At 59.8% G+C, this 40,894-nt stretch carries 42 protein-coding genes (1 of these 42 only partly in view); 24 read left to right on the top strand and 18 right to left on the bottom strand.

Annotated features, from left to right (window positions below; genetic code table 11):
- Positions 1–97: 97 nt before the first annotated feature.
- The 4 genes from JUI81_RS28170 to JUI81_RS28155 all read left to right on the top strand — a co-directional run bounded on the left by JUI81_RS28170 (position 98) and on the right by JUI81_RS28155 (position 4,734).
- Entirely contained in the window at positions 98–757 is a 660-nt protein-coding gene (locus JUI81_RS28170; protein ID WP_019581179.1) for a paraquat-inducible protein A, read from the top strand.
- A complete protein-coding gene (locus JUI81_RS28165) occupies positions 744–1,367 on the top strand; it encodes a paraquat-inducible protein A (protein ID WP_007941211.1) in 624 nt (207 codons plus the stop codon). The genes JUI81_RS28170 and JUI81_RS28165 overlap by 14 nt, the downstream gene beginning before the upstream one ends.
- On the top strand, positions 1,360–3,663 hold the full coding sequence (locus JUI81_RS28160) for an intermembrane transport protein PqiB (protein ID WP_204125461.1): 2,304 nt from the start codon (positions 1,360–1,362) through the stop codon (positions 3,661–3,663). The genes JUI81_RS28165 and JUI81_RS28160 overlap by 8 nt, the downstream gene beginning before the upstream one ends.
- A gap of 129 nt (positions 3,664–3,792) precedes the next feature.
- On the top strand, positions 3,793–4,734 hold the full coding sequence (locus tag JUI81_RS28155) for an AEC family transporter (RefSeq protein WP_018927222.1): 942 nt from the start codon (positions 3,793–3,795) through the stop codon (positions 4,732–4,734).
- Positions 4,735–4,764: 30 nt separating this feature from the next.
- Here the strand turns inward: JUI81_RS28155 and JUI81_RS28150 are convergent, their stop codons facing one another.
- The 6 genes from JUI81_RS28150 to gatC all read right to left on the bottom strand — a co-directional run bounded on the left by JUI81_RS28150 (position 4,765) and on the right by gatC (position 10,031).
- A complete protein-coding gene (locus tag JUI81_RS28150; RefSeq protein ID WP_019647644.1) occupies positions 4,765–5,145 on the bottom strand; it encodes a carboxymuconolactone decarboxylase family protein in 381 nt (126 codons plus the stop codon).
- On the bottom strand, positions 5,142–6,203 hold the full coding sequence (locus JUI81_RS28145) for a calcium/sodium antiporter (RefSeq protein WP_019581177.1): 1,062 nt from the start codon (positions 6,201–6,203) through the stop codon (positions 5,142–5,144). The genes JUI81_RS28150 and JUI81_RS28145 overlap by 4 nt, the downstream gene beginning before the upstream one ends.
- A gap of 50 nt (positions 6,204–6,253) precedes the next feature.
- Positions 6,254–6,628: a septal ring lytic transglycosylase RlpA family protein gene (locus JUI81_RS28140; RefSeq protein WP_007941217.1), complete on the bottom strand. Its 375-nt coding sequence runs from the start codon at positions 6,626–6,628 to the stop codon at positions 6,254–6,256.
- A 191-nt stretch (positions 6,629–6,819) separates the two neighbouring features.
- On the bottom strand, positions 6,820–8,265 hold the full coding sequence (gene gatB / locus JUI81_RS28135) for an Asp-tRNA(Asn)/Glu-tRNA(Gln) amidotransferase subunit GatB (protein WP_019581176.1): 1,446 nt from the start codon (positions 8,263–8,265) through the stop codon (positions 6,820–6,822).
- Between the two features lie 10 nt (positions 8,266–8,275).
- Positions 8,276–9,727, bottom strand: a complete 1,452-nt coding sequence (gene gatA / locus JUI81_RS28130) for an Asp-tRNA(Asn)/Glu-tRNA(Gln) amidotransferase subunit GatA (RefSeq protein WP_028940288.1) — start codon at positions 9,725–9,727, stop codon at positions 8,276–8,278.
- A gap of 16 nt (positions 9,728–9,743) precedes the next feature.
- A complete protein-coding gene (gene gatC, locus JUI81_RS28125) occupies positions 9,744–10,031 on the bottom strand; it encodes an Asp-tRNA(Asn)/Glu-tRNA(Gln) amidotransferase subunit GatC (protein ID WP_007901429.1) in 288 nt (95 codons plus the stop codon).
- A gap of 210 nt (positions 10,032–10,241) precedes the next feature.
- Here gatC and mreB point away from each other — a divergent pair, with 210 nt between their 5' ends.
- From mreB to tldD, 8 genes are all read left to right on the top strand, one after another.
- Positions 10,242–11,279 carry a rod shape-determining protein MreB gene (gene mreB / locus JUI81_RS28120; RefSeq protein WP_002555108.1) on the top strand — a complete coding sequence of 346 codons (1,038 nt, stop codon included), beginning with the start codon at positions 10,242–10,244 and terminating at the stop codon, positions 11,277–11,279.
- Between the two features lie 143 nt (positions 11,280–11,422).
- Positions 11,423–12,550 carry a rod shape-determining protein MreC gene (gene mreC, locus JUI81_RS28115; protein WP_081626525.1) on the top strand — a complete coding sequence of 376 codons (1,128 nt, stop codon included), beginning with the start codon at positions 11,423–11,425 and terminating at the stop codon, positions 12,548–12,550.
- Positions 12,550–13,041 (top strand): rod shape-determining protein MreD, encoded by a 492-nt coding sequence (mreD, locus tag JUI81_RS28110; RefSeq protein WP_018927216.1) that lies wholly within the window; start codon positions 12,550–12,552, stop codon positions 13,039–13,041. Before mreC ends, mreD begins: the two co-directional genes overlap by 1 nt.
- Positions 13,042–13,132: 91 nt before the next feature.
- A complete protein-coding gene (locus tag JUI81_RS28105; protein WP_019581173.1) occupies positions 13,133–13,729 on the top strand; it encodes a nucleoside triphosphate pyrophosphatase in 597 nt (198 codons plus the stop codon).
- A 57-nt stretch (positions 13,730–13,786) separates the two neighbouring features.
- Positions 13,787–15,244, top strand: a complete 1,458-nt coding sequence (gene rng, locus JUI81_RS28100) for a ribonuclease G (protein ID WP_007941226.1) — start codon at positions 13,787–13,789, stop codon at positions 15,242–15,244.
- 75 nt (positions 15,245–15,319) lie between these two features.
- On the top strand, positions 15,320–19,123 hold the full coding sequence (locus JUI81_RS28095; protein ID WP_204125460.1) for a YhdP family protein: 3,804 nt from the start codon (positions 15,320–15,322) through the stop codon (positions 19,121–19,123).
- A 106-nt stretch (positions 19,124–19,229) separates the two neighbouring features.
- On the top strand, positions 19,230–20,084 hold the full coding sequence (locus JUI81_RS28090) for a carbon-nitrogen hydrolase family protein (protein WP_026345655.1): 855 nt from the start codon (positions 19,230–19,232) through the stop codon (positions 20,082–20,084).
- 12 nt (positions 20,085–20,096) lie between these two features.
- Positions 20,097–21,539, top strand: coding sequence for a metalloprotease TldD (gene tldD, locus JUI81_RS28085; protein ID WP_018927212.1), 1,443 nt, complete (start codon positions 20,097–20,099; stop codon positions 21,537–21,539).
- Between the two features lie 60 nt (positions 21,540–21,599).
- On the opposite strand, the gene yjgA is transcribed toward tldD, so the two are convergent.
- Positions 21,600–22,124, bottom strand: coding sequence for a ribosome biogenesis factor YjgA (gene yjgA, locus JUI81_RS28080; protein WP_007941230.1), 525 nt, complete (start codon positions 22,122–22,124; stop codon positions 21,600–21,602).
- A gap of 108 nt (positions 22,125–22,232) precedes the next feature.
- Here yjgA and pmbA point away from each other — a divergent pair, with 108 nt between their 5' ends.
- Positions 22,233–23,579 (top strand): metalloprotease PmbA, encoded by a 1,347-nt coding sequence (gene pmbA / locus JUI81_RS28075; RefSeq protein ID WP_019581170.1) that lies wholly within the window; start codon positions 22,233–22,235, stop codon positions 23,577–23,579.
- Positions 23,580–23,706: 127 nt separating this feature from the next.
- Here pmbA and JUI81_RS28070 read toward each other — a convergent pair whose 3' ends face one another.
- The 10 genes from JUI81_RS28070 to JUI81_RS28025 all read right to left on the bottom strand — a co-directional run bounded on the left by JUI81_RS28070 (position 23,707) and on the right by JUI81_RS28025 (position 30,728).
- A complete protein-coding gene (locus tag JUI81_RS28070) occupies positions 23,707–23,979 on the bottom strand; it encodes an HPr family phosphocarrier protein (protein ID WP_018927210.1) in 273 nt (90 codons plus the stop codon).
- Positions 23,980–23,994: 15 nt separating this feature from the next.
- Positions 23,995–24,852, bottom strand: coding sequence for an RNase adapter RapZ (rapZ, locus tag JUI81_RS28065; protein ID WP_018927209.1), 858 nt, complete (start codon positions 24,850–24,852; stop codon positions 23,995–23,997).
- A 2-nt stretch (positions 24,853–24,854) separates the two neighbouring features.
- Positions 24,855–25,319: a PTS IIA-like nitrogen regulatory protein PtsN gene (gene ptsN, locus JUI81_RS28060; protein WP_018927208.1), complete on the bottom strand. Its 465-nt coding sequence runs from the start codon at positions 25,317–25,319 to the stop codon at positions 24,855–24,857.
- Between the two features lie 12 nt (positions 25,320–25,331).
- Entirely contained in the window at positions 25,332–25,640 is a 309-nt protein-coding gene (gene hpf, locus JUI81_RS28055) for a ribosome hibernation-promoting factor, HPF/YfiA family (RefSeq protein ID WP_007941242.1), read from the bottom strand.
- A gap of 74 nt (positions 25,641–25,714) precedes the next feature.
- Positions 25,715–27,208 (bottom strand): RNA polymerase factor sigma-54, encoded by a 1,494-nt coding sequence (locus JUI81_RS28050; RefSeq protein WP_026331852.1) that lies wholly within the window; start codon positions 27,206–27,208, stop codon positions 25,715–25,717.
- Positions 27,209–27,392: 184 nt separating this feature from the next.
- Entirely contained in the window at positions 27,393–28,118 is a 726-nt protein-coding gene (gene lptB / locus JUI81_RS28045) for an LPS export ABC transporter ATP-binding protein (RefSeq protein WP_018927206.1), read from the bottom strand.
- Entirely contained in the window at positions 28,118–28,663 is a 546-nt protein-coding gene (gene lptA / locus JUI81_RS28040) for a lipopolysaccharide transport periplasmic protein LptA (protein WP_019581168.1), read from the bottom strand. Before lptA ends, lptB begins: the two co-directional genes overlap by 1 nt.
- On the bottom strand, positions 28,650–29,222 hold the full coding sequence (lptC, locus tag JUI81_RS28035) for an LPS export ABC transporter periplasmic protein LptC (RefSeq protein ID WP_019581167.1): 573 nt from the start codon (positions 29,220–29,222) through the stop codon (positions 28,650–28,652). Before lptC ends, lptA begins: the two co-directional genes overlap by 14 nt.
- Positions 29,223–29,229: 7 nt before the next feature.
- Positions 29,230–29,754: an HAD family hydrolase gene (locus JUI81_RS28030; RefSeq protein WP_008037377.1), complete on the bottom strand. Its 525-nt coding sequence runs from the start codon at positions 29,752–29,754 to the stop codon at positions 29,230–29,232.
- Positions 29,754–30,728 carry a KpsF/GutQ family sugar-phosphate isomerase gene (locus tag JUI81_RS28025; RefSeq protein WP_019581166.1) on the bottom strand — a complete coding sequence of 325 codons (975 nt, stop codon included), beginning with the start codon at positions 30,726–30,728 and terminating at the stop codon, positions 29,754–29,756. The genes JUI81_RS28030 and JUI81_RS28025 overlap by 1 nt, the downstream gene beginning before the upstream one ends.
- 275 nt (positions 30,729–31,003) lie before the next feature.
- On the opposite strand from JUI81_RS28025, the gene JUI81_RS28020 reads away from it, so the two are divergent.
- The 10 genes from JUI81_RS28020 to hisC all read left to right on the top strand — a co-directional run bounded on the left by JUI81_RS28020 (position 31,004) and on the right by hisC (position 38,954).
- Positions 31,004–31,813, top strand: a complete 810-nt coding sequence (locus JUI81_RS28020) for an ATP-binding cassette domain-containing protein (RefSeq protein ID WP_019581165.1) — start codon at positions 31,004–31,006, stop codon at positions 31,811–31,813.
- Positions 31,813–32,610 carry a lipid asymmetry maintenance ABC transporter permease subunit MlaE gene (mlaE, locus tag JUI81_RS28015; protein ID WP_019581164.1) on the top strand — a complete coding sequence of 266 codons (798 nt, stop codon included), beginning with the start codon at positions 31,813–31,815 and terminating at the stop codon, positions 32,608–32,610. Before JUI81_RS28020 ends, mlaE begins: the two co-directional genes overlap by 1 nt.
- Entirely contained in the window at positions 32,610–33,077 is a 468-nt protein-coding gene (mlaD, locus tag JUI81_RS28010) for an outer membrane lipid asymmetry maintenance protein MlaD (RefSeq protein ID WP_018927199.1), read from the top strand. The genes mlaE and mlaD overlap by 1 nt, the downstream gene beginning before the upstream one ends.
- 11 nt (positions 33,078–33,088) lie before the next feature.
- Positions 33,089–33,742, top strand: coding sequence for a phospholipid-binding protein MlaC (locus tag JUI81_RS28005; RefSeq protein ID WP_028940293.1), 654 nt, complete (start codon positions 33,089–33,091; stop codon positions 33,740–33,742).
- Positions 33,739–34,044, top strand: a complete 306-nt coding sequence (locus tag JUI81_RS28000; RefSeq protein WP_019581163.1) for a lipid asymmetry maintenance protein MlaB — start codon at positions 33,739–33,741, stop codon at positions 34,042–34,044. The genes JUI81_RS28005 and JUI81_RS28000 overlap by 4 nt, the downstream gene beginning before the upstream one ends.
- 114 nt (positions 34,045–34,158) lie before the next feature.
- Positions 34,159–34,398: a BolA family protein gene (locus JUI81_RS27995; protein ID WP_018927196.1), complete on the top strand. Its 240-nt coding sequence runs from the start codon at positions 34,159–34,161 to the stop codon at positions 34,396–34,398.
- Between the two features lie 22 nt (positions 34,399–34,420).
- Positions 34,421–35,686 carry a UDP-N-acetylglucosamine 1-carboxyvinyltransferase gene (murA, locus tag JUI81_RS27990; protein WP_018927195.1) on the top strand — a complete coding sequence of 422 codons (1,266 nt, stop codon included), beginning with the start codon at positions 34,421–34,423 and terminating at the stop codon, positions 35,684–35,686.
- Between the two features lie 126 nt (positions 35,687–35,812).
- A complete protein-coding gene (hisG, locus tag JUI81_RS27985; protein ID WP_007941260.1) occupies positions 35,813–36,448 on the top strand; it encodes an ATP phosphoribosyltransferase in 636 nt (211 codons plus the stop codon).
- 125 nt (positions 36,449–36,573) lie between these two features.
- Positions 36,574–37,899, top strand: a complete 1,326-nt coding sequence (hisD, locus tag JUI81_RS27980; RefSeq protein ID WP_018927194.1) for a histidinol dehydrogenase — start codon at positions 36,574–36,576, stop codon at positions 37,897–37,899.
- Positions 37,900–37,901: 2 nt separating this feature from the next.
- Positions 37,902–38,954, top strand: coding sequence for a histidinol-phosphate transaminase (gene hisC / locus JUI81_RS27975; RefSeq protein ID WP_204125459.1), 1,053 nt, complete (start codon positions 37,902–37,904; stop codon positions 38,952–38,954).
- A gap of 55 nt (positions 38,955–39,009) precedes the next feature.
- Here hisC and algW read toward each other — a convergent pair whose 3' ends face one another.
- Positions 39,010–40,170: a Do family serine endopeptidase AlgW gene (gene algW, locus JUI81_RS27970; protein ID WP_018927192.1), complete on the bottom strand. Its 1,161-nt coding sequence runs from the start codon at positions 40,168–40,170 to the stop codon at positions 39,010–39,012.
- 102 nt (positions 40,171–40,272) lie between these two features.
- Between algW and JUI81_RS27965 the strand changes: the two genes are divergently transcribed.
- Positions 40,273–40,894: the 5' portion of a Nif3-like dinuclear metal center hexameric protein gene (locus JUI81_RS27965; protein ID WP_018927191.1), read on the top strand. Its footprint extends 137 nt past the window's final position; 622 of the gene's 759 nt are visible here — the first part of the coding sequence; it begins with the start codon at positions 40,273–40,275; its stop codon lies off the right edge, out of view.

Here is a 40,894-nt window from a genome sequence, read left to right as displayed (position 1 = left end):
GCAGAAAAAGTCTACTTCGCTAGCAACACAAAATTGCACAGTTATTTTCGAGTCAGGACACTAGAATAGGTCCAACTTTTTTGGAGCCAGAGCCTTTATGCCAGATCCGGTTGACGCCCCTGGGCTGTCAGATTTACCACTGGACGGTTTGGTGGCGTGTCATGAGTGCGACTTGCTGATGCGCAAGCCTGAACTCGCCCATGGTGAGAAGGCCATTTGTCCACGCTGCGGTTATGAGCTGTATGCCCATCGGCACAATGTCGTGCAGCGCAGTCTCGCCTTGGTCATTGCCGCACTGTTGTTGTATATCCCCGCGAACTTTTTACCCATCATGCAGCTCCATCTACTCGGGCAGTCATCGAATGACACTGTCTGGAGCGGTGTTCTCGGTTTGTTCGATACCGGTATGCAGGGCGTAGCAGCAGTCGTATTTCTCTGCAGCATGGGGATTCCGCTGCTCAAGCTGCTCTGCCAATTGGTGGTGCTGCTGAGTATCCGATTCAATATCGGACGCAGCTACGGTTTGCTGCTCTACCGCATTTATCACCATCTTCGGGATTGGGGGATGCTTGAGGTTTACCTCATGGGCGTGCTGGTCGCGATCGTCAAATTGGCCGATATGGCGGCGATTACCGTAGGTCTTGGTCTGGCGTGCTTTATCAGTTTGTTGTTGGTCCAGGTCTGGCTGGAAGTGGTGATGTCGCCGCACCAGATCTGGCAGGCATTATCAGGAGAAGATGCCCATGCGGGCGATTGATGCGGGCATTCTGATTTGTGCCGAATGCCACGAGTTGAACAAGCAGGAAGCCGGCACTGACGAGCAGGTCTGCACCCGCTGTGGTGCGTTGGTTCATGCGCGCCGACCGAACAGCCTGATGCGTACCTGGGCGCTGCTGGTCACTGCTGCGATTATTTATATCCCGGCCAATGTGCTGCCGATCATGACCGTCAGTTCCCTGGGGCAGGGCGATCCGAGCACCATCATGTCCGGCGTGATCCAACTGGTTCAGCACGGCATGATTCCAATCGCGGCTGTGGTTTTTATCGCCAGTATTCTGGTTCCTACGTTCAAACTGGTGGGCATCGGGTTGCTGCTGTTTTCGGTGCAGCGGCGCCAGCCACTCTCCGCACGCCAACGTATATGGATGTACCGCTTTATCGAGTTCATCGGCCGCTGGTCGATGCTCGATATTTTTGTGATCGCCATCCTGGTGGCGGTTGTGAATTTCGGACGGCTTGCCAGCGTCGAAGCCAATCTTGGCGCCATCGCCTTCGCCAGTGTGGTGATTCTGACGATGCTTGCCGCAGTAACTTTCGATCCCCGACTGATTTGGGATAACACGGAGTCGGACGACGACCATGACTGATTTGCCTACAGCGAAAACCCGACCGGCCTCTAACTGGTCTGCCATTTGGGTATTGCCCCTGATCGCCTTGCTCATTGGCGGTTGGCTCGCCTGGCGTGCCTATAGCGAGACAGGCATTGAGATCCATGTGCGCTTCGAAAGCGGCGAAGGTATTCAGGCCAACAAGACCGAAGTCGTTTACAAAGGTATGTCGGTCGGTAAGGTGAAAGCCCTCACACTTGATGACGAAGGCAACGCCAAAGGCGTGATCGCCACCATCGAGATGAATAAGGACGTGGAGCAATACCTCAGAACCAGCACGCGTTTCTGGCTGGTCAAGCCGAGCGTAACCCTGGCCGGTATTACGGGCCTGGAGACGCTGGTCTCGGGTAACTATGTGGCTGTCAGCCCGGGAGAGGGCGAACCGACCCGCAAGTTCAAGGCCCTGGCCGAAGAGCCGCCGCTGTCGGACGCCAAGCCTGGTCTGCACCTGACCATCAAGGCTGATCGTCTTGGTTCGCTGAATCGCGGCAGCCCGGTGTTCTACAAGCAGATCCAGGTCGGTCAGATCAAAAGCTATTTGCTGTCCGCGGACCAGAACACCGTTGAACTCAAAGTCTTCATCGAGCCGACCTATGCCAGCCTGGTACGCAAACACACGCGTTTCTGGAATGCCAGCGGCATCAGCATCGATGCCAACCTGTCCGGTGTGAAAGTGCGTAGCGAGTCCCTCGCCAGCATAGTCGCTGGTGGTATTGCATTTGCTACACCGGAAAACCGTAAGGACAGCCCGCCCACCGACCCAAGCCTGCCGTTCCGTCTCTATGAAGACTTCGATGCAGCCGCCGCCGGTATTCGGGTCAAGGTCAAACTTAGCGATTTCGAAGGCCTGCAGGCCGGTCGTACACCGGTGATGTACAAAGGCATTCAGGTCGGCAATCTGAAGGCGCTCAAGATTGACCCGGACCTCTCCAGTGCAACCGCCGAGCTGACGCTCGACCCATTGGCTGAGGATTACCTGGTCACCGGCACGCAGTTCTGGGTGGTCAAACCATCGATTTCGCTGGCTGGTATCACCGGTCTGGAAGCATTGGTCAAAGGTAACTACATTGCCGTGCGCCCTGGCGACAAGGGGGGCGCACCGCAGCGCGAGTTCGAAGCACGGGCCAAGGCGCCGCCGCTGGATCTGCGTTCGCCGGGCCTGCATCTGGTGCTGTTCACCGAAAACCTAGGCTCACTGGAAGTCGGCAGTCCGATTCTCTACAAGCAGGTCAAGGTGGGTTCGGTGCAGAGCTACCAGTTCTCTCGCACTAAAAAACAGCTGGTGATCGGTGTGCACATCGAGAAGGAGTACGAGGGGCTGGTCAACGCCTCGACGCGCTTCTGGAATGCCAGCGGTATTACGCTGACAGGTGGGCTGACCGGTGGCATCCAGGTCAAAAGTGAGTCGTTGCAAAGCCTGATGGCTGGCGGCATTGCTTTCGAAACCCCAGAAGCCAAAGCGCCGTTGCGGAAGCGCATTCCACGTTTCCGTCTGTTCGCCAGTCATGAAGAGGCAAACCAGAAAGGCGCCGTGGTGACCATCAAGGTCGATCGCGCCGATGGTCTGCGCACGGGCACGCCGATCCGGTTCAAAGGCCTCGACGTCGGCAAGGTCGAAGACGTTGACCTCAGCGACGACCTGCAATCGGTGCTGCTGACTGCGCGAATCACGGAAGTGCCGGAGCGTATCGCTCGGGTGGGCAGTCAGTTCTGGGTGGTCAAACCTGAATTGGGTCTGATCAAGACGTCCAACCTTGAGACACTGGTGACCGGGCAGTACATCGAAGTGCAACCGGCGCCGAAGAATCTCGGTCCGCAAAAGGACTTCGTAGCGCTGACCAATCCTCCGGAAACCGCCAAGGAAGAGGCCGGTTTGAGCCTGGTATTGAGTGCTGCTCGTCGAGGTTCGCTGAAGACCGGTGTACCCGTCACCTATCGCGAAATCACGGTAGGCAAGGTGACTGGCTATGAATTGGGGCAGACGGCGGATCGAGTGTTGGTACACATCCTGATCGAGCCGAAGTACGCGCCATTGGTACGCAGTGGCACGCGGTTCTGGAACACCAGTGGTTTTGGTTTTGACTACGGCTTGTTCAAAGGCGCAACCATACGCACCGAATCGCTGGAGACGCTGATCCAGGGCGGTATCGCCTTTGCCACACCGGATGGCGACCGCATGGGTGTCCCGGCGCGGCCTGAACAAACGTTCCCGCTGTTCGACAAGTTTGAAGATGAATGGCTGACTTGGGCGCCGAAGATTTCTATCGGTAAGTAACCCGAGGTTAATTTGGCGTTTATCAGGACGTCTTCGCGGGCAAGCCCGCGAAGACGGTCTACCAGACGCCGACGTCTCCGGTGGCTTATCATTAGCCCCCTAACGACGCCCACCCAAGGTTCCCCCGGCATGCTGGCTATTTTCCTCGAAACCCTGAACATCACTGCGCCGGTGTTTGCCATGCTGTTTCTGGGTGTGCTGCTCAAGCGCATCGACTGGATCAACGACAACTTCATCCATACTGCGTCGGCCCTGGTGTTCAATGTCACCATGCCGGCGTTGCTGTTTCTGGGCATCTTGCATGCCGACCTGCACGCTGCGTTGCAACCGGCGCTGCTGATCTATTTCTCGGTCGCGACCCTGATGTGCTTTGCAATTGCCTGGGGTTGGGCGATCTGGAAATGCCCGCGGGAAGATCGGGGTATTTACACCCAAGGCGCGTTTCGCGGCAATAACGGGGTAATCGGCCTGGCCCTGGCGGCGAGCATGTACGGCGACTATGGCATTTCCCTTGGGGCGATTCTCGCGGCGCTGGTGATCCTGTTTTACAACACGCTCTCAACCATTGTGCTGGCGGTCTACAGCCCGGTGATCAAGTCTGATCCGTGGAGCATCTGCAAAAGTGTGATGGCCAATCCGCTGGTCATCAGTGTGATTGCAGCCGCACCATTTGCCTGGTTCCAGATCGGCTTGCCGGGATGGCTGGAGAGGTCCGGTCAATATTTGGCGCAAACCACCTTGCCATTGGCATTGATCTGCATCGGTGGCACGTTGTCGCTGGCGGCAATGCGCAAAAGCGGCACGATGGCGCTGAGTTCAAGTCTGGTGAAGATGATCGGCCTGCCGGTGCTGGCGACACTCGGCGCCTGGCTCTGGGGCTTTCGTGGGGCGGAGTTGGGGATTCTGTTTCTGTACTTCGGCAGCCCGACCGCCGCGGCCAGTTTCGTCATGGCCCGGCAGGCCAATGGCAATCATGAACTGGCGGCGGCGATCATCGTGATTACTACACTGATGGCGGCGGTCACCACCAACATCGGGATCTTTTTGTTGCAGTGGGGTGGGTGGATTTAGCCTCGGGATTTGCGGCGTTCTTCAGGTCGCCTACTCCGGCTTCTGATAGGTGTCGATCACTTCCTGCGCCGCCCGAAATGCATCGATCGCCGCCGGCACACCGGCATACACCGCGCAATGCAGCAGCGCTTCGCGAATCTCTTCCACCGTGCAGCCGTTGTTCAATGCACCGCGCACATGGCCTTTCAATTCTTGCGGGCACTTCAACGCGGTCAGCGCAGCGAGAGTGATCAGGCTGCGGGTTTTCAGCGACAAACCTTCACGGTTCCACACGCCGCCCCAGGCATGCTCATTGACGAAGTCCTGCAACGGCTGGGTGAATTCGGTGGCGTTGCCCAGGGCGCGGTCGACGAACGCGTCGCCCATCACTTGGCGGCGGATTTCAACCCCAGGCTTCTTATCAGTGCTCATGGCAATTCCCTCTTGTGGTGTTGGCGACGCCAGGCGCGAAGCGAGGTGAACAGCAAAAACGCCACCAGCGCCGGCAGGACGAAAAACAGCATCAGGTGTTCAAGCTTGCCGGCCAGCGGCATGCCCGTGGTGAACGACACCACGTGCAGCCCATAGGCCAGGTACAGGCCCAAAAACAGCAGGCCTTCGGCGCGGGTCACCCGGTAGCCGGAATAGAACACCGGCAGGCACAGCACCGCGACTCCGAGCATCACCGGCAAATCGAAATCCAGCGCGTTGGGCGAGACCGACAGTGGTGATGGCGCGATCAATGCGGTCAGCCCGAGCACGCCCAAGAGGTTGAACAGGTTGCTGCCGATCACGTTGCCCACCGCGATGTCCCGCTGACCGCGCAGCGCGGCGATCAACGAAGTGGCCAGTTCCGGCAGGGAGGTGCTGACGGCGACGATGGTCAGGCCGATGATCCGCTCCGACAACCCCAGGTCGGTCGCGACTGCCACCGCGGCGCCGAGCAGCAAGTGCCCGGCGAACACCAGCATTGCCAACCCGGCGACAATCATCAGCAGACTGCTGAACCACGGTGCCTGCGGCGCTTCATGAGCCCCCGATGGCGGACGGGACGAGTGCCGTGACTGACGCAGTAGCAAGCCCAGATACAGCGCCAGCGCTGTCAGCAGGATCACGCCGTCGACCCGAGTCAGTTCTTCATTCCACGCCAGTACGGACACCAGCAGGCTGGCGCCGATCATCAGTGGAATATCCAGGCGCACCAATTGCCGTGAAACCCGTAGCGGAATAATCAGTGCGGAGAGCCCGAGGGTGACGAGGATGTTGAAGATGCTGCTGCCGATCACGCTGCCGACGGCGATGTCGGCGTTTTGCGCCAAGGTGGCTTGCAGGCTGACCGCCATCTGCGGCGCGCTGCTACCGAGGGCCACGATGGTCAGGCCGATGATCAGTGGCCGCACATGCAGGCGCGCGGCCAGGCGTACCGCGGCGCGCACCATCAGTTCGGCGCCGGCGATCAGTAAAAACAGACCGCAGAGCAATTCAATCACGCTGATCAGGGGTAAATCGGCCAGTCCGAAAATAGTCAGCGCTCCATCTATCAGTCGTCGAGGGCTTGCACGCGAACCTTCGCGGTGCCACTGCGCAGCATGCCCAACTGTTCGGCCGCTTCACGGGACACGTCGATCAGGCGCCCGCGAGAATACGGCCCGCGGTCGTTGATGCGTACCACGCAGGATCTGTCGTTATTCAGGTTGGTAATCTTCACCCGGGTGCCGAATGGCAACTGGCGATGGGCGGCGGTCAGGCCATGCTGGTTGAAGCGCTCACCGCTGGCGGTGCGTTTGCCATGGTGCTTGGCGCCGTAATACGAAGCCGTGCCGGTCTTGTCGTAGCCGTGTGGATCGATGGTGTCGGTACTGGCACAACCGGCCAGTAGAGAGAGCAGGGCGCAAGCGCTGAGCAGACGTTTCATTTGGACGGCTCCCAAAATAAGTGTGGCGAGGGAGCTTGCTCTCGCTCGACCAAGAAACGGTCGCAAAATCGGCTGATGCATTCTCGCTGAAAGAGTGCGGTTGCCGATTTGGGCCTGCTTCGCAGACCAGCGGGAGCAAGCTTCCTCGCCACAAGGAATGGAGCCAATATTGAGAGCTGGCTCCATTCTCATCAGCCTTCGAGCTTGCTTTTAAGCAGTTCGTTGACCTGTTGCGGGTTGGCCTTGCCTTTGGAGGCTTTCATGGCCTGGCCGACGAAGAAGCCGAACATCTTGCCGCGTTTGGCTTCGTCTGCCGCGCGGTACTGTTCGACCTGTTCAGCGTTGGCCGCGAGCATTTCGTCCAGTACTGCCGAGATCGCGCCGGTGTCGGTCACTTGCTTGAGGCCGCGCTTGTCGATGATTTCGTCCGCGCTGCCTTCGCCGTTGGCCATGGCTTCAAACACCACTTTGGCGATCTTGCCGGAGATAGTGTTGTCCTTGATGCGCAACAGCATGCCGCCCAGTTGCTCGGCCGAAACCGGCGACTGCTCGATATCCAGGCCTTGCTTGTTCAACAGACTGCCCAGTTCAACCATGACCCAGTTGGCCGCCAGTTTGGCGTCGCCACTGATGCTCACGACTTTCTCGAAGTAATCGGCTTGTTCGCGGCTGGTGGCCAGGACGCTGGCGTCATACACCGACAAACCGAACTGCTGCTGGAAACGCTCGCGTTTCTGCGGCGGCAGTTCCGGCAGGGTGGCGCGCACCTCGTTGAGGAACGAGTCCTCGATGACCACCGGCAGCAGGTCCGGATCGGGGAAGTAACGGTAGTCGTTAGCTTCCTCTTTGCTGCGCATCGGACGGGTTTCGTCTTTGTTCGGATCGTACAGGCGAGTCTGCTGGATCACCTTGCCGCCGTCCTCGATCAGCTCGATCTGGCGTTGTACTTCGCTGTTGATCGCCTTCTCGATGAAGCGGAACGAGTTGACGTTCTTGATCTCGCAGCGTGTACCGAACTCGGCCTGGCCTTTCGGACGGATCGACACGTTGCAGTCGCAACGCAGCGAGCCTTCGGCCATGTTGCCGTCGCAGATGCCCAGGTAGCGTACCAGCGCGTGGATCGCCTTGACGTAAGCCACGGCTTCCTTGGCGCTGCGCATGTCTGGCTCGGAAACGATTTCCAGCAGCGGCGTGCCGGCACGGTTCAGGTCGATGCCGGTGGCGCCGCTGAATTCTTCGTGCAGGCTTTTACCGGCGTCTTCTTCCAGGTGTGCGCGAGTGATGCCGACGCGTTTGACCGTGCCGTCTTCGAGGGCGATGTCCAGGTGGCCCTTGCCGACGATCGGCAATTCCATCTGGCTGATCTGGTAGCCCTTGGGCAGGTCCGGGTAGAAGTAGTTTTTGCGGGCGAACACGTTGTGCTGACCGATCTCGGCATCGATGGCCAGGCCGAACATCACCGCCATGCGCACCGCTTCCTGGTTCAGCACCGGCAATACGCCGGGCATGCCGAGGTCAACCAGACTGGCCTGGGTGTTCGGCTCGGAACCGAACGTGGTGGAACTACCGGAAAAGATTTTCGACCGGGTGGTGAGCTGGGTATGAATCTCCAGCCCGATCACGACTTCCCATTGCATGTGTTTCTCCTCAGAAGCCGGTTGGGGTGCGGGTGTGCCAGTCAGTGTTTTGCTGATACTGATGGGCAACGTTCAACAGGCGACCTTCCTGGAAATACGGGGCGAGCAGTTGCACGCCGACCGGCAGGCCATCGACAAAACCTGCAGGCATGGACAGGCCCGGCAGACCGGCGAGGTTGGCGGTGATGGTGTAGACATCTTCCAGGTACTCAGAGACCGGGTCGTTGTTCTTGGCGCCGAGCTTCCAGGCCGGGTTCGGCGTGGTGGGGCCGAGGATGATATCGACCTCATTGAAGGCGGCCATGAAGTCGTTCTTGATCAAGCGACGGATCTTCTGGGCCTTCAGGTAGTAGGCGTCGTAGTAACCGGCCGACAGCGCATAGGCGCCGACCATGATCCGGCGCTGCACTTCCGGGCCGAAACCTTCGCCACGGGAACGCTTGTACAGGTCTTCCAGATTTTTCGGGTCTTCGCAGCGATAGCCGAAACGCACACCGTCGAAACGCGACAGGTTGGAGGATGCTTCTGCCGGAGCGATCACGTAGTACGCAGGAATCGCGTGCTGCATGTTCGGCAGGCTGATTTCCTTGACCACGGCGCCGAGCTTTTTCAGCTCTTCAACGCTGGCCATGACCAGGTCGGCGATGCGTGGGTCCAGGCCGGCGCTGAAGTATTCCTTCGGCACGCCGATGCGCAGGCCTTGCAGCGAACCGTTGAGGCCGGCGCTGTAATCAGGCACGGGCTCGTCGATGCTGGTGGAGTCCTGCGGGTCGAAACCGGCCATGCCTTGCAGCAGGATCGCGCAGTCTTCGGCGGTACGGGCCAGCGGGCCGCCCTGATCGAGGCTGGACGCGTAGGCGATCATGCCCCAGCGCGAAACACGACCGTACGTCGGTTTCAGGCCGGTGAGGTTGGTAAAGGCTGCCGGTTGTCGGATCGAACCGCCAGTGTCGGTGGCTGTCGCTGCTGGCAACAGACGAGCGGCTACCGCAGCCGCCGAACCACCGGACGAACCACCTGGAACACATTCCAGGTTCCACGGGTTTTTCACCGGGCCGTAGTAGCTCGACTCGTTGGCCGACCCCATGGCGAATTCGTCCATGTTGGTCTTGCCCAGGGTCACGGTCCCGGCAGCGGCCAGTTTGGCGACCACGGTGGCGTCATACGGTGCCTTGAAGTTGTCGAGCATCTTCGAGCCGCAGCTGGTGCGGATGCCCTGGGTGCAGAACAGGTCTTTGTGGGCGATCGGCGCGCCGAGCAGGGCGCCGCTCTCACCGTTGGCGCGACGAGCGTCAGCGGCTTTCGCCTGCTGCAGCGCCAGGTCTTCGGTGAGGCTGATGAAACTGTTGAGCTGCGGGTCGAGCTGGGCGATGCGCGCCAGCAGGACTTTGGTCAGCTCTTCGGAGGAAAACTTTTTGTCGGCGAGTCCGCGGGCGATCTCGGCCAGAGTCAATTGATGCATTGCAGGCTCTTTCCCTTTAGTCGATGACTTTCGGAACCAGGTACAGGCCGTTTTCGACCGCTGGTGCGATGGACTGATAGGCCTCGCGATGATTGGTCTCGGTCACTACGTCTGCACGCAGGCGCTGGCTGGCTTCCAGTGGATGGGCCAGCGGCTCGATACCGTCGGTATTGACCGCTTGCATTTCGTCGACCAGCCCGAGAATGCTGTTCAGGGCCGAAGTGATGTGTGGAAGATCGGCATCATTGAGGCCAAGGCAGGCCAGATGAGCGATTTTTTCCACGTCGGAGCGTTCAAGCGCCATGGGATTCTCCAGTGGAAAACAAAACGGACCGCGTCCGTGTGTTAGATTGTCGGAACACTACCGCATATCTACGGTCTCAAGGCCGCGATTGTGGTGCTTGGTGCACAGAAAAGCAGCCAATTTAACATATTGGCGCCTTGCCCAAAATCCCTGTCGTTGTTAGAGTTTGCCGCACTTTTTTACCCACGCGTTGCCTAGGGTCCCTTTCCCATGTTCAAGAAACTGCGTGGCATGTTTTCCAGCGATCTTTCCATTGACCTGGGCACTGCCAACACCCTTATTTACGTGCGCGAGCGCGGTATCGTCCTGAATGAGCCATCGGTTGTGGCTATTCGGACACACGGTAACCAGAAAAGTGTCGTTGCTGTCGGCACCGAGGCCAAGCGCATGCTCGGTCGTACGCCGGGCAATATTGCAGCCATTCGTCCGATGAAGGACGGCGTGATCGCCGACTTCAGCGTTTGCGAAAAAATGCTGCAGTACTTTATCAACAAGGTTCACGAAAACAGCTTTTTGCAGCCTAGCCCTCGTGTGCTGATCTGCGTTCCATGCAAATCCACCCAGGTTGAGCGTCGTGCCATCCGTGAGTCGGCCCTCGGTGCCGGCGCCCGTGAAGTGTTCCTGATCGAAGAGCCAATGGCTGCTGCGATCGGTGCCGGCCTGCCGGTTGAAGAAGCTCGCGGTTCGATGGTTGTCGATATCGGTGGCGGTACCACTGAAATCGCGCTGATCTCCCTTAACGGTGTGGTCTATGCCGAATCCGTACGGGTTGGCGGCGACCGCTTCGACGAAGCGATCATCACCTACGTGCGTCGCAACTACGGCAGCCTGATCGGCGAATCCACTGCCGAGCGCATCAAACAGGAAATCGGTACGGCCTACCCGGGCGGCGAAGTTCGTGAAGTCGACGTTCGTGGCCGTAACCTGGCCGAAGGCGTTCCACGCGCATTCACCCTGAACTCCAACGAAGTGCTGGAAGCTCTGCAAGAGTCGCTGGCCACCATCGTTCAGGCAGTGAAAAGTGCGCTGGAGCAATCGCCTCCGGAGCTGGCTTCCGATATCGCCGAGCGTGGTCTGGTACTGACCGGTGGTGGCGCTTTGCTGCGCGACCTCGACAAGTTGCTGGCCCAGGAAACCGGTCTGCCGGTGATCGTCGCCGAAGACCCGCTGACCTGCGTTGCTCGCGGCGGTGGCCGTGCATTGGAAATGATGGATAAACACACCATGGACCTGCTGTCGAGCGAGTGATCTCGCCCGATGCATCTATGCTGGTGAGCCCGCAGGCAGCACTTTGCAGTGCTGCCTGTTGGCGTTTATCTTCTGTCAGTCTGCATCCAGGCCGGTTTGATGCCGTATGAATAAAGAGAACATTTGCCTGGGAGGAGCGGCTTATTAAACCGCTTTTCACCAAAGGCCCCTCACTGGGCGTGCGCTTGTTGGTGCTGGTCGTGCTATCGGTCGCGCTGATGGTGGTCGATGCCCGCTTCACACTGCTCAAGCCAGTGCGTAGCCAAATGTCGCTGGTGCTGATGCAGTCTTACTGGATCACCGACCTGCCACAGCGGCTATGGCAAGGTGTGGCCAGCCAATTCGGCAGCCGGACCGAGCTGGTCGCCGAAAACGAAAAACTCAAAACCGAAAACCTGCTGTTGCAGGGTCGCATGCAAAAGCTTGCCGCCCTCACCGAGCAGAACGTTCGGCTGCGCGAGTTGCTCAACTCTTCCGCGCTGGTCAACGAGAAGGTCGAAGTAGCCGAGTTGATCGGCATGGACCCCAACCCCTTTACCCATCGCATCATCATCAATAAAGGTGAGCGCGACGGTGTGATCCTCGGTCAGCCGGTGCTCGATGCCCGTGGCCTGATGGGGCAGGTGGTCGAGTTGATGCCGTACACCTCTCGCGTACTGTTGCTGACCGACACCACCCACAGCATTCCGGTGCAGGTGAACCGTAACGGTCTGCGGGCGATTGCCAGCGGCACCGGCAACCCGGAACGCCTTGAGCTGCGTCATGTGGCCGATACCGCCGACATTAAAGAAGGCGATCTGCTGGTCAGCTCCGGCCTCGGTCAGCGTTTCCCGGCGGGTTACCCGGTGGCGACAGTCAAGGAAGTAATCCACGATTCCGGTCAACCGTTCGCCATCGTGCGTGCGGTGCCGACTGCCGCGCTGAACCGCAGTCGTTATTTGCTGTTGGTGTTCAGTGATGGTCGCACAGCCGAGGAGCGCGCCAACGAAGCCGCCCAGGCTCAAGAGGCTCTGGACCGGCAGGGTGGCGGCCCGATCATTCCTGCAACTGTGCCGAAACCGGCCGCGTCGGTGGTACCGGCTGCCGCTGCAACTCCGGCTGCCGCACCTGCCGCACCTGCCGCCGCGACCCCAGTCAAACCTGCCGCGTCCCATCCTGCTGCCGCCAAGCCACCCGCGACGGCGACAGCCGCTAAACCCAAACCCGCAGCCGTGAAGCCTGCTGCCAAACCGCCTGTCGCTGCGCCGGCCACCACTGGGGGAACAGAATAATGGGCGGTGCAACTTCCTCCCGAAACGGCTGGATGGTCTGGCTGACGTTCGCCATCGGCATGTTGCTCAGCGTTTCACCGCTGCCGCAATTCATGGAAATCCTGCGTCCTTTGTGGCTGGCCTTGCTGTTGGCCTTCTGGGCGTTGGCCCTGCCGCATAAAGTCGGCATGGTCACCGCCTGGTGCCTGGGGTTGGCCGAAGACGTGCTGTATGGCACGTTGCTGGGCCAGAACGCGTTGATCCTCACGCTCATTACGTTCCTGGTGCTGTCGCTGCAACAGCGCCTGCGCATGTTCCCGATGTGGCAACAGAGCCTGGTGATCCTGGTGATCTTCGGCCTCGCCCAACTGGTTCAGTTGTGGCTGAGCGCCCTGACCGGTAATCGTCAGCCGACCCTGGCGCTGGTGTTGCCGGCACTGGTCAGTGCGTTGCTCTGGCCTTGGATCAGCTTCGGTTTGCGCGGTTTGCGTCGACGCTACAAAATCAATTAATTCGGTCAGGCATGTGCTCGCACCCGGTGCCCTGTCTCGCCAAAAAGGAACAGTATTCGTGAGACAGGGCACTAGACAGGGAGATGTCTTGATGAAACAGCTGTACCTCGCCTCAGGCTCGCCGCGTCGGCGTGAACTGCTCACGCAGATCGGCGTGCCGTTCACCGCCATCAGCGCGGACATCGACGAAACCCCTTTCCCTGAAGAGTCCCCATCGGCCTATGTCGAGCGTCTGGCGCGCGGCAAGGCTGAGGTCGGGCGCGGGGCGATCGTGTCCGACGCGGATTTCTGCGTGCTGGGCGCCGACACTGCCGTGGTGCTGGACGGGAAAATTCTCGGCAAACCGGTGGATGAAGCCGAAGCGTGCGCCATGCTTATGCTGTTGTCCGGGTGTGAGCATGAAGTGCTGACGGCGATTGCGGTGCACGATGGTGAACGTTGCGAGTCTCTGGTGGTGCGCAGTCTGGTGCGTTTTCGCACCATCGGCCGCGATGAAGCAGCGGCCTATTGGGCCAGCGGCGAACCCCGGGACAAGGCGGGCGGCTACGGGATTCAAGGGCTGGGGGCGGTGTTCGTCGCCGGGCTCAATGGCAGCTACTCGGCGGTGGTCGGTTTGCCGCTGTGCGAAACCGCAGAACTACTCGGCCATTTCGGCATACCCTGTTGGCAAACCCTTAACGCGCACTGAGCGTCGTACTGACAAGATGCGGCCATTATCGTGAACATGCCTGAACGAGACCCTGCCATGAGTGAAGAGATCCTGATCAACATCACGCCGATGGAATCACGCGTGGCGGTGGTCGAAAACGGTGTTCTGCAAGAGGTCCATGTCGAACGCACGCAAAAGCGCGGGATCGTCGGCAACATCTACAAAGGCAAGGTCGTGCGGGTATTGCCGGGCATGCAGGCCGCCTTCGTCGATATCGGGCTGGACCGCGCCGCATTCATTCACGCCTCGGAAATTTCCCTGCGCGAAGGCCCTGCGGTGGAGAGCATCAGCTCGCTGGTTCACGAAGGCCAAAGCCTGGTGGTGCAAGTCACCAAGGACCCGATCGGCTCCAAAGGCGCACGCCTGACCACGCAACTGTCGATCCCGTCGCGCTATCTGGTGTACATGCCGCGCACTGCCCACGTCGGTATTTCCCTGAAGATCGAAGACGAAGCCGAGCGCGAACGCCTCAAGCAAGTGGTCACCGACTGCGTGGAGAAAGAGGGTATCAAGGAAGCCGGGGGGTTCATTCTGCGTACCGCTGCCGAAGGGGCCGGAGCCGATGAAATCCTCATGGATATCCGCTACCTGCGCAGGCTTTGGGACCAGATCAACGCCCAGATCAAAACCATCAGCGCGCCGAGTGTGATCTACGAAGACCTCGGCCTGGCGTTGCGCACCTTGCGCGACCTGGTGAGCCCGAAGATCGAAAAGATCCGCATCGACTCCCGGGAAACCTTCCAGAAAACCACACAGTTCGTCGCCGAACTGATGCCGGAAATCGCTGACCGTCTGGAGCATTATCCGGGCGAACGGCCGATTTTCGACCTGTATGGCGTAGAAGACGAAATCCAGAAAGCCCTGGAGCGCAAAGTGCCGCTCAAGTCCGGCGGCTATCTGGTGGTCGACCCGGCGGAAGCCATGAGCACCATCGACGTCAACACCGGAGCCTTCGTCGGTCATCGCAATCTCGAAGAAACCATCTTCAAGACCAACCTCGAAGCCGCCACCGCCATTGCCCGTCAACTGCGTCTGCGCAACCTGGGCGGGATCATCATCATCGACTTCATCGACATGGAAGATGAAGAGCATCAGCGTCAGGTACTGCGCACCCTCGAGAAGCAACTGGAGCGCGATCACGCCAAGACCAACATCATCGGTATCACCGAGTTGGGCCTGGTGCAGATGACCCGCAAGCGCACTCGCGAAAGTCTCGAACAAGTGCTGTGCGAGCCGTGCAGCAGCTGCCAGGGTCGCGGCAAGCTCAAGACCCCGGAAACCGTCTGCTACGAGATCTTCCGCGAAATTCTGCGTGAGGCCCGTGCCTATCAGGCCGAAGGCTATCGCGTGCTGGCGAACCAGAAAGTGGTCGACCGCTTGCTCGATGAAGAGTCAGGCAACGTCGCCGAGCTCGAAGGGTTTATCGGGCGCACCATTCGGTTTCAGGTAGAAACCATGTATTCCCAGGAACAATACGACGTGGTGCTGCTCTGAAGCGTTGTATTTCAAATCCACTAGAACGGCTGGCCTCAGCTTTTTGCAGTATTTTTGCCATGGGAGCCAACTGACATGGACCGTCTGACACGCATATTGGCAGCACTGACCCGCTGGGGTCTGGGCCTGTGCGCGTTGGTTTTGGTGTTGATGGCGCTCTTTGTCAGTCTCGGCCGGGAGCTGACACCGCTGGTGGCCGAATACCGTGCCGATGTCGAAACCAAAGCCAGCGCCGCCTTGGGCATGCCGCTGCACATCGGCGAACTGGAGGGCAACTGGAGCGGCTTCGCCCCGGTTCTGCTGGCTCATGACGTGATGGTTGGCGAAGGCTCCAATGCCTTGCGCCTGGACCAGGTGCGCGCGGTGCCGGATATCTGGGCCAGCCTGCTGGCGCGCGAAATACGCGTCGCGCATCTGGAGCTCAACGGCCTGAAGATCAGCCTCAAGGAAGGCGAGGACGGTCATTGGGCGCTGGAAGGATTGCCGGTGCGGCAGGATCAGCCGCTGGACCCGGAGCAGTTGTTCAATCGTATGCAGATGGTCCAGCAATTGTCGGTGCTCGACAGCCAGGTGACCTTGCAGCCACTGGATCAGCCGCCACTGACTCTGACCTACGTTGGCCTCAATCTGAGAACCGGTGTCTCGCGTCAGCGCATCGACGCCCGTTTGACCCTGCCCGACGGCCAGCCGGTTGCGATGAGCCTTCGCACCCGTATCCGCGCCAGCCAGTGGCAGGACGGCGAGGTTGAGGCTTACTTGAGCCTGCCGCAAAGCGATTGGTCGAAATGGTTGCCCGAGCGCCTGACCCAACAATGGAATTTCTCCGAGATAAAGGCCGGTGGCGAGCTTTGGGTGAACTGGAGCGAGGGCGCCCTGCAAAGCGCCGCGATCCGTTTGAACGCACCGCAACTCAAGGGCGCCTACGCCGAGCGCAAGCCGATCCAGATCAACAATCTGGCGCTTAACGGCTATTTCCAGCGCAGCTCCACAGGCGTCCAGGTCACCCTGGATTCTCTGGCGATGAGCCTGGGTGAAACCCGCTGGGAATCGAAACTGCAATTTCAACAAACGGCGGCGACCGACACAACGCCGGAGCTCTTGCATCTGCAAGCCGACCGCATCGACCTCACGCCGCTCACCCCGTTGCTGAACGCGTTGGGGCCGCTTCCGGAAGGTGTCGCTACGGCCGTCGAGCGGCTCAAGGTCACCGGGGTATTGCGCAACGTGCTGATCAACTTGCGCCCCGCGGCTACCGATGACAGCAAATTCAGCTTTGCCGCCAATCTGGAGCGGGTCGGCTTCGACGCCTATCACGGCGCACCGGCGGCGCGAAACGTCAGTGGCAGCATCAGCGGCGATCTCGGGCAGGGCGAGTTGCGCATGGACAGCAAGGATTTCTCCCTGCACCTCGACCCGATTTTCGCCAAGCCATGGCAGTACATTCAGGCCAATGCGCGGTTGACCTGGAAGCTCGATAAAGAAGGTTTCACCCTGATCGCGCCGTACCTGAAGGTGCTGGGCGAAGAGGGCAAGATTGCCGGCGACTTCCTGATTCGCCTGCATTTCGATCACACCCAGGAAGACTACATGGACCTGCGGGTCGGCCTGGTCGAGGGCGACGGTCGCTACACCGCCAAGTACCTGCCGGCCGTGTTGAGCCCGGCGCTGGACGAATGGCTGCGTACGGCGATTCTCAAAGGCGCGGTGGATGAAGGTTTCTTCCAGTACCAGGGATCGCTGAACCATGGCGCCCCGGAAACGGCTCGCAGCATCAGCCTGTTTTTCAAGGTTCACGATGCCGAGCTCGCGTTTCAACCGGGTTGGCCGCATGTCAGCAAGGTCAGCGGCGATGTGTTCATCGAAGACAGCGGCGTGCGGATTCTCGCGGACAAGGGCCAATTGCTCGACACCCAGGTCAACGACGTCTACGTCAATATTCCCCATGTGCCTGCCGGACAGAGTCCCCACCTGTTCCTCGATGGCGGGTTCGCTGGCGGGTTGGGCGATGGCCTGAAGATTCTGCAGGAAGCACCCATCGGCACCGCCGACACGTTCGCCGGCTGGGAGGGCGAGGGCGATCTGCAAGGCAAGCTCAACCTGGATATCCCGCTGGTCAAAGGTGAGCAACCGAAAATCCTCGTCGACTTCAAGACCGACAAGGCTCGCTTGAAACTTCGCGAGCCCATCCTGGAACTGACACAACTCAAGGGCGACTTCCGCTTCGACAGCGCCAAGGGTTTGAGTGGGCAGAAGATCACCGCGCGAGCGTTCGACAAACCCGTGACCGCGCAGATTTTTGCCGATGGCAGTGCGGGCAAGCTCAACACTCGGGTCACCGCGGCGGGTCAAGTCGAAGTCAAGAAACTCACCGAGTGGCTGAACGTCACTCAGCCGCTGCCGGTGTCTGGTGTAGTCCCTTATCAGCTGCAACTGAACCTTGATGGCGCCGACAGCCAATTGATCGTCAGCTCCAATCTCAAAGGCGTGGCGGTGGATTTGCCGGCGCCGTTCGGCATGGCGGCGGATGTCGGCCGCGACACCGTGTTCCGCATGACCCTGCAAGGACCGGAGCGGCGTTACTGGGTCAACTACGGTGAGCTGGCGAACTTCACGTTTGCGGCTCCGACCGGCAATTTCGTCGACGGTCGCGGTGAATTGTTTCTCGGCGGTGGTGATGCTGTGCTGCCCGGCAACAAAGGCCTGCGCTTGCGCGGTGTACTGTCCGAGCTGGATGTGTCTCCCTGGCAGGATCTTGTCAGCAAGTATGCTGGCCAGGATCCAGGCGGCAGCGCCAAGCAATTGCTCAGCGGCGCGGATTTCAAGGTTGGCAAGCTCAGCGGTTTCGGCACCACCCTTGATCAGGCGTCGGTGCAGTTGACGCGCAAGCCGGCCGCCTGGGCGCTGCAACTCGACAGTCAGCAGGCCAAGGGCACCGTCGGTATTCCCGATGCCAAAGCCACACCGATTGCGATCAATCTGCAATACGTACGTTTGCCGGCCCCAGACCCGACGGTGCTGGCCGACGAGAATTCGCCGGATCCGCTGGCCACTGTGGACCCGACGAAAATCCCGGCGCTGGATATCACCATCAATCAACTGTTCCAGGGGCAGGACTTGGTGGGCGCCTGGCTATTGAAAGTTCGCCCGACCGGCAAGGGCATTGCCCTCAACTCCCTGGATATGGGCCTCAAGGGCATCTTCCTGCAGGGCAACGGCGGTTGGGAAGGCACACCTGGCAATTCCAGCAGTTGGTACAAGGGCCGGGTCAGTGGCAAGAACCTCGCCGACGTGCTCAAGGGCTGGGGCTTTGCGCCGAGCGTCACCAGCGAAGAGTTTCACATGGATGTCGACGGTCGCTGGCCTGGCTCACCGGCGTGGCTGGCCACCAAGCGCTTCTCCGGCAGCCTTGATGCGTCGCTCAATAAAGGTCAGTTTGTTGAAGTCGAGGGCAGCGCCCAGGCTCTACGGGTATTTGGCCTGCTCAACTTCAACTCCATTGGCCGCCGCTTGCGCCTGGACTTTTCCGACCTGTTCGGCAAAGGCTTGAGCTATGACCGGGTCAAAGGTTTGCTGGTCGCGAGTAACGGGGTCTACGTGACCCGTGAGCCGATCCGGCTGACCGGCCCGTCGAGCAATCTGGAGCTCAACGGCACTCTGGACCTGGTGGCTGATCAGGTCGATGCCAAGTTGCTGGTGACTTTGCCGGTGACCAACAATCTGCCAATTGCCGCGCTGATCGTCGGTGCTCCGGCCGTCGGCGGGGCACTGTTCCTGATCGATAAACTGATCGGTGACCGCGTGGCGCGCTTTGCCAGCGTCAGATACACGGTCAAGGGGCCGTGGAAAGAGCCGAAAATCACCTTCGACAAGCCTTTTTGAAAAGCCACTTTCCAAGCCTATGGAGTAGCATGGCCGTAAGTCCCCTGTAGGAGCTGCCGCAGGCGGCTCCTACAGGTATGTGTTGATTCCAGATAAGGAAATGGCCATGTCTGTAGCAGTTATTCAAATGGTCAGCCAGAGCGACGTGCTGGCCAATCTGGCCCAGGCCCGTCGTCTGCTTGAGCAAGCGGCGTCCGGTGGCGCGCGGCTTGCCGTGCTGCCGGAAAACTTCGCTGCAATGGGCCGTCGCGACATTGCCGACATTGGCCGCGCCGAAGCGCTGGGCGAAGGCCCGATCCTGCCGTGGTTGAAACAGACCGCCCGCGACCTCAAGTTATGGATAGTGGCTGGCACGTTGCCGTTGCCGCCGGCGGATCAACCGACAGCCAAAGCGCATGCATGCTCGTTGCTGGTCGATGATCAGGGCGAGACCGTGGCGCGGTACGACAAGCTGCACCTGTTCGACGTGGACGTGGCGGACAATCGCGGGCGTTATCGCGAATCCGATGACTATGCTTATGGCAGTGGCGTGGTGGTTGCCGATACGCCGGTCGGTCGAGTCGGCCTGACGGTGTGTTACGACTTGCGCTTCCCGGAGCTGTACAGCGAATTGCGTGCCGCCGGCGCGGAATTGATTACCGCCCCGTCGGCCTTTACCGCGGTGACCGGCGCGGCCCATTGGGACGTGCTGATTCGCGCGCGGGCCATCGAGACTCAATGTTACGTGCTCGCGGCCGCCCAGGGTGGCACTCATCCGGGACCGAGAGAAACCTTTGGTCATGCCGCGATAATCGATCCATGGGGGCGTGTGCTGGCACAACAGGATCAGGGCGAGGCCGTGCTGCTGGCCGAACGCGACAGCAGCGAACAGGCGTCCATCAGGGCGCGGATGCCGGTGTCCACTCACCGGCGCTTTTTCTCGCAGGGCGCCCAGCGACCTGCATCAGAACGACGAATTTAAGGCGTAAAGCATATGAGCGAGTTGTTGTCCTCTGTCAGTGAACACCTCCTGGCGCCCGGCGGCGTAACGATCGAGAGCCTGCAAGGTGTGCTCGGCGATCTCGCCGGCCCGGGCATCGATGCCGCCGACCTGTATTTCCAAGGGCAGATTTCCGAGTCTTGGGCGCTGGAAGACGGGATCGTCAAGGAAGGCAGCTTCAACCTCGACCAGGGTGTCGGCGTGCGTGCGCAATCGGGAGAAAAAACCGGTTTCGCCTACAGCAATGCGATCACCCTCGAAGCGCTGGGCGCGGCGGCCCGTGCGGCCCGTTCGATCTCCCGGGCCGGGCAGAATGGCACCGTGCAGGCGTTCACCACCCAGGATGTCGCTCAGTTGTACGGGCCGGACAACCCGCTGGAAGTAATGACCCGCGCCGAGAAAGTCGAGCTGCTCAAGCGCATCGATGTGGCGACCCGCGCCCTCGACCCGCGTATCCAGCAAGTCACCGTGAGCATGGCCGGGGTCTGGGAGCGAATTCTGATCGCCTCCACCGACGGCGGCCTGGCGGCGGATGTGCGGCCGCTGGTGCGTTTCAACGTCAGTGTGATCGTCGAGCAGAACGGTCGCCGTGAGCGCGGCGGACATGGCGGTGGCGGTCGTACCGATTACCGCTATTTCCTCAGCGAAGACCGCGCCATGGGCTATGCCCGCGAAGCGTTGCGTCAGGCGCTGGTGAACCTGGAAGCCATCCCGGCGCCGGCCGGTACGTTGCCGGTGGTGTTGGGGTCGGGTTGGTCCGGTGTGTTGCTGCACGAAGCCGTCGGTCATGGTCTGGAAGGCGATTTCAACCGCAAGGGCAGTTCGGCCTACAGCGGGCGCATGGGCGAGATGGTTGCATCGAAGCTTTGCACCATCGTCGATGACGGCACCCTCGCCGGGCGCCGTGGTTCGCTGAGCGTCGACGACGAAGGCACGCCGACCGAGTGCACCACGCTGATCGAAAACGGCGTGCTCAAAGGTTATATGCAGGACAAGCTCAACGCGCGCCTGATGGGCGTGGCCCGCACCGGTAACGGTCGTCGTGAATCCTACGCGCACCTGCCGATGCCGCGCATGACCAACACTTACATGCTCGGTGGCGAAAGCGACCCGGCAGAAATCATCGCCTCGGTGAAAAAAGGCATCTACTGCGCCAACCTGGGCGGCGGTCAGGTGGACATCACCAGTGGCAAGTTTGTGTTCTCCACCAGCGAGGCGTACCTGATCGAAGACGGCAAGATTACCGCTCCGGTCAAAGGCGCGACGTTGATCGGCAACGGGCCGGAAGCCATGAGCCGGGTGTCGATGGTCGGTAACGATCTGGCGCTGGACAGCGGTGTGGGAACGTGTGGCAAGGATGGGCAGTCGGTGCCGGTGGGTGTCGGCCAGCCAACGCTGAAAATCGATGCGATCACCGTGGGTGGCACAGGATCGTAAGGGGCTCTTGAAAAAGTGAAGCTTCGGGTGAGTTGCGAGGCAACTCACCCGATTCGGGACTTAACGCAAACCGCGTTGAGTCTCGTCCAGCTCACGGATGTACTTGAAGATTTTACGGCTCGAAGCCGGTGGCTTGTTGGTCGCCAGTTCGTGCTGGGCCTGACGGATCAGGGAGCGCAATTGTTGACGATCGGCCTCCGGGTAATCGACGACGAACTTCTCCAGGACGGCGTCGTCGCCTGCGATCAAGCGATCGCGCCAGCGTTCCAGGCCGTGGAAACGTTCGTTGTACTGCCGGGTGGAGGCATCGAGTTGATCGAGCAGAGTGAGAATGGCGCCAGTGTCCTGATCGCGCATCAGCTTGCCGATGAACTGAAGGTGCCGTTTACGCGCGATGTTCGCGGTGTGCTTGGGCGCATCGGCCAGAGCCCGGCGCAAAGCGTCGGTCAACGGCAGTTTTGCCAGCAGGTCAGGCTTGAGTGTTGTAAGGCGCTCGCCGAGGTCAACCAGAGCATGCAGCTCGCGTTTGACCTGGGATTTGCTTTTTTCTCCCGTATCGAGGGAGTCGTCGTAAGAATCAACCATGGTGGCCGTCCGCAAAGAAACGCCGCCATGATAACCAGTCGGGGGCCGCTTGTCCGGCCCGGTCGCTCGATGACCGTTACCGAAAGCAGAATTTGAGTGGAGAACAGCATGAGTGCAGTTGAAAGCGTCGGCCCACAAGCGTTGCCGGCACTGCAAGAGCAAGTCGAGCAGATCATTGCTGAAGCCAAGCGCCAGGGCGCCAGTGCCTGTGAAGTGGCTGTGTCGCTGGAGCAGGGCCTGTCGACCACGGTGCGTCAGCGGGAAGTCGAAACCGTTGAGTTCAACCGAGACCAGGGCTTTGGCATCACCTTGTATGTAGGGCAGCGCAAAGGCTCGGCCAGCACCTCGGCCAGCGGTTCGGAAGCGATTCGCGAAACCGTCGCTGCTGCACTGGCGATTGCCAAGCACACGTCTGAAGACGAAGCCGCAGGCTTGGCGGATGCCGCGCTGATGGCCAAGGAGCTGCAGGATTTCGACCTGTTCCATCAATGGAGTATCACGCCGGAGCGAGCCATCGAGCAGGCCCTTGCTTGTGAAGCGGCGGCGTTTGCCGCCGACAGTCGGATCAAGAACGCCGACGGCACCACCCTCAGCACTCATCAGGGTTGCCGTGTGTACGGCAACAGCCACGGTTTTATCGGCGGTTACGCCTCGACCCGTCACAGCCTCAGCTGCGTGATGATCGCCGAGGCCGATGGCCAGATGCAGCGTGATTACTGGTACGACGTGAACCGGCAGGGCAATTTGTTGGCCAGCCCGGAGAGCATCGGCCAGCGTGCCGCGCAACGGGCGGCGAGCCGCTTGGGCGCACGCCCGGTACCGACCTGCGAAGTGCCGGTGCTGTTTTCTGCGGAACTGGCCGGCGGTTTGTTCGGCAGTTTCCTCTCGGCGATTTCCGGCGGCAGTCTATATCGCAAGTCTTCGTTCCTCGAAGGCACGCTGGGGCAGAAACTGTTCCCGGAATGGCTGACCATCGATGAGCGTCCGCACTTGATGCGCGCTTTGGGCAGCTCTGCCTTCGACGGCGATGGCCTGGCGACCTACGCCAAGCCGTTCGTGGAAAACGGCGAGCTGGTGTCCTACGTGCTGGGCACCTATTCCGGCCGCAAGCTGGGTATGCCGAGCACCGCGAATGCCGGCGGCGTGCACAACCTGTTCGTCACCCATGGCGACGAAGATCAGGCGGCCCTGTTGCGCCGCATGGGTCGTGGCCTACTGGTCACTGAATTGATGGGGCAGGGCCTGAACATGGTCACTGGCGATTACTCCCGTGGCGCAGCGGGTTTCTGGGTCGAGAACGGCGAAATCCAGTTCGCGGTCCAGGAAGTGACTATTGCCGGCAACATGCGCGACATGTTCAAGCAGATCATTGCGGTCGGTAATGACCTGGAATTGCGCAGCAACATTCGCACAGGTTCGGTGTTGATCGAGCGGATGACGGTGGCGGGTAGTTAAGCTGCGGTTGCTGCACAAAAAAATGCGCCACCCGATCGGGTGGCGCTTTTTTTTGGATCAAAATATCGCAGCTTCGTCAGCGCCTACGCATCTGTGGGCGCAATCGAAAGCCGTAATTCATTGATCTTTATTCGCCTTCGTCGAAGAAGTTGTTGATCAGCGCCACCAGTGCATCCATAGCTTCCTGCTCTTGTTCACCTTCGGTTTTCAGGTGGATTTTGGTGCCCTTGCCGGCCGCGAGCATCATCATGGCCATGATGCTTTTGCCATCGACCATCGTTTCCGGTGTACGGCCAGCCCTGATCTGGCAAGGGAACTGCCCGGCGACGCCAACGAATTTTGCAGACGCGCGGGCATGCAGGCCCAGCTTGTTGATGATTTCGATTTCCAGAGCAGGCATCGCGATGTGAATCCTTTAGCTGAGGTCGCGGTGGCGAACCTGGACGTTCTTCAGGGATTGTTGCAGGACCTGGCCCAGACGTTCGGTCAGGTAGACAGAGCGGTGATGCCCGCCGGTGCAGCCAATGGCAATAGTGACATAGGCGCGGTTGCTGGCGGCAAAGCGGGGCAGCCACTTGAGCAGGTAGGAGGAAATGTCCTGGAACATCTCTTCGACATCCGGCTGCGCCGCCAGGTAGTCGGCCACCGGTTGATCGAGCCCGGACTGTGCCCGCAGCTCCGGTTTCCAGTAAGGGTTAGGCAGGCAGCGCACGTCGAACACCAGATCGGCGTCCACCGGCATGCCACGCTTGAACCCGAAAGACTCCACCAGAAACGCAGTGCCGGGCTCCGGCTGATTCAGCAGGCGCAGCTTGATGGTGTCGCGCAGCTGATACAGGTTCAGATTGGTGGTGTTGACCTTGAGGTCGGCCAGATCGGCGATCGGCCCCAGCAGATTGGTTTCGTCCTCTATCGCTTCCGCCAGCGAGCGATTGGCGCTGCTCAGCGGGTGACGACGGCGGGTTTCCGAAAAACGTTTGAGCAGGGTCTCTTCATCGGCGTCCAGATACAGCACATCGCACTGGATATGCCGGCTGCGGACTTCTTCCAGCAATTCGGGAAACCGTGACAGGTGGCTCGGCAAGTTGCGTGCATCGATGGACACGGCCACCAGCGGTTGTGCCAGTTCGGTATGAATCAGCGCACGTTCGGCCAGTTCCGGCAGCAGGCCGGCAGGCAGGTTGTCGATGCAGTAGTAACCGTTGTCCTCGAGAACATCGAGGGCAGTGCTTTTACCTGAGCCGGAGCGGCCGCTGACGATGATCAGGCGCATGATTAGTGACCGTTTTGCTCGTCCAGGACAACCTGATACAAGGCTTCGTTGCTCGGGGCGCTGCGCAGTTTTTCACGCACTTCCTTGCGATCAAGCATGCTGGCGATCTGGCGCAGCAGCTCCAGGTGCGCATCGGTGGCGGCTTCCGGGACCAGGAGTACAAACAGCAGGTCAACCGGGGCACCGTCGATGGCGTCGAAATCGATGGGTGCATCCAGGTGCATCAAGGCACTGATGGGCGATCCGCAGCCCTTGAGACGGCAGTGGGGGATGGCGATACCGTTGCCAAATCCGGTGGAACCGAGTTTTTCACGGGCGACCAGACTCTCGAAGACATCCTGCATGGCCAGATCCGGCACTTCGCGATGGATGAGGTTGGCAATTTGCTCGAGGGCTTTCTTTTTACTGCCGCCCGGCACGTTCACCAGGGAACGGCCGGGGGTCAGGATGCTTTCAAGTCGGATCATGGGTTGGGAGTGTTAACGACCGGTCGCGCCCTGGAGGAGGCTCTGGGTCTTTTCCTTATGCTTTTTGAGTTGTTTATCCAGCTTGTCGGTCAGTGCGTCGATCGCTGCGTACATATCGGTATGTTCCGCGTTAGCGACCACCTCATTGCCGGGAATATGCAGCGTGGCTTCGATTTTCTGCTTGAGCTTCTCGACCGTCATCGTGACCTGCACGTTGGTGATCTTGTCGAAATGCCTCTCTAATCGTTCGAGTTTTTCGCCGATGTAGGTGCGAAGAGGTTCGGTCACTTCCAGTTGGTGTCCACTGATGTTGACTTGCATACAGCTTCTCCTTCGTTGCCAGTGCATAAAGCGGTAGATCCGATGATCTACCACTGGAACGCTGTGGCGTGGCTCTACATCAACCGCTTTCGTTCGCTCGAAGGCGCGATTCCTAGGGATTCGCGGTACTTGGCGACGGTGCGGCGAGCCACCTGAATGCCTTGTGCCTCCAGTAAACCAGCGATCTTGCTGTCACTCAACGGCTTTTTCTGATTTTCCGCGGCAACCAGTTTTTTGATGATCGCGCGGATCGCCGTGGACGAGCATTCACCGCCTTCGGAGGTGCTGACGTGGCTGGAAAAAAAGTATTTCAGTTCATAGATGCCCCGTGGGGTATGCATGAATTTTTGCGTGGTCACCCGTGAAATCGTCGATTCGTGCATGCCCACCGCTTCGGCGATGTCATGCAGCACCAACGGTTTCATGGCCTCGTCGCCGTACTCCAGGAAGCCGCGTTGATGCTCGACGATCTGGGTGGCCACTTTCATCAGCGTTTCGTTGCGGCTTTGCAGGCTCTTGATGAACCAGCGAGCCTCCTGCAGCTGATTTCGCATGAAGGTGTTGTCAGCGCTGGTATCGGCGCGGCGTACGAAGCCGGCATATTGGGCGTTGACCCGCAGGCGTGGCACCGACTCCTGGTTCAGCTCCACCAGCCAGCGCTCGTTGTCCTTGCGCACGATCACGTCAGGAACGACGTATTCGGCTTCGGTGGACTCGATTTGCGAACCTGGGCGCGGGTTGAGGCTCTGGACCAGTTCGATCACCTGGCGCAGTTCATCTTCCTTGAGCTTCATGCGGCGCATCAGCTGGCTGTAGTCGCGGCTGCCGAGCAGGTCGATGTAATCGGTGACCAGGCGCTTGGCCTCGGTCAGCCAAGGGGTCTTGGCGGGCAGTTGACGCAGTTGCAGCAGCAGGCATTCACCGAGGTTGCGCGCGCCGATACCGGCGGGCTCGAATTGCTGGATGCGGTGCAGGACGGCTTCGATTTCGTCCAGTTCGATGTCCAGTTCCGGATCGAAGGCCTCGAGGATTTCCTCGAGGGTTTCGTCCAGATAGCCCTGATTGTTGATGCAGTCGATCAGGGTCACGGCGATCAGGCGATCGGTGTCGGACATCGGTGCCAGGTTCAGTTGCCAGAGCAAATGGCTTTGCAGGCTTTCACCAGCCGAAGTACGGGTGGTGAAATCCCACTCGTCGTCATCGTTGCTCGGCAGGCTGCTGGCGCTGGTCTGGTAGACGTCTTCCCAGGCGGTATCGACAGGCAATTCGTTGGGAATGCGCTCGTTCCAGTCGCCTTCCTCAAGGTTATCCACCGTCGGGGCGGTTTCCTGGTAGGAGGGTTCCTGAATGTCGGCGTTGGGTTGCTGTTCGGCTTTGTCGGCCAAGGGGTCGGCGTTATCGAAGTCGTCGCCTTCTTCCTGGCGTTCGAGCATCGGATTGGACTCCAGGGCCTCCTGGATTTCCTGTTGCAGGTCCAGGGTCGACAATTGGAGCAGGCGGATGGCCTGTTGCAGCTGCGGTGTCATCGTCAGCTGCTGGCCCATTCTCAAGACTAGCGATGGTTTCATGGCAGGGGCTTAACACCTTATTCGCCGGCGCACATGCGCCATCCACTACAGGGCGCCGAAGCGCCAAACATAAGCAAATTATATGCCTGAAACTGAAGTGTTTGCCTAGAGCGCTGTAACAATAAAAAACTATTGATTTTTTATTGAGATGAGCGCCGAGGCGACTGGCCAGGCACCTCAGCGCTTACAGGCGGAACTCATGGCCCAGATACACTTCCTTGACCAGTTCGTTGGCCAGGATGGTGGCGGAGTCGCCTTCAGCGATCAGCTGGCCATCGTTGACGATGTAGGCGGTTTCGCAGATGTCCAGGGTTTCACGGACGTTATGGTCAGTGATCAGCACGCCAATGCCTTTGGCTTTGAGGTGATGGATGATCTGCTTGATGTCGCCCACCGAGATTGGGTCCACGCCGGCGAAGGGTTCGTCGAGGAGGATGAATTTCGGGTTGGTGGCCAGTGCCCGGGCGATTTCCACCCGACGGCGTTCACCACCGGACAGGCTCATGCCAAGGCTGTCACGAATGTGGTGGATGTGAAATTCCTGCAGTAGGCTTTCCAGCTCTTTGCGGCGACCGGCCTTGTCGAGCTCCTTACGGGTTTCGAGGATGGCCATGATGTTGTCGGTCACCGACAGCTTGCGGAAGATCGACGCTTCTTGCGGAAGATAGCCGATACCGGCCTTCGCGCGACCATGCATCGGCTGGTGGCTGACGTCCAGGTCATCGATCAGTACGCGCCCCTGATCGGCCTGTACCAGGCCCACGATCATGTAGAAACAGGTGGTTTTGCCGGCGCCGTTGGGGCCAAGCAGGCCGACGATCTGGCCGCTGTCGATGGACAGGCTGACGTCGCGCACGACCTGGCGGCTCTTGTAGCTCTTGGCCAGGTGCTGAGCTTTCAGAGTTGCCATTACTGGGTTTTCTCGTCGGTTTTCTTCTTCGGCTGGATCACCATGTCGATACGCGGACGTGCCTCGGTGACCTTGCTGCCCGTGGCGCGACCGGCGCTGGCCAATTTTTTCACCGTGTCATAGACGATTTTTTCGCCCTGGGTGACGTTGTTGTCCTTGTCGACAACTTTGGCCTTGTCGATCAGTACGACGCGGTTTTGCGCGGCGTGATATTGGATGGTCACGCCCCAACCCTGAACAGGCTTGGTGTCGCCAGCTGTTTGCAATTGCTCGAAGTACGCCAGGTTGCCCACCGAGGTCACCACGTCGATGTCGCCAGTCGGGGTGCGAGTGATGGTCACGGTGTTGCCGGTGACCTTCATCGAGCCCTGAGTGATGATCACATCACCTTTATAGGTGGCAACACCGTTCTTGTCGTCCAGTTGGGCGTCGTCGGCCTGAATGCGGATAGGCTGCGCTTGATCGGTCGGCAGAGCCCAGGCGCTCACGCTTCCCAGTGCTGCGCTCAGACTGAGCAAAATAGGGAGGGTTTTAACGAGCCTCATACTGTCCTCTTACGTTCGATAGCAGGTGTATCCTGCTTTCTTTCAAGTACGCTTTCATTCCGTTGCCTGTCGATACACCGCCGGCGCCGTCGATTCTAACGGGTTGATCGGTCTGCGCATATTGCTGCTGCGGGAACACTGTCATACGGGTGGTGGTAATCAGGGTTTTACGGTTTTTTTCGTCGAAACGCGTGATACGTACCGAGTCGATCAGCTCGACCTGGGTACCGTCCGGGTTGACTTCGCCGCGTTCGCTCTGGACGTGCCAGGGAAATTCGGTGCCGCGAAACATGTTCAGGTCAGGGTTGGACAGCAACGTCACTTCCGTCGCTTTCAGGTGTTCGACCTTGTCGGACGTCATTTCATACTGCAATTTGCCGTCCGGCAGGTACTGCACGCTGTGGGCGTTGGTGGCGTAATAGTCGATCATGGCTTCATCGACATGCGCCACTGGCTTGTCGAGGAAGCGTTCCGGGCTGATGTTCCAGTAGCCGACCGCAGCGAATAGCGCCGCGATGCAACCGAATATCAGGATGTTGCGAATCTTTTTGCTCAGCATGATGGGCTCACAGGTACGCGGCGTTGGCCGCATCGAGGCGGCCCTGGGCGCGCAGGATCAATTCGCAGAATTCGCGCGCGGCACCCTCGCCGCCACGGGCCTGGGTGATGCCGTGGGCGTGTTCGCGCACGAAGCTGGCGGCGTTGGCCACGGCCATGCCCAGGCCGACGCGGCGAATCACCGGCAGGTCTGGCAGGTCGTCGCCGAGATAGGCCACTTGTTCATAGCTCAGGTTGAGTTGGGCAAGGAGCTCGTCGAGCACCACCAGTTTGTCTTCGCGACCCTGATACAGGTGTGGAATGCCGAGGTTCTTGGCCCGTCGTTCGACCACCGGGGTCTTGCGTCCGCTGATGATAGCGGTCTGCACGCCGGCTGCCATCAACATCTTGATGCCTTGGCCGTCGAGCGTGTTGAAGGTCTTGAATTCGCTGCCGTCTTCGAGGAAGTACAGGCGCCCGTCGGTCAGCACGCCGTCGACGTCGAATACCGCCAGTTTGATCTGTTTGCCGCGTTGCAGCAGGTCCGTGCTCATTACATTACTCCAGCGCGCAGCAAATCGTGCATGTTCAAGGCGCCGACCGGGCAGTCTTCGCTGTCGACCACGACCAATGCGTTGATCTTGTGGTCTTCCATGATTTTCAACGCCTCGGCAGCCAGCATCTCGGCACGTGCGGTCTTGCCGTGGGCGGTCATGACCTGCTCGATGGTGGCGCTGTGGATGTCGATGCTGCGGTCCAGGGTGCGACGCAGATCGCCGTCGGTGAAGATCCCGGCAAGTTTACCGTCGGCCTCTAGAACCACGGTCATGCCCAGGCCCTTGCGGGTCATTTCCATCAATGCGTCCTTGAGCAGGGTGCCGCGCTTAACCTGCGGCAGCTCTTGCCCGGCGTGCATGACGTTTTCCACTTTCAACAGCAGGCGTCGGCCAAGTGCGCCGCCTGGGTGGGAAAAGGCGAAATCTTCAGCGGTAAAGCCGCGGGCTTCCAGCAGCGCCACCGCCAGGGCATCGCCCATCACCAGAGCGGCGGTGGTCGATGAGGTTGGCGCCAGGTTCAGCGGGCAGGCTTCGTGCTCGACGTGGACGTTGAGGTTGACCTCGGCGGCCTTGGCCAGCGCCGAGTCGGGATTGCCGGTGACGCTGATCAATTTGATGCCCAGGCGCTTGATCAGTGGCAGCAGGGTAACGATTTCATTGGTGGAGCCGGAGTTCGATAGTGCCAGGATGATGTCGTCACGCGTGATCATGCCCATGTCGCCGTGGCTGGCTTCGGCTGGATGCACGAAGAACGCCGTGGTGCCGGTGCTGGCCAGGGTGGCGGCAATCTTGTTGCCGATGTGCCCCGATTTGCCCATGCCGACCACGACTACGCGGCCTTTGCTGGCCAGAATCATCTCGCAAGCGCGTACGAAATCTGCGTCGATATGGGGTAACAAGCCTTGCACGGCTTCCAGTTCGAGACGGATGGTGCGTTGTGCAGATTGAATCAGATCGCTGGATTGGCTCATGTCAGAAATCGTATAGCCTGATGAAAAGGCGGCGATTATAACGGTAATGATCAAAACCCTCACGTAAGTTCGTCGCGGTTTGTCATTCCTTGTTGCCGAATCCTCTAAATAGATGATTCCAGGCGCTCATGTTGTTGATAGTGCCCGGCTTGGGCCTTGGGCGCTTGGTGATTGCAGTGATATAGTTCGCCGCCAGTTCGGCCTGCCCGGGAAGGTATGTGCTTTCGTCAGAAAGCCAGGCGTCCGAGTGAGAGGCTGCATCGCAAGGAGTTTAGATGAGTGCCGATAACGCCTACGCGGTCGAGCTGAAGGGACTGACCTTCAAGCGCGGTGCGCGCAGCATTTTCAATAACATTGATATCCGCATACCACGCGGCAAGGTCACCGGCATCATGGGGCCTTCCGGGTGTGGCAAGACCACGCTGTTGCGGTTGATGGGGGCCCAATTGCGCCCCACCAGCGGCGAAGTCTGGGTCAATGGCCAGAACCTGCCAACGTTGTCGCGCAGCGATTTGTTCGATGCGCGCAAGCACATGGGCGTGCTGTTTCAGAGCGGCGCGCTGTTTACCGATCTCGATGTATTCGAGAACGTCGCCTTTCCGCTGCGTGTTCATACCACGCTGCCGGAAGAGATGATTCGCGACATTGTCCTGCTCAAATTGCAGGCCGTGGGCTTGCGTGGCGCCCTAGACCTGATGCCTGACGAATTGTCTGGCGGCATGAAACGTCGAGTCGCGCTGGCCCGGGCGATTGCCCTCGACCCGCAAATTCTCATGTACGACGAGCCTTTTGTTGGCCAGGACCCGATCGCCATGGGCGTGCTGGTGCGCCTGATCCGCTTGCTCAACGATGCGCTGGGCATCACCAGCATCGTGGTCTCCCACGATCTGGCCGAGACCGCGAGCATCGCCGACTACATCATTGTGGTGGGTGACGGGCAAGTGTTGGGGCAGGGCACACCCAAGGAGTTGATGAACTCGCAGGAGCCACGGATTCGCCAGTTCATGACTGGCGAACCCGACGGCCCGGTCGCATACCACTTTCCAGCGACGGATTACCGCGCAGATCTTCTGGGGAAGCGCTGATGCGCAAGATTTCATTAATAGAAAGAGTGCGCCGTTTCGGCCACGCCGGCATCGATGTGCTGGCGGTGTTCGGGCGTTCGGCGCTGTTCCTGTTTCATGCCTTGCTCGGTCGCGGTGGCATCGGCGGCAGTTTTGGCCTGCTGGTCAAGCAACTGCATTCGGTTGGCGTGATGTCCCTGGTGATCATCGTGGTCTCCGGGGTGTTCATCGGCATGGTGCTGGCGCTACAGGGCTTCAACATCCTGTCCAGCTACGGTTCGGAGCAGGCCGTCGGGCAGATGGTTGCGCTGACGCTGCTGCGTGAACTGGGGCCCGTCGTCACGGCCTTGCTGTTCGCCGGGCGTGCGGGTTCGGCGCTGACCGCCGAAATCGGCAACATGAAATCCACCGAGCAACTGTCCAGTCTGGAAATGATCGGGGTTGACCCGCTCAAGTACATTATTGCTCCGCGCCTGTGGGCCGGCTTCATTTCCCTGCCGGTGCTGGCGATGATTTTCAGCGTGGTGGGTATCTGGGGTGGTTCGTGGGTGGCCGTCGACTGGCTGGGTGTCTATGAGGGCTCCTACTGGTCGAACATGCAAAACAGCGTGATGTTTGTCGACGATGTGCTGAACGGCATTATCAAAAGCATCGTTTTTGCCTTCGTCGTGACCTGGATCGCCGTATTCCAAGGGTATGACTGCGAGCCCACTTCCGAGGGGATCAGTCGTGCCACTACCAAGACCGTGGTGTACGCCTCTTTGGCGGTACTCGGCCTGGACTTTATTCTGACCGCCTTGATGTTTGGAGATTTCTGATGCAAAACCGCACCCTGGAAATCGGTGTCGGCCTTTTCTTGCTGGCTGGCATCCTGGCTTTGCTGTTGCTTGCGTTGCGGGTCAGTGGCCTGTCCCCGAGCGCAACCACCGATACTTATAAACTTTATGCATATTTCGATAATATCGCCGGTTTGACTGTCAGAGCTAAAGTGACCATGGCCGGTGTGACCATCGGCAAGGTCACGGCGATCGATCTGGATCGCGACAGCTTCACCGGTCGGGTGACCATGCAACTGGAAAAGCGCGTAGATAACCTGCCGACTGACTCCACTGCATCTATCCTGACCGCTGGCCTGTTGGGTGAGAAATACATCGGTATCAGCGTGGGTGGGGAACAAGCCCTGCTCAAGGATGGTGGAACCATCCACGACACGCAGTCGTCGTTGGTGCTCGAGGACCTGATCGGTAAATTTCTGCTCAATACCGTTAGCAAAGACGCCAAATGAGGAGCTTTTCAATGATCTCTATCTTGCGACGTGGCCTGTTGATATTGCTCGCGGCCTTGCCGTTGATGGCTAACGCCCTGGCGGCGCAGTCGGCGCACGATCTGGTTCAGGACACCACGACCCGGATGCTCGCCGACCTGTCGGCCAATAAAGAGAAGTACAAGCAGGATCCACAAGACTTTTATACGGCGTTGAACACCATCGTCGGCCCCGTGGTGGATGCCGAAGGCATTTCCAAAAGCATCATGACCGTCAAATACTCGCGCAAAGCAACGCCCGAGCAAATGAAGACGTTTGAAGAAAACTTCAAAAAGGGCCTGTTCCAGTTTTATGGCAACGCATTGCTCGAATACAACAACCAGGGCATCACTGTTGAGCCTGCCAAGGATGAATCGGGAGACCGTACCAGCGTTGGCATGACGGTCAAAGGCAGCAGCGGCGCGATCTATCCTGTGTCTTACACACTCGAAAAGATCAACGGCGAATGGAAGCTGCGTAACGTCATCATCAACGGCATCAACATCGGCAAGCTGTTCCGCGATCAGTTCGCTGATGCGATGCAGCGCAATGGCAACGATCTGGACAAGACCATCAATGGTTGGGCCGGGGAAGTCGCCAAAGCCAAGGAAAACACCGAAAAAGCTGTTGAGAAGAAAGCCCAATGAGTGAGTCGGCCATTCGCATAAGCGAAACCGGCGAGCTGCTGCTCAGCGGTGTGCTGGATTACCGGACCGGCCCGAACTTGCGCAAGCAGGGGCAGGTACTGATCAAGTCCAGCAAGGCGCCTGCGCTGGTGGTCGATTGCTCCGCAGTGGAGAAGTCCAGCAGTGTCGGCTTGTCGCTGCTGCTGTGCTTCATGCGCGATGCTCAGGTGGCCGGCAAGGCCGTGAGCATTCGCGCGATGCCCGAAGACATGCGCAAAATCGCTCAGGTCAGCGAATTGACCGAGCTGTTGGCGCACCCCTGAACCGCATCTATAAAGAAGCCCCCCGTCAGAGTCCTGCTTCGCGGGGTTCGCAGGCGCGGGGCTTTTTTGTATGATGTCCGACCCGCGCGCACAGGGCGCCGATTGAGGTTGAGCATGCAGGCCGTAGAAGTGAAGAGCTTCCTTGAAGGAAAGCTGCCAAACACGAAGGTGGAAGTTGAAGGCGAAGGCTGCAATTTCCAGCTGAACGTGATCAGCGATGAACTGGCGGCGTTGAGCCCGGTGAAGCGTCAGCAGCAGGTCTATGCCCATTTGAACCCGTGGATTGTCGATGGCAGCATCCATGCGGTCACTATGAAATTTTTCAGCAGCGCGGCCTGGGCCGAGCGCACCTGAGCCCAAGGGCGTCGAGATTCTTATGGATAAATTGATTATTACTGGTGGCGCTCGTCTTGATGGCGAGATCCGCATCTCCGGGGCAAAGAACTCTGCCTTGCCGATTCTGGCTGCCACCTTGCTGTGCGATGGCCCGGTGACCGTGGCCAACCTGCCGCACCTGCACGACATCACCACCATGATCGAGCTGTTCGGTCGCATGGGCATTGAACCTGTGATCGACGAGAAACTCAGCGTCGAAATCGACCCACGCACCATCAAGACCCTGATCGCGCCGTACGAACTGGTTAAAACCATGCGCGCCTCGATCCTGGTGCTGGGCCCGATGGTTGCCCGTTTCGGTGAAGCCGAAGTTGCACTGCCTGGCGGTTGCGCCATCGGTTCGCGTCCGGTTGACCTGCACATCCGTGGTCTTGAAGCCATGGGCGCGGTCATCGACGTTGAAGGCGGCTACATCAAGGCCAAGGCTCCTGAAGGCGGCCTGCGCGGTGCGCACTTCTTCTTCGACACCGTCAGCGTGACCGGTACCGAGAACATCATGATGGCGGCCGCTCTGGCCAAGGGCCGCAGCGTTCTGGCCAACGCTGCTCGCGAGCCTGAAGTCGTCGACCTGGCGAACTTCCTGAACGCCATGGGCGCGAAGGTTTCCGGCGCCGGCACCGACACCATCACCATCGATGGCGTCGAGCGTCTGCACACGACCACTTACAAAGTGATGCCTGACCGTATCGAGACCGGCACCTATTTGGTGGCGGCAGCGGTCACCGGTGGGCGTGTGAAGGTCAAGGACACCGATCCGACCATCCTCGAAGCCGTTCTGGAAAAACTTCGCGAATCCGGCGCCGAAATCACCACCGGTGAAGACTGGATCGAGCTGAACATGCACGGCAAGCGGCCGAAAGCCGTCAACGTGCGGACCGCTCCATACCCGGCGTTCCCGACCGACATGCAAGCGCAGTTCATCTCCCTCAACGCCATTGCCGAAGGCACTGGTGCCGTGATCGAGACGATCTTCGAAAACCGTTTCATGCACGTTTACGAACTGCACCGCATGGGCGCGCACATCCAGGTTGAAGGCAACACCGCCATCGTCACCGGCATCGAAAAGCTCAAGGGCGCGCCAGTCATGGCCACCGACCTGCGTGCTTCGGCCAGCCTGGTGATCTCGGCGCTGATCGCCGAAGGCGATACCCTGATCGATCGCATTTACCACATCGACCGTGGTTATGAGTGCATCGAAGAGAAGCTGCAGATGCTCGGCGCCAAGATCCGCCGCGTACCGGGCTAGTTTCTGCTGCATGGGCGCAGGGACGCGTCCGTTGATTTGTTGAAGTCGAGCCGGTTTCCGGCTCGATGTGTGTCCGGCGCCGTTTGCGACCGGGCATGAGTACCTTGATAAGGACTGACGTTTCCCATGTTGACTATCGCACTGTCCAAGGGCCGCATCCTTGACGACACCCTGCCGCTTCTGGCTGAAGCGGGCATCGTGCCGACCGAGAATCCGGACAAGAGCCGCAAGCTGATCATCCCCACGACCCAGGCCGATGTGCGCTTGCTGATCGTGCGTGCCACCGATGTGCCGACCTATGTCGAGCATGGTGCCGCCGATCTGGGCGTCGCCGGTAAAGACGTGCTGATGGAATACGGCGGCCAGGGTTTGTACGAACCACTGGACCTGCAAATCGCCCAGTGCAAACTGATGACGGCCGGTAAAGTCGGCGCAGTCGAGCCCAAGGGCCGTCTGCGCATTGCCACCAAGTTCGTCAACGTCGCCAAGCGCTACTATGCCGAACAGGGTCGTCAGGTCGATATCATCAAGCTCTACGGCTCGATGGAGTTGGCGCCGCTGATCGGTCTGGCGGACAAGATCATCGACGTGGTCGACACCGGTAACACGCTGCGGGCCAATGGCCTGGAGCCACAGGATTTTATCGCTGCCATCAGCTCCCGTCTGATCGTCAACAAGGCGTCGATGAAAATGCAGCATGCCCGTATCCAGGCGTTGATCGACACCCTGCGCAAGGCAGTGGAGTCTCGACACCGCGGCTGATTCACCTGCGCGACCTTGAGTCGCGCCCGTCTATCCGCCTCATAGCCAGAATTCTCGGGTGCCCAAGCGGATCAACGGCTAGCTTAGGGCGCCCGAGTTTTTGCCAATCCTATGAGGCTCTCGCTATGACCGCACCGACTGCAATTCGCCGACTCAACGCTGCTGACCCGGATTTCGCACATCATCTGGATCATCTGCTGAGCTGGGAAAGTGTGTCTGACGACTCGGTCAATCAGCGGGTGCTGGACATCATCAAGGCCGTGCGCGAGCGTGGCGATGCGGCGGTGGTCGAGTTCACCCAGAAGTTCGATGGCCTGCAAGTGGCGTCCATGGCGGACTTGATCCTGCCGCGCGAACGCCTGGAACTGGCATTGACCCGCATCACCGTGCCTCAGCGCGAAGCCCTGGAAAAAGCCGCGACCCGTGTGCGCAGCTACCACGAAAAGCAGAAACAGGACTCCTGGAGCTACACCGAAGCCGATGGCACGGTGCTGGGCCAGAAGGTCACGCCACTGGATCGCGCCGGTCTGTACGTGCCGGGCGGCAAGGCGTCCTACCCGTCCTCGGTGCTGATGAACGCGATTCCGGCCAAGGTGGCGGGCGTGACCGAAGTGGTCATGGTCGTGCCGACCCCGCGCGGTGAAGTCAACGAACTGGTGCTGGCCGCAGCCTGCATCGCCGGCGTCGACCGGGTGTTCACCATCGGCGGCGCGCAGGCGGTTGCGGCGCTGGCTTACGGCACCGAAAGCGTGCCGAAGGTCGACAAAGTGGTTGGCCCGGGCAACATTTATGTCGCCACTGCCAAGCGCCACGTGTTCGGCCAGGTCGGCATCGACATGATCGCCGGCCCGTCGGAGATTCTGGTGGTGTGCGACGGCCAGACCGATCCGGACTGGATCGCCATGGACCTGTTCTCCCAGGCCGAGCACGACGAAGACGCCCAGGCGATTCTGGTCAGCCCGGACGCCGAGTTCCTCGACAAGGTCGCGGCAAGCATCGCCAAACTGCTGCCAACCATGGAACGCGCCGAGATCATCGAAACCTCGATCAATGGCCGTGGTGCGCTGATCAAGGTTCGCGACATGGAACAGGCCATCGAAGTGGCCAACCGCATTGCCCCGGAGCACCTGGAGCTGTCGGTCGCCGATCCGCAGGCCTGGCTGCCGCAGATCCGTCACGCCGGCGCGATCTTCATGGGCCGCCACACTTCCGAAGCCCTGGGCGACTACTGCGCAGGTCCGAACCACGTATTGCCGACCTCCGGCACTGCGCGCTTCTCCTCGCCGCTGGGTGTTTACGACTTCCAGAAACGTTCGTCGATCATCTTCTGCTCCGAGCAGGGTGCCTCCGAACTGGGCAAGACCGCCTCCGTACTGGCCCGTGGCGAATCGCTGAGCGCTCACGCCCGCAGTGCTGAATACCGCATTCTTGATGACAAGCAGGGGAACTGAACATGAGTAAATTCTGGAGCCCGTTCGTCAAGAATCTGGTGCCTTATGTGCCGGGCGAGCAGCCGAAACTGGCCAAACTGGTGAAGCTCAACACCAACGAAAACCCGTACGGTCCATCGCCAAAAGCCCTGGCGGCGATGCAAACCGAACTGAACGACAACCTGCGTCTGTACCCGGACCCGAACAGCGACCTGCTCAAGCAAGCCGTTGCCAAGTACTACGGCGTGCAGGGCAATCAGGTGTTCCTCGGTAACGGTTCCGATGAAGTTCTGGCGCACATCTTTCACGGTTTGCTGCAACACGATAAACCGCTGCTGTTCCCGGACATCAGCTACAGCTTCTACCCTGTTTACTGCGGGTTGTATGGCATCACGTTCGATGCGGTTGCGCTGGACGAACAGTTCCAGATCAACCCGGCGGACTATGCAAAGCCGAACGGCGGGATCATCTTCCCGAACCCGAATGCGCCGACCGGTTGCTTGCTGGCGCTGGACGCTGTCGAGCAGATTCTCAAGGCCAGCCCGGATTCGGTGGTCGTGGTGGATGAGGCTTACATCGACTTCGGTGGGGAAACGGCGATCACTCTGGTGGACCGTTATCCGAATCTGTTGGTGACTCAGACCCTGTCCAAGTCCCGTTCTTTGGCCGGCCTGCGGGTTGGCCTGGCGGTGGGGCATCCGGACCTGATCGAGGCGCTGGAGCGGATCAAGAACAGCTTCAACTCCTACCCGCTGGATCGTCTGGCGATTGTGGGGGCTGCGGCGGCGTTCGAGGATCGCGAGTATTTCGACAAGACTTGCCGGTTGGTCATCGAGAGTCGCGAGAAGGTAATCGCGCAACTGGAGGCGAAGGGGTTTGAAGTGTTGCCGTCGGCGGCGAACTTCATTTTCGCCCGTCACCCGAAGCACGATGCGGCAGGGCTGGCGGCGAAGTTGCGTGAGCAGGGCGTGATCGTTCGGCACTTCAAGCAAGAGCGGATTGCCCAGTTCCTGCGGATTTCGATTGGCGCGCCGGAGCAGAATCAGGCACTGATCGACGGCCTCGGCGACCTCTAGACCAAAACTGTTCCTGTGGGAGCGAGCGGCGCGGCTCGTTCCCACAGGGCCCCGCTTACTCTTCTTCTTTTTCCTGGATCGGTGCCGGCGGCGGACGCAGACCGATTTCTGCGGTGAGCTTGAGTTCTTTACCGTTGCGCATCACCTGAATCGTGACCTTGTCGGTCGGTTTGATGCGCGCCACCTGGTTCATTGACTTGCGACCATCGCCAGCCGGTTCACCGTCGATACTGAGGATCACGTCGCCTAGTTGCAGGCCGGCCTTCTGCGCCGGGCCGTCACGGAAAATCCCCGCGACCACAATTCCAGGGCGTCCCGACAAGCCAAACGATTCCGCCAGTTCCTGACTCAAAGGTTGCACTTCGATACCGAGCCAGCCGCGAATCACCTGGCCGTGTTCGATGATCGACTTCATCACTTCCATCGCCAGTTTGACCGGGATCGCGAAGCCGATGCCTTGCGAGCCACCGGACTTGGAGAAGATCGCCGTGTTGATGCCGGTCAGGTTGCCGTTGGCGTCCACCAGTGCACCGCCGGAGTTGCCGGGGTTGATCGCGGCGTCGGTCTGGATGAAGTCTTCGTAGTTGTTCAGGCCCAACTGATTGCGCCCGGTGGCACTGATGATCCCCATGGTCACGGTCTGGCCGACGCCGAACGGGTTGCCGATGGCCAGGGCCACGTCGCCGATGCGCAGGTTGTCGGAACGGCCGACGGTGATCGACGGCAGGTTTTTCAGGTCTATCTTCAATACCGCGAGGTCGGTTTCCGGGTCGCTGCCGATGACCCGGGCCAGGGTTTCACGACCATCCTTGAGCGCCACCACGATCTGGTCGGCACCGCTGGTCACGTGGTTGTTGGTCAGCAGGTAACCTTCCGGGCTCATGATCACGCCCGAACCGAGGCTCGACTCCATGCGCTTCTGCTTGGGCGAGTTGTCGCCGAAGAAGCGGCGGAACTGCGGGTCTTCAAACAGCGGATGGCTGGGTTTGTTGACCACTTTGGTGGTGTAAAGGTTGACCACCGACGGCGCAGCCGTGGTCACCGCATCGGCATAGGACACCGGGCCCTGCTGCACACCAAGGGTTTGCGGGGCTTGTTGCAGATTGACGTCGAGGCTTGGCAGCCCGACCCACTGCGGGTAACGCTGAATAATCAGTAGAGCGACAAGCACGCCGGCCAACAGCGGCCAGCCGGAAAAACGCAGCGCCTTGAGCATTAAGCACGTCCTGAGAGGTTGCAGGCGGTATGAGACCGCCCATAATGTCGCGCATTATACGAGGCCGCGCGCGCCTCTGAACGGGATATTTAGGAGTCTTTTATGGCCGTCGCCCTGAGCACCCTGGTCGAAGAAGCCGACCGTTACCTGGCAAGTGCGAAGATTGCCGATTACTGCCCCAACGGCTTGCAGGTCGAAGGCCGGCCGCAAGTAATGCGCATCGTCAGCGGTGTCACCGCCAGCCAGGCGTTGCTGGACGCCGCGGTGGAGGCCCAGGCCGATCTGGTGCTGGTGCATCACGGCTATTTCTGGAAAGGCGAGAACCCGTGCATCACTGGCATGAAGCAGCGCCGGTTGAAAACCCTGCTCAAGCACGACATCAGCCTGCTGTCCTATCACTTGCCGCTGGACCTGCACCCTGAAGTCGGCAACAACGTACAGCTTGCCCGGCAATTGGACATTACCGTCGAAGGCCCACTGGATCCGGACAACCTGAAAATCGTCGGGTTGGTCGGCTCGTTGAGCGAACCGATGACTCCCCGCGATTTTGCCCGTCGGGTACAGGAAGTCATGGGGCGCGAGCCGCTGCTGATCGAAGGCAGCGAGATGATTCGTCGGGTCGGCTGGTGCACCGGTGGCGGCCAGGGTTACATTGACCAAGCGGTGTTGGCCGGTGTCGATCTGTACCTCAGCGGAGAGGCCTCCGAGCAGACGTTCCACAGCG

The sequence above is a fragment of the Pseudomonas sp. 008 genome (assembly GCF_016861935.1).
Lineage (GTDB): Bacteria > Pseudomonadota > Gammaproteobacteria > Pseudomonadales > Pseudomonadaceae > Aquipseudomonas.
This window is presented reverse-complemented; position numbering and strand designations above follow the sequence as displayed.

What these genes read in the sequence shown, in the direction of transcription:
- JUI81_RS28170 (WP_019581179.1), top strand. Translation starts at nt 98, where the DNA reads ATGCCAGATCCGGTTGACGCCCCTGGGCTGTCAGATTTACCACTGGAC.
- JUI81_RS28165 (WP_007941211.1), top strand. Translation starts at nt 744, where the DNA reads ATGCGGGCGATTGATGCGGGCATTCTGATTTGTGCCGAATGCCACGAG.
- JUI81_RS28160 (WP_204125461.1), top strand. Translation starts at nt 1,360, where the DNA reads ATGACTGATTTGCCTACAGCGAAAACCCGACCGGCCTCTAACTGGTCT.
- JUI81_RS28155 (WP_018927222.1), top strand. Translation starts at nt 3,793, where the DNA reads ATGCTGGCTATTTTCCTCGAAACCCTGAACATCACTGCGCCGGTGTTT.
- JUI81_RS28150 (WP_019647644.1), bottom strand. Translation starts at nt 5,145, where the DNA reads ATGAGCACTGATAAGAAGCCTGGGGTTGAAATCCGCCGCCAAGTGATG.
- JUI81_RS28140 (WP_007941217.1), bottom strand. Translation starts at nt 6,628, where the DNA reads ATGAAACGTCTGCTCAGCGCTTGCGCCCTGCTCTCTCTACTGGCCGGT.
- gatB (WP_019581176.1), bottom strand. Translation starts at nt 8,265, where the DNA reads ATGCAATGGGAAGTCGTGATCGGGCTGGAGATTCATACCCAGCTCACC.
- gatA (WP_028940288.1), bottom strand. Translation starts at nt 9,727, where the DNA reads ATGCATCAATTGACTCTGGCCGAGATCGCCCGCGGACTCGCCGACAAA.
- gatC (WP_007901429.1), bottom strand. Translation starts at nt 10,031, where the DNA reads ATGGCGCTTGAACGCTCCGACGTGGAAAAAATCGCTCATCTGGCCTGC.
- mreB (WP_002555108.1), top strand. Translation starts at nt 10,242, where the DNA reads ATGTTCAAGAAACTGCGTGGCATGTTTTCCAGCGATCTTTCCATTGAC.
- mreD (WP_018927216.1), top strand. Translation starts at nt 12,550, where the DNA reads ATGGGCGGTGCAACTTCCTCCCGAAACGGCTGGATGGTCTGGCTGACG.
- JUI81_RS28105 (WP_019581173.1), top strand. Translation starts at nt 13,133, where the DNA reads ATGAAACAGCTGTACCTCGCCTCAGGCTCGCCGCGTCGGCGTGAACTG.
- rng (WP_007941226.1), top strand. Translation starts at nt 13,787, where the DNA reads ATGAGTGAAGAGATCCTGATCAACATCACGCCGATGGAATCACGCGTG.
- JUI81_RS28095 (WP_204125460.1), top strand. Translation starts at nt 15,320, where the DNA reads ATGGACCGTCTGACACGCATATTGGCAGCACTGACCCGCTGGGGTCTG.
- JUI81_RS28090 (WP_026345655.1), top strand. Translation starts at nt 19,230, where the DNA reads ATGTCTGTAGCAGTTATTCAAATGGTCAGCCAGAGCGACGTGCTGGCC.
- tldD (WP_018927212.1), top strand. Translation starts at nt 20,097, where the DNA reads ATGAGCGAGTTGTTGTCCTCTGTCAGTGAACACCTCCTGGCGCCCGGC.
- yjgA (WP_007941230.1), bottom strand. Translation starts at nt 22,124, where the DNA reads ATGGTTGATTCTTACGACGACTCCCTCGATACGGGAGAAAAAAGCAAA.
- pmbA (WP_019581170.1), top strand. Translation starts at nt 22,233, where the DNA reads ATGAGTGCAGTTGAAAGCGTCGGCCCACAAGCGTTGCCGGCACTGCAA.
- JUI81_RS28070 (WP_018927210.1), bottom strand. Translation starts at nt 23,979, where the DNA reads ATGCCTGCTCTGGAAATCGAAATCATCAACAAGCTGGGCCTGCATGCC.
- rapZ (WP_018927209.1), bottom strand. Translation starts at nt 24,852, where the DNA reads ATGCGCCTGATCATCGTCAGCGGCCGCTCCGGCTCAGGTAAAAGCACT.
- ptsN (WP_018927208.1), bottom strand. Translation starts at nt 25,319, where the DNA reads ATGATCCGACTTGAAAGCATCCTGACCCCCGGCCGTTCCCTGGTGAAC.
- hpf (WP_007941242.1), bottom strand. Translation starts at nt 25,640, where the DNA reads ATGCAAGTCAACATCAGTGGACACCAACTGGAAGTGACCGAACCTCTT.
- JUI81_RS28050 (WP_026331852.1), bottom strand. Translation starts at nt 27,208, where the DNA reads ATGAAACCATCGCTAGTCTTGAGAATGGGCCAGCAGCTGACGATGACA.
- lptB (WP_018927206.1), bottom strand. Translation starts at nt 28,118, where the DNA reads ATGGCAACTCTGAAAGCTCAGCACCTGGCCAAGAGCTACAAGAGCCGC.
- lptA (WP_019581168.1), bottom strand. Translation starts at nt 28,663, where the DNA reads ATGAGGCTCGTTAAAACCCTCCCTATTTTGCTCAGTCTGAGCGCAGCA.
- lptC (WP_019581167.1), bottom strand. Translation starts at nt 29,222, where the DNA reads ATGCTGAGCAAAAAGATTCGCAACATCCTGATATTCGGTTGCATCGCG.
- JUI81_RS28030 (WP_008037377.1), bottom strand. Translation starts at nt 29,754, where the DNA reads ATGAGCACGGACCTGCTGCAACGCGGCAAACAGATCAAACTGGCGGTA.
- JUI81_RS28025 (WP_019581166.1), bottom strand. Translation starts at nt 30,728, where the DNA reads ATGAGCCAATCCAGCGATCTGATTCAATCTGCACAACGCACCATCCGT.
- JUI81_RS28020 (WP_019581165.1), top strand. Translation starts at nt 31,004, where the DNA reads ATGAGTGCCGATAACGCCTACGCGGTCGAGCTGAAGGGACTGACCTTC.
- mlaE (WP_019581164.1), top strand. Translation starts at nt 31,813, where the DNA reads ATGCGCAAGATTTCATTAATAGAAAGAGTGCGCCGTTTCGGCCACGCC.
- mlaD (WP_018927199.1), top strand. Translation starts at nt 32,610, where the DNA reads ATGCAAAACCGCACCCTGGAAATCGGTGTCGGCCTTTTCTTGCTGGCT.
- JUI81_RS28005 (WP_028940293.1), top strand. Translation starts at nt 33,089, where the DNA reads ATGATCTCTATCTTGCGACGTGGCCTGTTGATATTGCTCGCGGCCTTG.
- JUI81_RS28000 (WP_019581163.1), top strand. Translation starts at nt 33,739, where the DNA reads ATGAGTGAGTCGGCCATTCGCATAAGCGAAACCGGCGAGCTGCTGCTC.
- JUI81_RS27995 (WP_018927196.1), top strand. Translation starts at nt 34,159, where the DNA reads ATGCAGGCCGTAGAAGTGAAGAGCTTCCTTGAAGGAAAGCTGCCAAAC.
- murA (WP_018927195.1), top strand. Translation starts at nt 34,421, where the DNA reads ATGGATAAATTGATTATTACTGGTGGCGCTCGTCTTGATGGCGAGATC.
- hisG (WP_007941260.1), top strand. Translation starts at nt 35,813, where the DNA reads ATGTTGACTATCGCACTGTCCAAGGGCCGCATCCTTGACGACACCCTG.
- hisD (WP_018927194.1), top strand. Translation starts at nt 36,574, where the DNA reads ATGACCGCACCGACTGCAATTCGCCGACTCAACGCTGCTGACCCGGAT.
- hisC (WP_204125459.1), top strand. Translation starts at nt 37,902, where the DNA reads ATGAGTAAATTCTGGAGCCCGTTCGTCAAGAATCTGGTGCCTTATGTG.
- algW (WP_018927192.1), bottom strand. Translation starts at nt 40,170, where the DNA reads ATGCTCAAGGCGCTGCGTTTTTCCGGCTGGCCGCTGTTGGCCGGCGTG.